Source organism: Streptosporangium sp. NPDC050855, assembly GCF_044456585.1.
In the GTDB taxonomy this organism is placed as follows: domain Bacteria; phylum Actinomycetota; class Actinomycetes; order Streptosporangiales; family Streptosporangiaceae; genus Streptosporangium; species Streptosporangium longisporum.
On the sequence record NZ_JBITFY010000009.1, the window covers coordinates 1 to 57,671 of the forward strand.

Here is a 57,671-nt window from a genome sequence, read left to right on the forward strand (position 1 = left end):
CTGGGAAGTCCGCGACGACATCCACGAAGCCTTCCTCAGCCTCGGCTGTGCCCTGATCTGCTGGCGTCGCCTCAGCTCATTGTGTTAGCGGCTCTTAGCGTTGATTTCCCCTTGCCTTCGGCGGACCTCAAGCTCCTTGGCGCTTGGCTTCGCGGGGTCGGACTTGGCGGACTGGCGCCGCTTCTGAGACTTCCCCATATCCGTCATCGTGAAGAGACCGCAGCTCGGTTGCGAGTCATCGTCAGGCGTTTGTAGCGCATCGGTGAGCGGGCTTGAACCGCTCGGTCACCCGCTCTTCCACAAGATCTCCATCGCCTGGAGCACGTCCGTAACCGTATGGTCCGCCTCGTGTTCCTGGCCCGGCCACGTCCCCCGGTCGATCCAGACGGTACGAAGGCCGGCGGCCCGCCCCCCGCCGATGTCGGCGATCAGGTGATCGCCCACCATCCATCCTCCGTCGGCCAAGGCCATGCCGCACCGCTTCGCGGCGATCTCGAACAGGCCGACATCGGGCTTACGGATGCCTTCGAGTCCAGAGAGTGCATAAGCGTCGACGGCCTCGGCCAGTCCCGTTCGTTGAATTTTGCCGAGTTGGTTGTTCGCTGTCCCATTGGTGACGATGGCCACCTTCCACCCGGCCGCACGAAGCCGTGCCAATCCATCCATCACCTCGGGCTGACAGCGCACCAGGTACGGCATGCGCTGCCGGTAACGGCTCCACAGCTCTTTGACCGTCTCAGGTAAGGCGAAGTGCTCGCGGACCTTGCTGAAGAAGACTTCACGATGCGGGTAACCTGCCTGGTCGAGAGCGATCAGCCAGTCAATCGCTTCATGTCCAAGGCCGTGCTCCTCGGCGAACTCTCCGGTCCATACCCTGAACGCCTCGTTCAGGTTCACGAGCGTATTGTCCAAGTCGAAGAGCGCAAGCCGTTGCACGGCAACACTCTAGCCGAGAGGTTGTTACGAGCATAAGCACCTACATACAAATGGGAGCCAGTCGTGACGTGAGCCACCTGCTCCCTTGCTCAAGCGGAAAATGCTGATCGGTGATGCGCGACCGCGTGAGACGGGGTTGCTGCATCCCGCTGCCAAGCAACTTTTCCACAGCGTAGGGAAGCCGTCATCACGGCAGATCCATCATTCCTTATCTTGAATAATAAAACATGCGCGTTCATACAACTCGTCGAATGTTATTATTTCCACATCGCTCACAGAACGACGATATAGCTCAAACGAAGATACCTTTTCATGATTAAGTCTGCCCGCGGACTCGAATTCTCCCGTATGCCCAACGACAACCACCTGCCTCGACTTTACAGTTGACACTTCGAGACCAGTTGGAGTGCCATCTGAGTCATATTTATGATGAATAAAGTCCCTTATGCCGCGAACCGCCTTCTCTGCAGTTTTTTGCACTTGATATCACCATCCGCCTCTACATCAAGCCCCACATCGGGAAAACGAAGCTTCAGGCGGTCCGGCCCTCCACGATCACCAAGCTCTACCGGGAGCTACTCGCCAGGGGCGGGCGCGGCGGAAAGCCCCTGTCGGTGTCCACCGTCGTCCACACGCATGCGATCCTGCGACGGGCCTTCCGTGATGCCGTCGAGGTTCACGATTACCTCAGTAGCTCGCCTGTCGACAAGGCCAAGCGTCCACGTGGGGACTGGCGGGAGCCCGGCATGATCTGGACCCCTGCTCAGCTCCGGACGTTCCTCGCGCTGGTCCGTTCACACCGGCTGTTCGCCTTCTTCCACCTAGTACTACAGCCAGGTTTTGTTATCTATATCTGGATCTGGTTGTGGCGGAGCCAGCGTTTCCAGTAGTGGCTGCTGCGGGCGCGTGCTTGGTGTTGTCGTCGACGATGTGACCAGGCGAGGGCTTGATGGAGGGTCTGGCCGAGAGGGCGGGTGACGGCGCTGGTCAGGTGTGCCAGGAGACGGCGGATCTCGGCGGGGGTGAGGCGGACCAGGCCTGTTGGACTTTCGGGACGTGGGCGGCAGTGACGGCCAGGTAGGCGTGGGCGAGCATGGCCAGCGTGATATGGCGGTGCCAGCCGTCGAACCGGCGGACCTGGTACTGGTCGAGGCCGGTCTCGTTCTTGGCGGACTGCAAGCACTCCTCGATCGCCCAGCGGGTGCCGGCGACGGCGATGAGGTCCTCCAGCGTGATGCCGACCGGGGCGTAGCACAGGTAGTAGGCCAGCTCCGCTTCGCCCTTGGCGTTGGGGGTCAGGCCGCGGCGGACCAGCAGCCTGCGCTGGTAGCCGGGCTCGGCCTCGAAATGAACCGTGGCCAGCGCCCAGTCATACACGCGGGGCCCTTTGGCGCCCTGGCCGCAACAGCGGCGCTTCCACGCCTCAGGCGGAGCATGGGCGGTCGCGGTGTCGGCGCGGACCTGCCCGCCCCACCCCATGCCGATCCATTGGTTCTTGGGCACCGCGACCACATAACTGAGGCGGTGCTCTTCCAGGAAGCGCCGGAACTTGTGCTCCATGCCGTAGGCCTCATCGGCGCTCACCCAGGAGACCGCCACGCCCGCTTCTACAGCGCGGGCCAGCATCTGCCGTGCCAGCACCGGCTTGGTGGCGAACCGCACCTCCTCTGGAATGCCGGCTGCCGCGCAGCGGTCTGGGTCATCGGTCCAGGACTTCGGCAGGTACAGCTCGGCATCGATCAGCGCCCGGCCCAGCGGAGAGGCGTAGGCAAGGAACACGCCCACCTGGCAGTTCTCCACCCGGCCCGCAGTGCCCGAATACTGGCGTTGCACCCCGGCCGACTTGTCGCCCTTCTTGAGGAACCCGGTGTCGTCCACGATCAGCACACCATCGCGATGGCCGAGGTGCTCTCCCACATAGGCCCGCAGATCGGCGCGCACCTCGCGGGCGTCCCAGCGGGCGTTGTTCAACAGCCGCTGCATCCGATCCGGCGCCGCATCCCCGGCCGCCTCCGCGAGCTGCCAGCCATTTTTACGCTCAACCGGAGCCAGCAGCCCCGTCACATACGCTCGCGCCTGCTTTCGCGGCTCTACCCGCCCGAACCGGCCCGCCACCCGCCCGAACAACGCGTCCAACCCGGACGACCACGCTCGAAGGTCGTCAGCGGTTACCTCATCCAACATGCATCAAATCATAGATAACAAAACCTGGCTGTAGTACTAGTGCGACGTTCCTCAAAGCAGGTAGATAAAACGGCGTCGACGCCGACGAGGCTCAGGAGCCGGGCGGCCCCAGATCCAGGGGCGGGCGCGGGCGTTGAGCTGGGCGGTCGCCACGGCGGTGGCGTAGGCGATCTCGTCAGGGTCGGCGAAGGTCTGCCCGGCCAGGGCCTGGCGGCGGAAGATGCGCCACCAGGCTTCTTGCAGGTTGAGCCAGCAGGCGCCCTTGGGGATGAACACCTGCTGGATCCGTGGATGTTCGGTGAGCCATTCGCGGGTGGAGACGCTGTTGTGGCTGGAGAGATTGTCGGTGATCACCGCGATCGTGTCGATCGGGTTGTTCTTCTCCAGCAGGGCCAGGAAGCGCTGCCAGCCGACACTGTTGCGCGATGCGGCTGTCATGGTGACCGCATGGCCATCAGCGACGCGCAGGCCGCCGTAGACCCAGGTCTTCTCCGGGCCGCGGCTGTATTCCAGCGCGGCTTTGATTCGCCGGCCGTCGGCGCTCCAGCTGGGGGCGGGGTCGAAGGTCCGGGGAAGGACGGGGCCCAACTCATCGGCGGCCACGACCGTCACTCCCGGCGGCGGGCAGGTGTAGAGGGCAACAACGCGGGTTCTTTTGGGGCGAAGTCCGGGTCGTGGCTGGTGGCCCAGGAGCGGGTGCGGCGCCAGCGCACTCCCTCGGCCAGCAGGATCCGCCGCACCTGCGAGCGCGCCACCACAATGCCCAACTCGTGGACGGCCTGGGTCAGGGTGTCCAGCGTCCAGCTGCCTGGCCTGGTCTCATCGGCCGCGGCCAGCTCACCGGTCGCCTGATCGCGCACCGGCCGGCCTGGCGGCGGGGTGCGGGCCAGCGCGATGATCTGCGAGCGTTCGGCTTGGCTGATCCGCCGTTTACGGCCGACACCAGGGCGATCTCCCAGCCCGTCCAGGCCCTGATCGTTGAAGCGCGCCAGCCGGTAGCGCACCGTCTTCTCCGCACACCCCAGCTCACGGGCGATCTGCGGTACTCGCAGCCGCTCCCAGCTCAACGCGATGATCCGAGCTCTACGAATCCAGTCGGCCGGAGCGTGCCGGGCACCGGCCAGTTTGCGGATCTTGCGTTCCTCGATCGCGTCCTTCGGCGCTCGCGCGAACAGGAGCTTCGGCACTGCCTCACCGCCCATCAAGACCTGCTGGGCCCTGATAGTACGTCTAATCTTGCCACTCAAAAAGGAACGGAGCACTAGATGAAGAGAGCAGCCGAGGGGGCGCCCTGCTGCGCGCGAGGGGTAACTCACCGGTCGGCTACGGCCGCTCTGGCGGGAAGTGCCGGTCGAGGATCTTGGCCCATTCGGGCAGGATGACAAACCCCCCACCGGAGGCCTGACGAATCGCCTGAAGCCCGACCAACTCGGCCAGCGCGGCGACGAACGGACTCTCGCGCTGCTCGGCGGGCAGTGCTCGCACCGCCTCCTGTAGGCGGGTGTAGCCCGCGGGGAAGGCGGCAACCGCCCACTGGTCCTCGCGGCGCACCTGCTTGGCGCTGGCCTCGATCTGCCGCTGCCACTGCAGGTGCTCGGCGCAGTCGGGAGCGTGCCATATCTGCGTGATGGTCCTGGGAGCGCCGATGAGCATCAGGCTGTTGTCGGGGCCGGGATCGGCCTGGCAGGTAGAACACTGCTGCGTGTGCTTCGCGGGGTGTGGCTGATCGGCCATGAAGTTCACCTCTGTCGCGGGGGGCGGGAAGGCGTTGTGCGCCACCCCGACATCAACGCCAGGTAGTTGATTTTTCACTTACCGTTATAAAGTGACGATACCTCAGCATGGCGTTCGATCTATGCGTTTATGGGCCATTACGCATCGTCATAAAATGACGATGCGTTCGCGCTGTTCGTGATCCGTCGGGGGCGTCAGGGAGTTACCTCGCGATGGTGACCACCGCTGAGACCGTCTGTGATCTGGGCGCAGAGCTGGTCTCCGGGGAGGCGCACCGCGCCCGGCTGTGCGCCCCCTCGATGGCAAGGGATCGAGGCCCGGGAGCGACGATGAACGACGGTCTCGAACGCACAGGTGCGAACACCGGGAAGGCCGACGACACCGAGCTGGATCAGGGTGTGGGTGTGGGGAGGGCGTCGGGGGGTGGCGGGTGTTGGCGACGGTCTTCAAGGTCAGGCTGTAGGCGGTGAGGATCTCACCGATGGCTTCGAAGTAGGAGGTGCCGCCCTGGCCGCAGTCGCCCGAGCCGCTGGAGGCCGGGGATCGGGTGGTGTTCTACAGCGACGGCATCGCCGAGGCCCGCAACGCCGCCGGCCAGGAGTTCGGCCTGAGCCGTCTCGTCGACTTCATCATCCGCCACACCGCAGACGGCCTGCCGGCCCCCGAGACCCTGCGCCGCCTGGTACGCAGCCTGCTGGACCACCACCTCCCCGCCCAGCCACCGCGTGCACGACGCCCGACGAGCGCACCCGCAGGTTCGAGCCGCCAACGTAGCGGTGTAAGGGTCCGTCGTGCTGGTGCTCTGAGGAGAGCGAGGCGACGGCGTTCACGATCCCTCTTCTGCGGGTTGCGAAGTGAGTTAGCGGTGCAGGGAGGTGGTGGAATGAAGGTAAGTGATCACCGAGAAGGCGTTCGTAACGCCATAACGCACATTTCCTCGCGTAATGAGTTTTATCCCCCCAGGTAAGGACAAAGTGATTCCAGGGCTCTGATGCGCGAGGAGAAGCGGGCTGTCGGTCAGGGCGAAGACCGCGATGATGATGACTACTGCGATGGAACGGTTCCCGGTCAGGCTGGACAGGGACATGGACAGATCGGGCCTTGAAGCGCCGATCGCCCGCCCTGCGTCAGCTGGTGCCTGGATTGCCCCGTGGTGACGGTGTCCCATACGTTAAGGGCGTTGCGCGCCGCGTACCAGGTGGGGGCGGCAAAAGGAGACGGTTATGAGCCAGGTTGCCAACGCGGACATCCCGCTGGATCGTGATGTGTTCATGCGAACCTTGATCCGGGAGCTGGCGGGCTCGCTGGAGTCGGTGGTCGGCCTGGAGGAGGCCTCCGGTTACATCAGCCTGGTGGGCCAGGCGGTGGGCACCGAGATCAACGACACCTACACGCGTGCCTTGGCCGTTGAGCGGCTTTCTCCGCGGCAGGTGGGCGAGGTGCTGGTGGATCTCAAGCGGCGGATCAAGGGTGACTTCCACATCATCGAGCAGGACGATGAGAAGATCGTGCTGGGCAACCGCCTTTGCCCCTTCGCCGAGAAGGTGATTGGACGCGAGTCGATGTGCATGATGACCTCCAACGTCTTCGGCACCATCGCCGCCCGTAACCTCGGCTATGCCCGGGTGGAACTGGCGCAGACCATCGCCCGCGGGGATGCGGGCTGTCGTGTGGTGGTGCACCTGAGCGCCGGAGCGAGCACCGAAGACAGCCTCGGCCGGGAGTACTTCGGTGACGCAGTATCCACGCCGGTGTCCACGGTCGGCGCCGTCGGCGGAGCGGTGGCCGGGTGAGTCTGGGCCTGTTCCGGGCCATCGCCAAACTGCTGCCCAACCCGGTGCTGCTGTGCACCGCCGACGGACACATTCTCGCCGCCAACCCGGCCGCGGGCCGTTTCGTCGCCGACCTGCACGCCGGCGCGGACCTGTTGGCTCTCGCCACGGAAGACACCGACTCCCTGCGTCTGCGCATGAGCCAGTGGCTGTGCAGCGGCGATCCGCTACCGGGCGCGCTGACGGTCAAGGATTCCTCCGGCCGTTCGGTGCGTTTCCGCTGCCACGGCGCCCGGGCCACCTGGTGGGACGGGCCGCAGGCGGCGGTACAGCTGCACATGACCCGCTTGGATCACGCCGACCAGTTCGTGGTCTTGAGCCAGCAGGTAACGGCTCTGAACCGGGAGGTGGCCTTTCGCCGGGCGGCCGAGGCCGAGCGTGAGCGCCTCCTGGTCGCGGAGCAGGCCGCACGGTTGCGCTTGCAGAGGCTATATCGCCTGACCGCCGCCCTGGCGGCGGCCGCCACGCTGGCCGAGGTCGCTCAAGCGGTGCACGACAGCGCACCGGAGGCGCTGAACGCCACCGATGTCATCTTGGAGCTGCATTCGCAGCGGCTGGTGCCGTCCTTGGAGCCCGACGACAGCCTGCGCGCCGTGGCCGGGACCACGTGGATCGACCTCGACCAGCGCATTCCCCCCACCCCTCACCTGCCGCGTTCGGCGCCCGGTCAGATCCTCACGATGGCCGCCCCGCTCACCCGGGCCCGGCTGGAGGCCGGAGATCTGGTGCTGGGCAACCTGGCCGTCCACTACGGCGCAGGCGACCCTCCCGAGGCCGAGCATGTGACCGCGATCGTGCAGCAGATCGCCCAGGCCGTGCGCCGCGCGGGCCTGTACGAACACGAGCACCGCCTGGCCGAACGCCTGCAGCGCAGCCTTCTGCCGCGTGCGGCGACCGTCGAGGGTCTCGACATCGCCAGCTGTTACGCCCCCGGCGCCAACATGGTCGAGGTCGGCGGCGACTGGTACGACGTCCACCTCCTGGATGCCGATCACGTCGGGTTCACCATTGGCGACGTGGCCGGGCACGGCATCGCCGAGGCCGCCCTCATGACGCAGATCAGCGCTGCCCTGCGCAGCATCGTCCTGCGCTGCGGCCCGCACCCTGCCGCCGTCCTGGACGAGCTGAACGACTTCCTTTTCGCCTACCACCGCGGACGGATCGCCACCGCCTGCTACTTGGTCTTCCACCGCCGCACCCGCGCTCTGTGCTACGCCAAGGCCGGCCACCCGCCGCCCCTACTGATCAACGCCGACGGCACCAGCCGCTACCTCGACCAAGCCCTGGCACCCCCGCTTGGCGCGTTCCCCGGAATGCGATACCGCGAAGCGCAGGTCTCCCTCCACGAGGGAGACACCCTGCTGCTGTACACCGACGGCCTCATCGAACGGCGCGATGAGAGTCTGGACGTCGGCCTTGCACGGCTACGCGATCTGGCCCGCCACAGCGGCGGATGGAGCGTGGAGGATCTGTGCGAGCGGTTCTTGCATCACCAGCCCGACGCCGAATTTCCCGACGATCGCGCCCTGCTTGCCGCTCGTTTCCGTTAGCGAGGAAGCCGATTTACCCTCCACGCCCCAGGCCCAGCGGGTCCCACGGGTCCAGTGGGCGCGGTAGGCGCGACGCGGCCGACCGGCCCGCCGGGAGAGAGCGTGAGCATCTCTCACCGATCATGGCCGGCAGGCGCGGCGGGACCCGCTCCCCGGCCGCCCTGGCCTGTGCCCGGATCAGCGATCTGCCCCGTTCCTGAGCCACCTCGCGCACCCGCGCATAGACCCCTCTTGAAACTCCCTGGTCTAAGGGCCAAACGGTCAGAGCCCGCCGACGTGAGGGTGCGGCCCGGGAAGCCGCCGGTCCTGATGTCCTGCGCAGTCTTTCGCGAGCTGCGACGCAGTGGTCTGCGCCGATGACTGTCCCGCCGTTCCTCAACCCGTAGGAGGCCGGCACACCTTCAAGGTCGGCAAGAGCGGATCGGTGCAGAGACGGCGCGGAGAAGGAGTGGGGGACAATGATCACACCGCTTCTGGTGCGGCATCTCGGCCAGGGCCCTGCCGGTGATGATCTCAGCTTGCGCCGGGTATGGCGACGTTCTGCTCGTTGAAGTTGTAACCGTTTTGCGAGGCGCTTTGCCGCAGGCCGTCGAAGGAGTTCTTGCTGGCTTCGAGATCGGGTGCGGTGGCGTTGCCTTTTTCTAGCTTATTGGTCAGATCACTGAAGCGGTCGTCGACCGCCATGACGGCTTTGCACAGCGTCGGGTTGGCCTCGGCGAAGGTTTGAGCGACTCTCAGCTCGTGGATGGCGAAAGCGCCAGCCACCGCCGCTTTGAGGAAAGTGCGCTTTCGCTCATCTGCTCCGGACTGAAATCCGCCGCTTCGTAGTGGTTTGTAGATGTAGCGGTGGAAGGCTCCCAGCGCGAGGCCCGCGTGCAGCGCGAAGCGTGTCTTCGCGAACCGCTTGGCGTTGGCCTGGGCCGGGCAATCCACCTCGTGTCTGTCTTGTTTGCCGGCGCCTGCCGGTCGGGCATTTTCAACAGGTGGCGCCGCCAAGGGCGACGAACTTCCGGGGGCGGTGATTTCGGGTTTCCGGGCGGTCGTTGTGTCGTCACCGCAGCCACCGAGCAGTGTCGCCGCCAGCAACGTCGCCACCGCAACGGCAATGGGCCGATTGGTCCCAGTCATTTCTTCCTCCATAGAAGTTTATGGCGTTCGATTCACGGGAACGCTCGCCCGCGTGCCTGCGGCCAATTTTCGCCTGATCCTATTTCTGCAGCTTAAGCGGTATAGGCCGGTAGGCATGGATGCCACTGCGGCGTGTCGCCTACGTGGTCAGGTGCCGCCTTTTCGTAGGTCCAGTGTCGATTCCGCTTGAAGATCGACTTTGGTATGAATGTCGTGATGTCGCGATTGTGCCCTGCTGCTGTGAGCACCTCACATCGGTGTCCACCGGCGAAACCATTCATGCCTGGGCGAGAAGTCCTGCCAAGGAGGGCGCCGTGCGCCCCTGCGCGCCCCGTGTCGGCGGCAGGAAAGCGGGTTTTTCTCCCCAGTCCCGGGCGGCACGCTGGTCTGGTTCGGTCAGGCCGGTCGTGTCCCGGCGACCGTGGACCTCTTCGACCTGCTCTCCGAGCCGGAGAACGCCGTGATCCGGCACTTCCACTACCTCGGCGCCCCGTACGGCCCCGATCTGGCGACCGTGGTATGCCTGGTGGCCGCCGGACGGCTGCACCCGGCGGCGGGACCGCCGACTGGAGCCGGACCGCTGAGGTCCTGGTGGACCTGCGGGAACGCCGTGTCCGCGGCAAGGCCGTGCTGACGATCGGAGCATCCCGATGAGCGTCGCGGACTTCGCCGCCGCCAACCTGTCGCGCGCGACCGGAGCCGGGCTGGACTCGCACGAGTACCTGCGCTTCACCGGGGGGCTCCCCGATCTCGACGGGTAGGGCGAGGCCTTCATGCGCCACGCGGGCACCTGGCGCGCGCCGGGCGGGCGGCCACCGCGATCTCGGCGGGATCCTCACCGCCGCAGCGATCGCCCCTTCGCAGATCAGCGACATGCCGCCGGTCTGACCGCCGATTCCGCGACGACCTCCTACTCTCGGTTACAGGGTAATCATCGGCCGAAAAAGGGGGACGGATGGGTAGTCCTGTCCCGGGCGGGTCACGACACACCGGGGGCCTCTCGCCTGCGGCGCCCGCGGCGCCCGTGACGGAGCGCCCGGCCTTCCCGCCCGTCGTGACCGCGCGTGTGACGGGGCGCGGGCACGTGACCCCGCTCGTGCTGGTGCTCCTGGCGTCCCTGCTGACCGGGCTCGTGGTCGTGCTACCAGCCGGGAGGTCCGATGCGAGCGCCCCTCAACCGCCGGTGACACTCGGCACGGCCGGGAGCTTCGCCGTTCTGGCCGGCAATTCCGTCGTCAACACCGGCGCCACCGTCGTCACCGGCGACCTCGGGGTGACCCCGGGCGTGACGGTCACCGGCTTCCCGCCCGGAAGCGTGGCCGGAACGATCCATGTGGACGACCCGGCCGCCGTCCGAGCCCAGAGCGACGCCGCCATCGCCTACGCCGACATCGCCTCCCGCACCCCCACCGCGACCGTGCCCACCGACCTCGGCGCCACCACGCTGACGCCAGGGATCTACGCCTCCGCCTCGGGCACCTTCAGCAATACCGGAGACCTCGTCCTCGACGCCCAGGGGGACCCGGACGCGATCTTCGTCTTCCAGGCCGTCTCCACCCTCCTGACCGCTGCCGCCAGCACGGTGACCCTCACCGGTGGAGCCCAGGCGCGCAACGTCTTCTGGCAGGTCGGCACCTCGGCCACGCTGGGAGCCAACTCCACCCTCGCCGGGACGCTCCTGGCGCTGGCCTCGATCACCGTCGGCGCCGACGTGACCATCGACGGCCGCCTCCTGGCCCGTGACGGCACCGTCACCCTGGACACCGACAGCATCACCCGTCCCGCCGGCACGTTGTCCGTCAGCGTGCCCGAGAGCGCGGACCTGGGGTCCGTGCGAGCGAGCGGCACCGGAATCTCGGCCCGGCTCGGCGCGGTCACCGTGGTCGACACCCGCTACGCCCTCGACGCCGCCTGGATCGCGACCGTCAGCGCGACGGCCTTCACCACCGGTGGCGCCACCGCGTCCGAGACCATCGCCCGGAGTCTCATCAGTTACTCCTCCGGCGAGGCCACGGCCACGACCGGGGACGCGACGTTCATCCCAGGCGTCGCCGGCGACCTCGGCTCCACACGTATCGCCTTCTCCGCCTCCGACGGTGCGGGTGAAAACTCCGCCACCTGGAATCCGACGATCACCGTGACCCTGCCCGCCGGCGTCCGCGTCGGCACCTACACCGCCACCATCACCCACTCGGTCGCCTGAGCCGGGACCGTCCCACATCGCGCCGTCCTGGTGGATCCCGAACCTCCACCTCACGACCGCCGGGTGATCCGGTGTCGCGCCGACGGCCGGGCCGGCTATGTCCGGCGGAAGGTGACGATCGACTGGGAGTCGCCGTCCATGAGGACGGCCCTCCGCTCCCGAACATGTCCCCAGCCACCAGGACGGCCGGTCACGATTGGCCATCGCTGACGGCCATCGCGCCGTAGAAGGCACGCGGACCGATCAGCCTGGACATATGAGGTGGTGGCCAGGTTCTCCCCGGTTCGTGCTCGCGGTGCTGGGCGTGGTCCTGGTGGCGGTGCTGGGGTGGGTGCTCGGTCCGGGGGCGGCGTGGGTGCTGGAGCACTTCGACGGGGTACGCGGCCTGGCCGGCAAGGACCTGGCGGCGGCGCTGGACGCGGTGCGCGGGCGGGCGCTGGCGATCGCCACCGGGTTGATCGCGCTGGTGGCGGTGTACTACACCGCGCGCAACGCCGCCACCGCGCGCCGCACCTTCCAACTGAGCGAGCAGGGCCAGGTCACCGACCGCTATACCAAGGCGATCGAGCAGCTCGGCTCCGACAAACTCGACATTCGCCTGGGCGGCATCTACGCGCTGGAGCGGATAGCCCGCGACTCAGCCCGTGACCACCCGACCATCATGGAGGTGCTGGCGGCCTTCGTCCGCGAACACTCTCAAGACGTCAAGACCATCGAAACGGGAAACGAAAAACCTCGCGATCCGAAGCTAAGAACCGACCTACAGGCCACGGTCACCGTCATCGGCCGCCGTACCGTCGGTCAGGACTCGCCCCTCGCGAGGATCAATCTCTCCCGCGCGAACCTCACCGGCGCGAACCTCACCGAGGTGACCGGCCTACCAGCGGAGCAGTCACCGTGAGCGGCGACCGGCGTTGCGCTGCAGGCGCTCCATGCCGCCGGGGTAAGCTTCGCCGAGCGCGGCCGCGACGTCGGCCAGGCGCCGAAACAGCTTCTCGTGGTGCCAGTGCTGACGGCCCAGCTCGCCTTCGCGCACCTGCTCGGCGAGCTCGGCCAGCAGCGCCATCCACCCGGCCGCGGTCGTTGGCGACGGCGTGGTCGACGCGGTCGGTGCGCTCTGCTCGGCGCCCGACGACGGATCGGCGGGGGAGCGGGGCGGGTTCGCACGACGGTCTGGCGGATCACTTCGCGGACCGGTTCGCTGCGCGCGGTGCCGGCACTGAGTCCATGAAGATCGGCCGCACCACCGCCGTGGATGAAGACAGGTCAGCTCAGGCTGTTGATCCAATCGGCGACGATGCCGCGTATCAACTCCTGCGCTTCACCAAGTGGTAGCGGCAGCGACCCTTTTGATCCTTTCAGGCGCGCGTGCCTGGCGGTTGGCCCCACGAGCTCCTGGCGGTTGGCGTTCTCTGTGAAGCGATTGAGCTGCGGAGAAATCACCCAGCCGGTTTTGTGCAACTCGATAGGTTCGATGTTCTTCTTGATGATCTCAATCAGTTTGTAGAGCTCGACCCAGTCGAGTGGGCGCCGACCGAGAATTCTCAGCGCTTCCGCGATGTCCGGATGCACAAGGGCTGCGGCGACGATGGCGTCGCCGGGCGCCGGGCGCGGTTGAGCTTGTCCGTCGATCACTACGGTGGGCGACGGTATGACGGCGCGGGCCGGGACGGTGTCCACGGCGATGACGGCGTGCTTGTTACCCGCACTGTCTTCGAATATTGGCCGGTGAGTCGGACAGGGGTGAAGCTCCGGTGCTGGAGGGTGGCGACGCCGTTCACTTCGACGAGCAGTTCCTCAGCCTCCTGAAGAAGGTTCTCGCTGTTACTGATCAGTCCATCAAGACGAGTACTGGTCAGGTAGTGGCCGCCCTCATCGGCACCGATTCGCGCGTTGCCGTCGGCGAACAGCTCTTTCAACAGCAGTAGGTCGGCGTCAGTTCCGTTTAGCCGTGCTTTCCCAATCACGTCGGGAGAGTAACCCCCTCTCTAGCTAAAGGCGACCATCCATGCACGCATCGTTGCAAAATTCGCCCTTCGGCGTCAGGGCCGCGCTGTTCCTGATGAACTGCTGTCGTTCATCGTTACGCACCAGGGCGACGTCGTCGCTCGCTGGCACGCCGACGACGAAGGAGTTGGCGTGGCGTCGATCGCCGTCGACCGTCACAGCGAGCACCGAAGTGGCGATCGCAGCCGGTTCCACCCTCTACGCGCTCGCCGACAGGTCTCCGGACGCCTGGCATCGGCAGGGCGTCATCACCAGCGTGCGGGTGGCCGCGTCCAGGTGCGCCACCGTCTTCGATCCCAGGCAGTAGCGGCATCCCAGGACGGCGGCGGCCGCGGCGTCGGACCAGATGCGGTGCTCCCACGCCGGTGGCGGCTCAGCGGGCGGTGGGGGAGATTCGGCGGGCTCGTGCTCGGCACCGACCCAGCCCCGGCCGTGGCAGAACCGGCACGCGATGCGCAGCCGGCCCAGCCGCTGGCCGCCCACGCCCTCGCACTCGGGGCAGATGATCGGGTCACTCATCGCCGCCCCGTCCCGGCGCACGCGGTACACGCCACCCAGACGCTCTGCTTCGGGCCGGTGCCGTTGCGGTCGATCCATTCGCCGCCCGCCCCCAGGCAGGTGCCGCAGATTGGCGGGTGGTGTTGCTCCTCGGCCATACCCCGACGCTACGCCGCTCCGAGGATCCCGTCAGGCCCTTCCCCGCCGTCTTGCCCGCTTTCCTCCCTGTTTCAGACCGCGTGCTCGTCGTGGTAGCCCGTAAGGCGGTCGGTGATTGCGGCAGCCACGGGGCGAGCGCAGCGAGGACCCGTGGCCTTGAGGGCCACGGAGCCTCTTGCTGTGAAGGAAAGCTGTGGCCGCAATCTCCCGGCCCCCGCATCATGGCTCTAAGCGACTGATGCGCCTTCTCAACGCGGACTTGGAGATCACGATAGGTCGATCGATTGCCACCCAGCTATACTTGTCAGACCGAGGAAGCTTGACGTGCGGCCACCCGTCTCGCTGCGTACTCGTTATCTTGTACACCGTCACATGGTATTCGCTGACAGTGTCGATCAAGCAGGGCCGGTCCTTAGAACCTGCCGTCTCTTCGAAGGGGATTTCCGCATACCAGATGTCATTGACCATAGGCCTCGGCCGCCCTTTTTCGCGGCGTTCTGTGGTGGAACCACTGGGGTGGGGACAAGAGGGGACGGGCCGAGGCGCCGGTCGGCTTCTGGAGTGCGCCGGGGGCGCTCGATGTACCTGTCGGTTCAGTTCTCGACGTAGGTCCTGATAAATCGCGAAGGCTTCCTTGTGCCCCAGGACGTGGGCCTGCCAGAAGTAGGAGCATGCCTGTCCTTTCCGGCCTTCACGCAGGAACTCCTGCGCTATGCGGAATGCCTCCTGATCCCCCCGGATTCTTGGCGCCCGGCTGAGAGGCGCCTTCGCCACGCTTTCCTTATAGAGGGCCCGACCGATCGCGTAAACCAATGCTGCAATGCAGAGAAAGACCATGACCACGGCAAGGAGCGAGGAGGAGAATCCGTTCATCAGGTGGCACCTCATGTCAAGACATCGGGTTACTGATAGATGGTGCACTATTTTTCCATCTGGCTCCGCTACACGGAACAGGTGCAAACAGGAGTGGCTGGCGAATCTGGATCGCGGTGAGCTGACATCTAGCTTTTCCTCCCCGCCCTGAAGCGGCACGCCCCTGCGCCACGGTCACCCCTGCGACCTGGGAGCGCGGCTCCGATCGGCTGCGGCGCCTGGGCGAGGACTTCGCCCCCGCCTGAGGCCTCGCGCGCTCGCGCGTAAGGGGGCTCCCGAAACTCTCAAAACTCCCCGCTCCCCCCCGTCCCACCTGGGCCGCGCTGAGATCGATCCGGGCCGCCCGTCCGGACGGCGCTCCGATCTACGCATCCTCGACAACCTCTCGGCGCACAAGAACTGGCGCATCCGCAACTGGGCCCGGCGCAACAAGGTCGAGTTGTGCTTCACCCCGACGTATGCCTCCTGAGCCAACCCGATCGGGGCGCACTTCGGGCCGTTGCGGCAGTTCACCATCGCCGACTCCGACCACCCCAACCATGTGGTGCAGACCCGGGCCCTGCATGCCTACCTGCGCCAGCGCAACGCCAACGCCTGTCACCCCGATGTGCTGGCCGCCCAGCGCCGGGAACGGGCCCGCGTCCGCAGCGAAAAGGGCATCCGCTGGGGCGGACGCCCTCTCCCGCTCGCCGCATGATCACCCAACCCGGTGAACCTATGTGGTCACCGCACTAGCTGATGTGATTCACCCAGAGGCCGATGGGAACCGATGCCGTGGCAGACGCGAGGAAGCCTAAGAGGAAGAACATCCACTCGCGACGCCGCTCCGCGCGAATGGTGGCTTTGGTCTCACCGACGAGGATTTCCCTGATCTTCTCGGCTTCCTCGGTGTTGATTTCGAGGAGTCGCTGCTGTTGCTCGGCCTCGGCAAGCAAGGTCGCGCGGGCAGCCTGTTGGGCTTCGAGGTCGCGCCGAAGCTCGTCCATGAGCGTGGTTGCTTCGGCGAAGGCAGAATTGACGCTCTGGATACGATGCTGGAGCCGTTGGCCAGGGTCTTCTTCTGCGATGACGAGACGTCTCGCCTGCCTCCGCCAGAGGAAACGGATGGCGACGCCGATTGCTCCAAAAGCGAGTATGGCGAGGATCCCGCCAATCCATTCGGGTACCCATTGGTGCTCCCCGAGGAGCCGGATGCCAGAGAAGACCCCAACAGCGGCGAAGGACACGATCGCAAGACCGCCACTGATGTCGAGCAGGCGTGAGAGTACCTTCCGTTGCATGTCACCTATTGCATAGCGTCAGCGAAGGAAAGGGCTTGGCTGTGATCCAATCGCTATCGTCCGGCGGGACAAAGTCTGTTCGAGTTCGTTGAAGATCACGGCAAGAGGGCATGATCAAGTACGCCCTTGCCTCCGTCGTTCAGCGAACGATGCCAGAGCCTCGTCAAGACAATCAGTTTTCCCCCTGCTAGCACCAAACGCTTCTCACGAGGAGCTGTTAGCAGGGGTGTTAGCAAGAGGCCCCCACCGGAACCCGGTGAGGGCCTCTGACCTGGAGCCGCCTTGGGGAATCGAACCCCAGACCCCTTCATTACGAGTGAAGTGCTCTGGCCGACTGAGCTAAGGCGGCGTGTCGTGTCCTTCGACACGACCTATGGCAGTCTACAGGCTTCCGGGGGCTCTCCGCGCCCTGGAATCAGCGGAATCAGCCGATCTTGGGGCAGCGGGTCCCGTCCCGGGGAACGGCCAGGTCGATCAGGTAGTCGTCCACCAGACGGTCCACGCACGCCGAGCCGGTGAGGTAGGCGGTGTGCCCGTCGCCGTCGAAGCCGACCAGGACGCCCGAGGACAGCTGGGAGGCCATGGCCTCGGACCACTCGTACGGCGTGGCCGGGTCCCGCTGGGTGCCGACGACCATGATGGGCGGGGCGCCGGGCGCGTCGATCTGCTCCCGGGCACCCCCCTCGACCGGCCAGTACGCGCAGGGCAGTGAGCTCCACACGACGTACGCCCCGAACAGGGGTGCCCTCGCCGAGGACTCGCGGGCCGCGGCCGCGTAGACGGCCGGGTCGGCGGGGTAGGGGGAGTCGACGCAGTTGACGGCCAGGTTCGACTCGGTCTGATTGGCGTACTCCCCGTCCTCCCGCCGGTCGATCAGCAGGTCGGCCAGGCGCAGCAGGGGGGTCCCGTCGCCCCGGAGTGCCCGGCCGAGCGCCTGGCGCAGGATCGGCCACGCCTGCCGGTCGTAGAGGGGAGTGATCATGCCGAGCGTGGTCCAGGCCTCGGTCACCGTACGGCCGTCGCCGGTCGAGTTGGCCAGGGGACGGGTGTCCGCGCGGCGGAGCAGGCCGGCGATCTCCGCGCGGGCGGAGGTGACCGATCCCGTGAAGGGGCAGGCCGCGGCCCGCAGGCAGTCCCGCAGGAAGGCGTCCAGGGCGGTCTCGAAACCGCGTGCCTGGGCCGCGTTCACCTCCAGCGGGTCCAGCGAGGGGTCCACGGCACCGTCCAGGACCAGGGCGCGGACGCGGCCGGGGAAGAGGTCGGCGTAGACGGCGCCCAGATGCGTGCCGTACGACTTGCCCAGGTAGGTGAGGCGGGGGTCACCGACGGCGGCGCGCAGCAGGTCCATGTCGCGGGCCGCGTCGGCCGTGCCGACGTGCGGCAGGAGCCCGGCCGAGCGGGCCTGGCACCCGGAGGCGAACCGCCGCGAGCCCTCCTGCAGCGCGGTGACCTCCCCGGGTGAGTCGGGCGAGGCGTCGAGGCCGACGTAGGCGTCCAGTTCGGCCGAGGACAGGCACCGGACCGGGGAGGACTCGCCGACGCCGCGCGGGTCGAAGCCCACGATGTCGAAGCGTTCCCGCAGGGCCCGGCTCACCACCGTGCGGGCGCCGCGCGCGTACCGGACCCCGGACGCGCCGGGACCGCCGGGGTTGAGCAGGAGCGAGCCGATCCGCCGTCCCGAGGCGGGGAGCCGGATCACGCTGAGCTCGATCCGCTCGCCGTCCGGCCGGGAGTGGTCGAGCGGCACGGCGAGCCGGGCGCACTCGAAGCCGTCCCCGCACCCGTCCCAGCCGAGCCCGTCCCGCACACCGGCGCCACCGGGGCCGACCAGGGTGCCGTCGCCGCCGGAAGCACGGTCACCGCCGTCGCCGCCGGGACCGCCGCACGCCCCGGCGACCAGGGCCAGCGCCGCCAGGACTGCGGCCACACGCGATCTCACGCCTTGTCGCTCCGTAGGTCAGGTCGCGTACCGATCCGGCGTGAGAGGTCCGCCGTGCGACGCCGGGACTGGCGCGTCCCGTCCCCCGGGACGCGCGTACGGTCCATTGTCCCCGACGGCGACGTCCGGCGCCGGGCGGATCAGCCCTCGGGCCCGCTTTCGGCCACCTTCACCGCGCCGCCGTACGCCGCGTCGTGCTGCTTGCGCGGGGAGCACACCGACGCCGACGGGCACGCGCAGCGCCGGCCGCTCTCCTCCAGGCGGACGACGACGGAGTCGGAGGGCACGTTGCGGGCCACGACCGTACCCGCGCCCTCCGGGGTGTCGACCTTGAGGCCGATGCGGGGCATCCTGCTGTGCGCGTCGAGGTAGAGGGGGTGCTCGTACTTCAGGCAGCACATCAGCCGGCCGCACGCCCCGGCGATGCGCAGCGGGTTGACCGGCAGGTCCTGATCCTTGGCCATCCGGACGGAGACCGGCTCGAAGTCCTTGAGGAAGGTGGCGCAGCACAGGTCGCGCCCGCAGGGGCCGATGCCGCCCTGGAGGCGGGCCTCGTCGCGGGGGCCGATCTGGCGCAGCTCCACCCTGGCGCGCAGGTTGCGGGCCAGATCACGGACCAGTGCGCGGAAGTCCACCCGGTGGGGGGCGGAGAAGTAGACCGTGTAGACGTTGTCGTCGTCCACGTAGTCGACGCCGACCACCTTCATGGGCAGGGCGTGCCTCTTGATCAGGCGTTTGGAGACGCTGCGCGCCTCTGCGCGCCGCCGCTTGTTGGTCTCGTCGCGGGTCAGGTGCTCCTCGCCCGCGATGCCCGCGCACACCGGCAGCCCCTCGACGTCCTCGCTCGTCCACTGGGGCGCCCAGACGCACTCGGCCACCTCGGGCCCGGAATCGGTGGGAACCAGTACCTTGTCCCCGACCTTCGGGCTGTGCTCGCCGGGATCGAGGTAGTACAGCCTGCCGTAGCGGGTGAAGCTCACCGCCATGATCATGCTCATGAGGCTCCAAAGCTGGGGGGACGGCTCCCGTTCACCCTACGCTCCACATCCGGCGGAGCGCTGGGCCCGTACGGGAAGGGCCCAGCCGCCGTGCTCAGCGGCCGAGTTCGGCGAAGGACTTCTCCCAGCGCTCGGCGATCATGGAGATGTCGTAGTTCCTGGCCGCCAGCAGGGCGCTCTCCGCCATCCGGCGACGGCCCTCCTCGTCGTCGATCATCCGGATCAGCCCCTCCGCCAGGGCGTCCACGTCGTCGGCCGGGACCAGCAGCCCGTTGACGCCCGAGGTGATGATCTCCCGAGGACCGCGGGGGCAGTCGAAGCTGATCACGGGCACCCCGGAGGCGAAGGCCTCGATGATGGTCATGCCGAACCCCTCGAAGCGGGAGCTGACCGCGTGGATGGACGCCTTGGCGAGCTCGCCCTGGATGTCGCCGGTGGAGCCCATGAACGTGACGTTGTTGTGCAGGCGGAGCTTGACCGACAGCCTCACCAGCTTCTCGCCGACCCGGCCCTCACCGTAGATCCGCAGCTTCCAGTCGGGACGCTCCTCGGCCACCCGGACGAACGCCTTCAGCAGCCGGTCGTACCCCTTGACCGGCACCAGCCTGCCCGCCGCCAGCACGATCCGGTTCTCCTGCCGGGAGCGCGGCCGCGGCCCGCCCGGCAGCCCGTTGCCGATGGTGAAGACCCGGGTGGGCGCCCCGTCGAGCATGTTCCGGTAGTCGTGCTCGTCGGCCTCGGTCAGGGTGACGACCGCGTCCAGCTTCGGGTACCACGTCCGGATCTCCTCGAAGATCCCGGGCTGGTGCGCCTCGAAGTGCAGGTGCTCCTGGGCGATGGTGACGACCCTCTTGTGGGCGAACCTCGCGGCCATCAGGTTCAGCCCGGCGCGGGTGGTGATCAGCACGTCGCTGCGGAGCCTGCGGAGCTCGCGGACCAGGACCGTGTCGCTCCAGGCGTTGAAGGAGGCGTAGGCGCGCTCCTCGGGGTGGATCAGCGTGCTCTCCTGCGCGCTCAGGCGCGCGGCCTTCCTCGCGAACGGCCAGCGGACCTTGGCGCCCTCGCGCAGGTCCACCAGCGAGCGCAGCCTCACCCGGGGGGCCAGCGGCAGGAAGGGCCGGTCGGCGTGCTGGAAGACGCTGATGATCTCGACATCGTGCCGTTCCGACATCGCGCCGGCCAGGTCGAAGGTCGCGCGGATGGTGCCGCCCATGCCGTAGGCGTTCAGGATGAGAAAGGAGATCTTCACGAGGTCGCCTCCTCGACGCTGACCGCGACGGCGAGGCTGTCGGTCTCGGTGTAGTACGGCCGGACGCGGATCTGCGCCACCCGCTGGGCGGGGAAACGGACCTTGGTCTTCTTGTCGACGATGTCGTCGAGGCGGGTCGCCAGCGGGAGCCGGGTCCCGGCGATCTCCGCGTACAGGTCCCAGAAGACCCGGGGCCGTACCTGGTTCACGGTCATGGGTTCGATCTCCAGCGCCCCCTCGAACCACCGGCCCTGGAAGCTCGCCGGACCGCTCACCGGTCCCGGTCCCTTCCGCGCCACGGCCACCAGCCTGGCCTCCCCCCGGATCGGGTCGCCGTACGCGACGGCGCCCTCGGCCTGGATCACGCCGTCGTCCGCGGTCACGCGGATCACCTCGACGTACGGCTCGACCTCGCGCACCCGCAGGCCGAGCAGGCCGGCGGGGGTGCGGAAGGCCCTGATCTCCCGGCTGCGGCGGGTCTCGGCGTAGGACCAGAGCCCGTCGAGGCAGAACCCCGGATCGTCGGTGAGGACAGGCTCCCCGCGGTTGAAGGCCATCCAGTCCCCGGCGGGCAGGACCCTCAGATCCGCCGCCGGGCATTCCTGGCCGGTCTCCACGTGCCTGAGGACGATCTCCGCGTCGACCGGCTCGGGCCACTCGATTCTCAGCGTGTCGTCGTTCTCCACGCGGCTCGTCACGGCCCGCCCGCCCGTGGGCGAGATCATCCCGTGGCGTGCCTCGATGCTCACCAAGAGTCCCCCGGTCTTCGCTGCTCATCCCCATGAAGAAGGGCACTGTTGCACTGTTTTATAACAAAAACGCTAATTTTCGTCCGTGAATCTTAACGACTCACATCTCCACTTTGAGTCGACTTGGCGGAGAATGGTTCCATCTAATCGGAAAAATGCGGATAGTGACCACTCGGCCGCAGGCCCGCGCCCCTTACCGGCCGATATCGCGCCCCACGAGCCCGCGTATGCCGGGCTTCGGTACGCCGGAAAATTCCTCTGCCGGACATCCCGAACCCCGGCCCCGCCGGGGCCGTACGGGCAGGGGCCGGGCGCGCCGGAGAACGGATCCCGGACCGTCCCGAGAGCACCGGAAAGACCCCTCGGGACCGCGGAACACCGCGCACGCCGAGGACGGCCGGGCCCGCCGGGCAACACCGCGGCGCCGCGGGTCGCGGCGGGGCGCCGAGGACGTCCGGGAGAAACCACGGAGGCGCCGTGGAGCACCGGGGAACGCTCAGGAACGCCGGCAGCGCCGGGAGGCACAGAACACGGGAGTCGCCCGGTCGCGGAACGGCCTCCGAAGAGAAGCGAACCCGCCCCGCGGATCAGGGCGGGGTACGGGTCAGAGCCGGGGCCGGTGCAGCGAGATGGTCATCGACTCGACCGCCATCTGCGGGCTGACGTTGGCCGCCAGCCGCCTGCGGCAGCGCATGATCGCGTCGATCCTGAGCAGGGTCTCCTCCGGCGTGGAGGCGCGGGCCAGGTCCTCCAGGTCGGCGCGCCGGTCCTCGCTCGCCAGCTCCACCCCGGCGCCGAACTGCACCGCCAGCACGTCCCGGTAGAACGCCACCAGGTCGAGCAGGGCCGCGTCGATGACGTCGCGCTTGGTCCGGGTCGCCCGGGACTTCTGCCGGTCCTCCAGGTCCTTGAGCGCGCCGGCTCCGCCGCGGATCAGGCCCCTGTTGAGCCCCTTGCCGGTGGAGCCCTCACCGTAGGCCTGGCGCAGCTCGGTGATCTCCGACTCGTTCAGCGTCGAGGTGACCGCCGCGGCCTCGTCCTCGGCGGTCTTCACCAGCCGCTCGGCGGCCGTCACGCACTCCCCGACCCCCGTGAGCGACCGGGGGATCGAGAGCACCGCCTCGCGGCGTTCCCGCGCGGGCTCGTCCAGGGCGAGGCGGCGGGCGCGGTCGAGGTGCCCCTGGGCGGCCCTGGCGGCGAACTCCGCCATCGGCACGGGCACGTTCTCGCGCGTGGCCAGCACGTGGGCGACCGCGGCGGTGGGCGGGGTGACCAGCGTGACGAGCCGGCACCGCGACCTGATGGTGATCATCATGTCGTCCGGGGAGGGCGCGCAGAGCAGCCACACCGTCTTCGGCGGCGGCTCCTCGATGGCCTTGAGCAGCGCGTTGGAGGCCCCCTCGGTCGCCCGGTCGGCGTCCTCGAAGAGCACCACGCGCCAGCGGCCCAGCGTGGGCGCCCCGGCCGCGCGCAGGATGAGCCGGCGGGTGTCCTTGATGCCGTACGACAGGCCCTGCGGGCGGACGATCTCCAGGTCCGGGTGGGAGCCGACGGCCACCTGATGGCACATGTCGCAGTGGCCGCACCCCTGGTCGGGGCAGAACAGCGCCGCGGCGAACGCCCGCGCGGCCTCCTCCCGGCCGGATCCGGGCGGGCCGGTGAAGAGCCACGCGTGGGTCATGCCGGCGCCGCGCCCACCGGCCAGCAGGTCGGCCCCGGCCGCCGCGGCCCGGCTCAGCGTCGCCGCAGCCCGCTCCTGCCCCACAAGATCATCGAAGACTCCCACGCCCACCAACCTACCGCCGGTGCCGGCCCGCGGGCCCGGCGTCGCGCGTGACGGCCGGCGGCCGGCGACGCCCCTCGGCCGACGGACGCCGACCGGTGACGGACGCCGACCGGTGACCGGTGACGGCCGTCAGTCGCGGATCGCGGGCATGGTGCCGGTGACGTCCTCGGTCTCCCGCGGCACCGGGTCGGGCAGGATCTCGCGGACCCGGTCGTGAATCATCATTGAGACCTGGTTCTGCGGCAGGGTCCCGTCGACCACCAGGTAGCGGTCGGGCTCGGCGGCGGCCAGCGACCGGAACTCGCGGCGTACGCGCTCGTGGAACTCCAGCGGCTCGGACTCGATGCGGTCGGCGGCACCGCCCAGCCGGGTCAGCCCCACCGACGGCGGGACGTCGATGAGCACGGTGAGGTCGGGGACGAGCCCGCCGGTCGCCCAGCGGTTGATCATCACGACGTCCTCGGGCTCCAGCTCCCGGCCGGCGCCCTGGTAGGCCAGCGACGAGTCGACGTACCGGTCGCAGACCACCATCGAGCCGCGGTGCAGGGCCGGGAGGATGATCTTCTCCACGTGCTCGGCCCGGTCGGCCGCGTACATCAGCGCCTCCGACCTGGCCGACAGGCCCTGGTGCACGGCGTCGAGCAGGATCGCGCGCAGCCGCATGCCCACCTTGGTCGAGCCGGGCTCGCGGGTCTGCACGACGTCGAAGCCCTGGTCCCGCAGCCAGATCGCCAGCAGCCTGGACTGGGTGGTCTTGCCCGACCCCTCACCGCCCTCGAACGCGATGAACATGCCGTGCGCCTGCTCGGCCGTCTCGGGGGCGTACCCCCTGCCGCGCACCGCGGCGATCAGGTCCGCGACGAGCGAGACGCCCCTGCGGTCGTCCATCTGCCGCAGCGCGACGATCCCGACGGCCGCGGCGAGCAGGCCGCCGACCAGCAGCACCAGGTTGGAGCCGTCGAAGGTGTAGACCGGGTCGGAGCCGACGAGGATCTCGCGCTTGCCGAACAGGCCCGCCAGGGTCGGCGCGACCGCCACCACCAACAGCAGGGTCACCCGCGCCAGCGACTGCAGGAAGGAGAACGTCCGGCCGCGCAGGTTGTCGTCCACCTCCAGCCCGATCATGGTGTAGCCGATGATCCAGGCGATCCCCGCGCACGCGCCGAGCAGCACGGTCAGCAGGACCACGATCACCAGGTTGTGCACGAGCGCGATCGCCACCAGGAGCAGCCCGGCCACGATGATCGACAGGCCGAACAGCCTTCGCCGCGACAGCTCCCTCAGCAGCCGGAGCCCGAAGAACATGCCGGACGCCATGCCGACGAAGACCGACCCGAAGACCACGCCGTACGCCGCGTCGCCACCACCCAGCTCGCCCACGTAGAGCTTGGCCACCCCGACCACGGCGCCGCCGCCCGCGAAGGCGCCCAGCATGCCGATGATCAGGCCGCGGATCAGCCGGTTGCCGCCGACGAACCGCCAGCCCTCGACGATCTGCCGCAGCACCGACGGGGTCCCGGCCGCGCCCGGCACGACGGTCCTCGGGATGTCCTTGAGCGAGAAGATGATGACGGCCGAGATCAGGTACGCGAGCGCGTTGACGAACAGCGCGAGATACGTCTCCCGCTGGGCCAGGAAGGGCACCACCCGGCCCAGCACGTCGTCGGCGAGCGAGAGCATCGCGAACAGCAGCGCGGCGACCGGGGCCGTGCCGTAGGTGACCAGCAGGTTGAGCTGGTTGGCCTCCTCCAGTCGCTCCCTGGGCACCAGGTTCGGCACCGTGGCGTCCTTGGCGGGGACCCAGAAGAGGTTCACGCACTCCACCAGGAAGGTGGCGACGATGATCCACTCGTACCTGCCCACCAGCGGGATGGACAGCACCAGCGCGAAACGCAGCAGGTCGCAGAAGAACATCGTCAGCCGCCGGTCGAACCGGTCGGCGAAGGCCCCCGCGAGCGGGCCCAGCACGACGGCCGGGAGCATCTTCGCCACGAAGACGCCCCCGATGGCCATGCTCTGGGTCTGGTAGCTCGATCCCGCCGTGAGGTTGCCGGCCAGGGCGGTCAGCGCCAGCAGGTTGAGCCAGTCCCCCAGGCTGCACACCGACATCGCCGTCCACAGCTTGCGGAACGGGGCGTTGGCCAGCACGTGGGGGGGCTTGCGGCGGGCGGTGCTCCGGCCGGGGATGGTCATGGTGTCAGCGTATCCAGGTGCTCGCCGGGCGGGGGAGGACAGGTCTCAGGCGGAAACGCGCGGCCGTCCGTTGGATGAGGGTAATACGTCCACCGTGCGCGTCGCAGGCGGCGCAGGCGAAAAGAAGCGCCGGGTGCCGGTGTTTCTAGAGTTTCTCGTTCCGGACCTCCAGAAGGGTTATCTCGGGCGGGGCCCCCACCCGGACCGGCGGACCCCAGAAGCCCGCGCCCCGCGTCACGTAGACCCGGGTGCCGCCCACCTCGCCGAGGCCGGAGACGACCGGCTGCTGGAACGGGATGATCAAGTTGAAGGGGACCATCTGTCCGCCGTGCGTGTGACCGGACAGCTGGAGGTCCACGCCGTACCCGGACGCCTGGACGGCCTGGATCGGCTGGTGGGCGAGCAGGACGGTGGTCCGGGAACGGTCGCGCCCGCCCAGGGCCCGTTCGAAGTCCGGGCCGTCCCCCGAGGCCGTACCGCCGATGTCGTTGACCCCGGCGAGGTCGAGCACGGCTCCCCCGTGGGCGATCTCGACGCGCTCGTTGCCGAGCGGGCGGACGCCGAGCCCGCGCAGCTCCTCGACCCACTCGGCCGGGCCGTTCGCCGTGTAGTACTCGTGGTTGCCGGTGACGAAGTAGGCGCCGTAGCGGGATTCGAGGTCCCTCAGCGGCCTGGCCAGCGGGCCGAGCTCGGCCACCGTGCCGTCGACCAGGTCGCCGACGACCGCGACCACGTCCGCCTCCAACTCGTTGATCATGCGGACGATCCGCCGGGTGTGCGCGACGCCGGTGAGCGGGCCCAGGTGGATGTCGCTGACCACCGCGAACCGCAGGCCGTTCAGGCGCGGGTCCAGCCTGGGCAGCGCGACCCCGACCCGCTCGATCACCGGGTCGCCCAGGGCCGTCCGGACCCCGTACCCGACCGCGCCCAGCGCGCCCGCGCCGGCGGCCACCGCCGCCGTACGGGCGATGAACAGCCTTCTGGTGATCCCGGTCTCCGTGGGGGCGTCCGCGGCGGGGGGCGTGTCCCCCTCGCCGGGGACGACGATCACCCCGCCGACCTCGGTCCCGCTTCCGTCCGGGGACCCGTTCCCGCTCCCGGCCGGGATCTCGGCCCTGGTCTCGGCCCGTGCCTCGGTACGGGTCTCGGTACGGGTCGCGCTCTCGGTGCGGGAACCGTTCCCGGCCCGCGTCCCGTTCCGGGTCTCGGTCTGTGTCTCGGTCTGTGTCTCGGTCTGTGTCTCGGTCCGGGTCTCGCTCTCGGTGCGGGTCGTGCTCCCGCTCCGGGACCCGCTCCCGGTACCGGACCCGCTCCCGGTGGGGGTCGCGGTCTCCGGGTGCTCGGGCGAACGCCTCGTCCGGTGCTCCAGCCCGCGCACGGTCAGCAGGGCCACGGCCCTGGGGATCTCCAGGACCACCAGGAACACGAACAGGTAGAACATCAACGCGATCCAGAAGAACCCCGGCCACGCCAGGAAGTGCCCCCACTCGCTGCGCGAGGCGACCAGCGTCACCGGGGCGAGCACGGCCAGCCCCACCAGGATGCGGGTCAGCACCCGGCGGGCCCGTCCGGGCCGCGTGGTCGAGCGGACCAGGCGCCGCCACAGGTAGTAGTGGACCACCGTGATCGCGCAGATGACCAGCGACACGAAGCCCACGATCGTCACTCGCCCTCTGCCCGGCACCCGCCGGCGGTCTCCGGCGCGTTCCGAAGAACGTCCGGGAACGTGAATGCGTTCCCCGCCCGCCGCGGGCCCCGGAGCCGGGGCCCGGTCCCACCGAGCGGCCTCAGGCCGTCAGGCCGTCAGGCCTTCGCCTTGGCCTTGGTGGCGCGGGGCCGCTTGGGCGCCGGGCCGCGGGCACGGCGGTCGGCGAGGAGCTCGGCGGCACGTTCGGTGGTGATCTGCTCGACCTCGTCGCCCTTGCGCAGGGAGGCGTTGGTCTCCCCGTCGGTGACGTACGGCCCGAACCGCCCCTCCTTCACCACGATCGGCTTCTTGGAGACGGGGTCCTCGCCCAGCTCGCGCAGCGGCGGCGCGGCCGCGGCCTGCCTGCCCCTCGCCTTGGGCTGGGCGAACAGCTCCTTGGCCCGCTCCAGGGTGACCGTGAACATCTCCTCCTCGGAGGCCAGCGAGCGCGAGTCCGTGCCCTTCTTGACGTACGGCCCGAACCTGCCGTTCTGGGCGGTGACCTCCTGGCCGTCGATCTCCCCGAGCACCCGGGGGAGCGACAGCAGCTTCAGGGCGTCGTCCAGGGTGACGGTGTCCAGGGACATCGACTTGAGCAGCGATCCGGTACGCGGCTTGGGGGCGTCGGCCTTCTTGGTCCGCTTCTTGGTGCCCGCGCCCTCGGCCGGTGGCGGCTCCTCGGGCAGGATCTCGGTCACGTACGGGCCGTAGCGGCCGTCCTTGGCCACGATCAGGTGGCCGGTCACCGGGTCCTTGCCCAGCTCGCGGTCGCCCGTCGGCCGGGAGAACAGCTCCTCGGCCATCTCCGCGGTGAGCTCGTCGGGGGCCAGGTCCTCCGGCACGTTCACCCGGGCGCCGTCGCGGTCCAGGTACGGGCCGTAGCGGCCCACCCGGATCATGATGTCGGTGCCCCGGATGGGGAAGGAGCTGATCTCCTTGGCGTCGATCTCGCCGAGGTCGGTGACCATCTCCTTGAGGCCCTCGTCGCCGTCCTCGCCGAAGTAGAACCGGCGCAGCTCGGGAACCCGCTCGGCCCGGTCGTTGGCGATGTCGTCGAGGACCTTCTCCATGTCGGCGGTGAAGTCGTAGTCGACGAGGTTGCCGAAGTGCTGCTCCAGCAGGTTGACCACCGCGAACGCCAGGAAGGACGGCACCAGGGCCGTGCCCTTCTTGAACACGTACCCGCGGTCCAGGATGGTGCCGATGATCGACGCGTACGTCGACGGCCGGCCGATCTCCCGGTCCTCCAGCTCCTTGATCAGCGACGCCTCGGTGTAGCGCGCCGGGGGCTTGGTGGCGTGCGACAGCACGTTCAGCGCGGAGGCCGTGAGCGGGTCGTTCTCGGCCAGGTTGGGCAGGCGCTTCTCGGAGTCGTCCCGGTCGGTGGAGGGGTCGTCGGCACCCTCGACGTAGGCCTTGAGGAAGCCGTGGAAGGTGATGGTCCGCCCGGAGGCGCTGAACTCGACCCGCTCGCCCGCGCTGGAGGTGCCCTCGGCCTTGACGGTGACCGACTCGCCCACCGCGTCCTTCATCTGGGAGGCCACGGTCCGCTGCCAGATGAGCTCGTACAGGCGGAACATGTCGCCGCTCAGCCCGGTCTCGCCCGGCGTGCGGAACTCCTCGCCCGAGGGACGGATCGCCTCGTGCGCCTCCTGGGCGTTCTTGACCTTGCTGGCGTACACGCGCGGCTTGTCGGGCACGTAGGCCGAGCCGTAGAGCTTGATCGCCTGGCTGCGGGCGGCGGCCACGGCGGTCTCCGACAGCGTGATGCTGTCGGTCCGCATGTAGGTGATGAAACCGTTCTCGTACAGGCGCTGGGCGACCTGCATGGTCGACTTCGCGGAGAAGCCCAGCTTGCGGCTGGCCTCCTGCTGCAGCGTGGTCGTCCTGAACGGCGCGTACGGCTTGCGGGTGTACGGCTTGCGCTCGACCGATTTGACCTTGTACGACACCCCGGCCAGCCGCCCGGCCAGGGCGGTGGCGGCCTGCTCGTCCAGGTGGAGCACGCCGGCGCTCTTGAGCGTGCCGTTGCTCGCGAAGTCACGTCCCTGGGCGACGCGCCTGCCGTCCACGCCGGTGAGCATGGCGGTGAACTCGTGCGGGACCTCGTCGCGGCCGGTGTCGAGCATGGCCTGCAGGTCCCAGTAGCTCGCGCTGGTGAACGCCAGGCGCTCGCGCTCGCGCTCCACCACCAGCCGGGTCGCCACCGACTGCACGCGCCCGGCGGACAGCTTGGGCTTGACCTTCTTCCACAGGACCGGGCTGACCTCGTAGCCGTAGAGGCGGTCGAGGATGCGCCGGGTCTCCTGGGCGTCGACCAGCCGCAGGTTCAGGGTGCGGGGATTGGCCACCGCGTCCTGGATCGCCCTCTTCGTGATCTCGTGGAACACCATGCGGTGGACCGGGACCTTGGGGTTGAGGACCTCGCGCAGGTGCCAGGCGATCGCCTCGCCCTCGCGGTCCTCGTCGGTGGCGAGATAAAGCTCGTCGGCGTCCTTGAGCAGCTGCTTGAGCTTGTTGACCTGAGCCTTCTTGTCGTGGTTGACGACGTAGAGCGGCTCGAACTCATGATCCACGTTGACGCCGAGGCGCGCCCAGGACTCTCCCTTGTACTTCTCCGGGATGTCGTCGGCCTTCTCGGGGAGGTCGCGAATATGCCCGATGCTGGACTCCACGATGTAGCCGCGGCCGAGGTACCCGGCGATGGTCTTCGCCTTGGAAGGCGACTCGACGATCACCAGGCGGGTTCCGCCGGCGTTGCCGTTCTTGGCTGGCACGCTGCTTCCTACCTCGCTGTTCGCATTCGTTCCCCGTTTTCTTCCCCTCGGGTTACCCGATCTCGGTCGGGGGCACTCCCAAGGGAAGCCGTAAGGACGCAGAATAAAGCCCTATGAGTGTCGACGTCCCTCGGCTCACCCTCGGAGACTAATCGCTGTGCTCGACTACTCCTACTTGGTTCTCCACCTTCCGCGCGGTACCTCCCGGGACATGGCCCGGCGCATACTCACCGAACATGCAGAATACGGTGACTGGGAACTCGACCGCCTGAGACTGTATCCCGACGGCCGTCGGGACGTCCGGTTGCGCCGGAAGATCATACGGGTGAGCAGGACGATGTGACCGCTGACATGGCTTTGCCCGCCCCGGGCCGCGCCCCCGGAACGGGCAAAGCTTCGCTGCCTCGCCGGGCGGGGGGACACCGCGCCGGGATGGCGCGGCGTCTCGTCTCACCGCCGTCGAGGCGTCTGTGCGTCGCCCTCAGTGGCTCTGAGGAAAACAGTCCAGCAAGGTAGTGATCTCTTACTTCTGGCCGAAACGGATGCGGCGGGTGGTACCGAAGACCGCCGCGGCCGCCGCGGCCAGGCCGCCGACCAGCAGGGTGACCAGGGAACCGACGTTCATCCCGGTCACGCCGACGGGCTGGGCGGCGCTCATCAGGCCCAGGTCACGGACGGGCAGCGCGCCGGCCGGGGACGAGGAGACCAGCCCCTCGACCGGGGTGGCGGCCAGCGGCGAACCGCTCGCGGCGCCCTCGGACCTCTCGGCGCTCCCGGCGTTCTCGGTCTCGGCGGGGGTGACGGGCATCAGGGGAAGCCCGGCGGGGACGGCCGCCGGAGCGGCCTGGGACCGGTCCGCCGCACCCTGGGCACCGGCCGCCTGGGCCGCACCGTCCAGGGCCGGAACGGCGGGAAGGGAGGGCAGCAGGCCGCTGGTCCTGTGCTTGGCGGGCTTGGCGTCCCAGCCGCCGTGGCCACCGCTACCACCGTGACCGCCGTTGCCACCGTGGCCGCCGGGGTGGCCCGGGTAGCCGGGGTGACCGGGGTGACCCGGGTGACCCGGGTGACCGGGGTGGCCCGGGTGACCGCCCACGCGGGAGCCGCCCAGGCAGCCCGCGGCGGCGTCGCCGAGCACGGCCACGGCGTTGCCGCAGACGTTGATCGGAGCGGTGATCGGCGCGACCACCTGGTTACCGCCCAGCACGCTGCCCCGGCCGGAGGTCGTGTTCCCACCGGCCCCTGCGCCCGCACCCCCGGAGACCGAGGCTCCGCCCCTGCATCCGGCCGCGGCCCGGCCGAGCACGCCCACGGCGTTGCCACAGGCGTTGATCGGAGCCGTGATCGGCGCGACCACCTGGTTGCCGCCCAGCACGCTGTTCCGGCCCGAGGTGGTGTTCCCGCCCGCGCCACCTGCGCCCGGCCCGCCGCTGCCGACGGACGCACCGCCCTGGCAGCCCGCGAAGGCGCCACCGAGCACGGCCACGGCGTTGCCGCAGACGTTGATCGGAGCCGTGATCGGGGCGACCACCTGGTTACCGCCCAGGACACTGTTCCGGCCCGAGGTGGTGTTCCCGCCCGCGCCACCCGCGCCGGACCCACCGGCTCCGGCGGTCACGCCACCCGGGCACCCGGCCCGGCCGTTGCCGACGGCGTTTCCGCAGGCCTCGACGGGGGAGACGATCGGCGCCACCACCTGGTTACCGCTGCCGGCCCCGAAGCGGCCGTCGGTGTCGTTCCCGGGACGGCCGGGACCCCAGCCGGGACCGCCGGGGCGGGGCCCCTGCTCGTACCCGCCGGGACCGCCCGGACGCGGGCCGCGCTTGCCGTGGTCACGGTGGTCACCGTGGGCCCCGCGGCCGCCCTGGTTCCAGTGGCCGTCCTGGTTCCCGCGGCCACCGTGGTCCCCACGACCGCCGTGGTCCCCGTGACCGCCGTACCCCGGCTTGCCGGGCCGGTCCGGCGTGCCGGGGCCCCCGGGCCGCCCCGGGCCGTCGGGCTCCCCGGGACGGCCCGGTCCACCCGGACGACCCGGACCTCCGGGCCTGCCCGGCCGCTCGCCGACGACCTCGGCGCCGCCCCGGCAGCCGGAGAACGCCTCGCCGACGACGGCGACCGAGTTCCCGCAGATGTTGATCGGGGCGGTGATCGGCGCCACGACCTGGTTGCCGCCCAGGACGCTGCCCCGGCCCGACGTCCGGTTGCCACCGGCCCCGCCGCCGCCCTGGCCGCTGACGGCGGCGCCGCCCCGGCAGCCGGCGGTGGCCCCGCCGAAGATCGCAAAAGAGTTGCCGCAGGCGTTGACCCGGGCGGTGATCGGCGCGACCACCTGGTTGCCGCCGCCGATGCTGTGGTCGCCGTTCGTCCGGTTGCCACCCGCGCCGCCCCCGCCACCGGGGCCGCCGCCCTGGCCGCGGACCGAGGCGCCGCCACGGCAGCCCGCCTCGGAGCGGCCGAACACCGACACGGCGTTGCCGCAGGCGTTGACCGGGGCGGTGATGGGAGCGGTGATCTGGTTGCCGCCCAGGACGCTGCCCCGGCCGGAGGTCTCGCCGGAGAGGTCGTCCCCGCCGGGGGTCTCGGCCGAGGCGCCGCCCCGCGAGGAGGCGGCCGACTCGCCGAGCACGCCGACGGCGTTGCCGCTGATGTCGATGGGCAGGGTGATCGGCGCCTTGATCTGGTTGCCGCCGCCGATCGAGCGCTCGCCGTCGGTGTCGGCGAGGGCCGTGCCACCGCCCATGGTCATGACGCCCAGCGCGAGCAGTGCCGCGGGGGCCGTACCGGTAACCCACGTACGCATGATTGAGACTCCTAGCATTTCGGGGGGAACTGACCCTCGTGAGGGCGTGCGAGGCCATGCGAGGGCCGGACGGGTCCGCACAGCGGAAGCCTCGACGGGCCGTCACGAGGAAGGGGATTGCTGTCACGTCGGCCTGCTCGCCGCTCACCGATGGAGCGGTTCTCCCGGGGACGGGGATGACGAGGGCAGGCTCCGCGACCGGCGGGTCGTCCCCGGGGGGAGTGACGGGCCGGTCCGCGAGACGAGGTCAGTCAGGAGAGAAAGAAGGGTCGTCCGCCGCTGTGCGGACGACAGGGGGGAGCACGAACGCGGGCGGTACACGCTGCGTCGTCAGTCGCGGGTCATAGGCGAACCACGCGACATCCCCCGGACCCGGCCCGAAGTAGCCGGATCCACCACCGCTCTGGGGCACGAATCCGTTGGCGCCAGAGCCATGGTCGACGGTGGCGGGTGCCGGAGATTCCGGGGTGGACTGGCTGGTCAGCCCGTCCACACCTCGCCCCGCCATGGCCTCGGCGTTGTCCGTCGCCGACGGCCCGCCGCTGCCCGTGGGGAAGTCATCGGCCGTCGTGGCCGATCCGGAAGCGGCCGTGTGAGGGGTCCGGGAGAGGGCCTCTTCCGCCGCCGCGGTGGAGTCCGCGACCGCGGGAGCGGCGCCGAGGAGGCCGAAGACGACGGCGAACAGCCATGCGGCGGTCAGGAGACCGCCGATGGCGAGGGCTCGCGCGACGCCCCGCCGAGTGCCGGCCGCGAACCGCGCCATCCGGTCAGCCCGGCCGGGGATCGTGTCGTCGACGGGAAGGGTCACGAGCGCGCGTCGGGCAGCGGGCGAGAACGCCCTCCACTGCACGTGCGGCACGCGTGCCACATGACCTCCCGAGAACTCCTGGACGGGCCCGCTTCGACACGAGCCTTCCCTCAACGGAGAGTCACGTTAGCAGCACGCGCCGTCAACGCAACGGTTTTCCCTCGAACGCCTCAGCAACCGTCCAGGAAGCGGTCAAGAACCCTGACCCCGAACCGGAGCGAATCCACCGGAACCCTCTCGTCGATCCCATGGAACATCCCGGAGAAGTCCAGGTCCGCGGGGAGCCTCAGGGGCGCGAACCCGAACCCGCGCATGCCCAGGCGGCTGAACGCCTTCAGGTCCGTACCGCCGGAGAGCGTGTACGGCACGGCCAGCGCGCCCGGGTCCTCGGCGAGGAGGGCGTCGGCCATCGCGCGCACCAGCGGCCCCTCGAACCCGGTCTCGACCGCGATGTCGTGGTAGACGAACTCCCTGGTCACATCGGGGCCGAGCAGCTCGTCGAGGGTCTCGAAGAACTCCTCCTCGTACCCCGGCAGGAAGCGGCCGTCCACGTGCGCGGTGGCGGTCTGCGGGATCACGTTGGCCTTGTACCCGGCCTCCAGCATCGTCGGGTTGGCGGTGTTGCGCAGGGTGGCGCCGATCATCCGCGCCAGCGGCCCCAGCTCGGCGACGGTCTTCTCGGGGTCGTCCAGGTCGAGCTCCAGCCCCAGTGCCCCGGCGGTCTCGCGCAGGAACACCTCGACCGTCCGCGTCATCCGCAACGGCCACTCGTGGCGCCCGATGCGCCCCACCGCCTCGGCCAGCTCGGTGACGGCGTTCTCGGCGTTGAGCATGGACCCGTGACCGGCCCGGCCGGTGGCGGTCAGCCGCATCCAGGCGATGCCCTTCTCCGCGGCCTCGATCAGGTAGAGCCTGCGCCGCTCGTCGATGGTGACGCTGAACCCGCCGACCTCGCCGATCGCCTCCGAGCACCCCTCGAACAGGTCCCTGTGCTTGTCGGCCAGCCACTGCGCCCCGTAGGTGCCGCCGGCCTCCTCGTCGGCGGTGAACGCCAGCACCACGTCCCGGGGCGGGCGGCGCCCCTCGCTGAGCCGCTGCCGCACGACCGCGAGGATCATGGCGTCCATGTCCTTCATGTCGACCGCGCCGCGTCCCCAGACGCAGCCGTCGGCGATCTCACCGCTGAGCGGGTGCAGGGTCCAGTCGCCGGCATTGAACGGGACGACGTCCAGGTGGCCGTGGAGCAGCAGCGCGTCCCGCGAGGAGTCCTCGCCGGCGATGCGGGCGACCACGTTGGCCCGGCGGTCGTCCGACTCCAGGATCTGCGGCTCCAGTCCCACCTCGGCGAGCTTCTCGGCCACGTACTCGGCGGCGGCCCGCTCGCCCGGTCCCGCATTGTCGCCCGCGTTGGTCGAGTCGATCCTGATCAGGTCACGGCACAGCCCGGCGACCTCGTCCTCGGCGTTGATCGCGGTCATGTGGGGCTCCTCGGGGTTCGGTACGGCGTCACCTCCCATCCTGCCGTCGCTCCCCTTCCCGCGGCACCCCGGGCCGGACCTGGACTCTTACCGATATGACGCGCGCTCAAGAGTTTGCTAACCTAAGTCCGCCGACGCGGGATGACGGTCCCTCGTGCAGGCACCACGTCCGGGTGGCGGAATAGGCAGACGCGCTAGCTTGAGGTGCTAGTGCCCTTTGCGGGGCATGGGGGTTCAAGTCCCCCCTCGGACACACACCGTGGTACGCGCTGGGCCTGACCTTGGTCATCACGACATCCCTCCCCGAGGGGTCGTGGACCGGGTGCAGGCCCATTCGCATGCAGAGGCCTTTTTCCGCCGGCGTTCTTCGCCGAACACGGCATCCGGGCCGCGTTCCGGTGGCCGCAGCCGTCCTCTCCCCTTCCTCCGGGCCTCCGCGGCGATCCTCGCTCTCCGATCCCGCCGGGAGAGAAAACGTTCGGTCCTTCATCGGGAGGGCAGGAGGATTGCGAACACGCAAAGGCATGTTTTCCCCCCGGACCTCGGGATGCCGGGGTTACGAGGCACGAAAAGAAAACACGAAGGCGACCGGCGTCGGCACGACCCGACTATGATCGCGGCATCGGGGTACGGGGTGGTCGCACCGCTTCCGGTAGCTCCTCTTACCTGAGAGGAGTCCGCAGCTCATCACGCTGATCCCGTCGGGTTGAAGAACCACCGTGAATCGCTGAGGCATGCCTCACCACAACATATCTGGAGAATGACATGGCTAAGAAGGTCGTGGAGACTTTCGTCGACGACCTCGACGGCGGCGAGGCCTCGGGCACCGTTTCCTTCGCTCTCGAGGGGGCCGCCTACGAGATCGACCTGAGCGACGAGAACGCGGACAGGCTGCGTGAGGTCCTGGCCCCCTTCATCAACGCCGCCCGTCCGATCCGCCAGGAACGGCAGGGACGCGGCCGCAAGGGAGGCACGACCGGCAGCCGCGCCATGGACCGCGAGAAGAGCGCCAGGGTTCGTGAATGGGCGAAGACGCAGGGGATGAACGTCAGTGAGCGCGGCAGGATCGCCTCGTCGATCGTGGAAAAGTACGAGGCCGCCCATTGACGGTGTTCACCCGGCTTTCCCGGGGAGACCTCGCCCGGCCCGGCCGGAATTGCGGGGGAGCGTACTCGATGGAAGCGCGGACGCACGGGCCGGTATGGTTCGCGCCGGTTCGGCGTGAACCATACCGGCGATCGGTGCGAGCGGTCCCGTAGAAGAGGAAACGACCACCGGGCGGCCACGGAGAGGAACTCGTCCGGCCTTGTGGGACGGGCGACGACCGCTCCTTGCGTTCCTCCCGGGTCCTTTCCGCCGAGCCTCACGGCGGGCGTGGAGGTCGCCTTCCGCGCCCCGGCGTGACCGGCCGTCCTCCGTGACGCCCGCGGCCTTCCCGTAGGTGTCACGCGCGCCGGATCCGGACCGCGGGAACGAGACAGGGGAGCGTCATGGGGCATGTGCTGGTGACCGGTGCCACCGGAGGGATCGGGAGGGCGCTGGTCGGCGCGCTGCTGGAGGCCGGGCATCGGGTGACCGCCGTGGGGCGCGACGTCGGGCGGCTGGACGTGCCGGGGATCGAGGCGGATCTGGCCGACCCCGGGACGCTCGCCGCCGCCGTGGGAGCCCTGGCGGACACGGGGGAGTTACCGGACGTGCAGGCGCTGGTGCACTGCGCGGGCGTCTCCCCCGTCGCCACCGTCGCCGACACCGATCCGGAGACGTGGCGGCGGACGCTGGCGGTGAACGTGGTCTCCGCCGCCGAACTGGTGCGGCTGACACTGCCGTCGCTGCGGCGTTCCAGGGGGCATGTGATCTTCGTCAACGCCTCGCCGGGGATGACCGGTGTCCCGCGCTGGTCGGCGTTCGTCGCCGGCAAGGCGGCGCTGCGGGAGCTGGCCGACTCACTGCGCGAGGAGGAGGCGGCCCACGGGGTACGCGTCACCACGATCCATCCCGGAGGAACGGCGACCGACCTGCTGGGCGAGGTCAGGAACGCCTTCGGGCGCCCGTACGATCCCGAGCTGTGCATCCGGCCGCGGACACTGGCCGAGATGATCGTCTGGGTGCTCGGCGCACCGGCCGACGCCTACGCCTGCGAGCTGTCCGTGCTGCCGTCGCCGCGCTGAGACCTCGTGCCGGGAGCGGGGGCGGAAGCGGCCGAGGACCCCTTCGAGGCGGGAACGCGGGACGGCGCGCGCCCCGGGGTGGGGCGCGCGCCGTCGCGTGTCGGAGGAAGCGTCGGGAGGAGGACGTCGGGAGGTAGGCGTCAGGAGGAGATGGTCAGTGTGCCGTCCCCGTTGCGCGCGCACGTGACGACCGTACGGGTCGCGGCGTTGAGGGCGCCGGTCAGGCACTGGCCGAGGACGGCGTGGCCCGCGGCGTTGGGGTGCCATGCCTCCTGGCAGGTCTGGAAGTAGCTGACGCAGGTGTTCGCCACCCGCTGGACGTCGAGCTTGTCCCAGCCGGACAGGCTGGTGACGAACGTGCCGGACGGCCCGTCCTGCACCCGGACCGGCGTGGCGAGCGCGTTCTCCGGGCTGCCCGGGTTCTCGCAGAGCCGGGCCCCGTCGAAGGCCTTCTGGACGTCCAGCACCCGCAGGTCGGCCGCCGGACGCTCGGCCGCCAGCGTGTTGTACGCGTTCCTGACCAGGGAGCCGAGGTTCTGGGAGAACACGTGCCCGGGGGCGAGGCTCGCGCGGTGGATCGGGCAGCCGGCGGCGTACCGCTCGGCGCCGAGGGCGCGGAACTTGTCGCGGGTGTCGCTGCGGTTGTCCTCCTCGCGGTACTGCGAGGCGACGTCGAGCGGCAGCGGGTTGGTGTAGTTCTGCAGGACCACCCGGTGGACGCCGTCGGCGTCGATCTGGGCGAGGGTGTCGAGGACCTGGCGCAGGGCGGCGGTGGTCTCGGTGGTGGCGGCTGCGATCTCGGCGTCGGAGGCCAGGTCCGAGACGGTGCAGGGCTCCTGCGGCACGTCGCCGCCCAGGTAGGCCCAGAACTCCCACCAGCCCGTCCAGGCGTCGGCGATGAAGCGGTTGGCGCAGACCGAGGCCACGTCGCCGAAGGTGAACTGGGAGTTGTTGGAGCCGAGGCCGATGAGGACGACGTCGATGTCGTGGGTCTGGGCGACGGCGCGCAGCTGGTCGAGTTGCGAGGCGACGGAGCGGCCCTTGGGGCGGGCACCGGAGGGGTTGGCGATGTCGGCGGGCTGGCCGCCGGAGCACGCGAGGTTGAAGCGGTCCTGGACGCCGGGGAACGACGCCTTGAACAACGAGGCGTTCGCCGAGCGGTGACAGAAGAAGGCGTTGCTGTTGGCCGCCGACCAGCCGGGGAATCCCTGTGGCGTACCGGAGGCGTCGACGACGGGCTGGTAGTCGCCCGCACCCTCCCCGCTGACGAAGCTGTCGCCGAGCGCGACGGCGGCGGTGGGCAGGGCCGCCTGCGCCGTTCCGCCCTGAACGATCTGGATGCCGACCGCACCCATCAGGAGCGCGACCATTGCAGCCGCACGCCGGAGAACCCTCACAACCGCCCCATTTCCTACAAAACATACATGAAATAACGGATAAGAGATCACAGCATGTCGTACCAATGGCGTCAACATCTCCGTACGGCCCGACCGCTCCACCTAAGAGATCTCGTATCGGGCTGATCGTCAAGCATGCATTTGCTCGCCCTGGTAGGGCTTCCGGTGATCGGGCAGGCCGGGCCGGGTACGGGATTTCCCGGCATCGCAGATCCCTCGCCGAGCGGCCTCCGCACCCGGTGCGCGACGGCCCGGCGTCCCGGTGCGCGGGGGTGCCGTGTTCCGGTGCGCGGGAGTGCCGTGTCCGTCATGGCCCCGTCGCTGAAATTTTCAGACCTCCGCTGAATTCCGGCGTGTTCAGGAGCAGGTCAGCGGCGGGCCTGGGGAAACGCGCTGTACACGTGCGTGAAACGGGCCAAACATGGGAGCGCTCCCTTACGGGTGCTCCTTCCACCGGAGGCTTGAAGATGAAGACATTACGGTTGTGGGCCCTGTCCACGGCGGTCGCGCTCCTGGCGGTGATCGGGGTGACCCTCACCTCCCCCGCGGCCAACGCGGCGGTCGCCTGCTCGGTGACGTACGCCAAGACCTGGGACGGCGGCAGCGGGTTCGGCGCCAACATCACGATCAAGAACCTCGGCGACGCGGTGAGCCCGTGGACGCTGACCTACACCTGGCCCGGCACCCAGCAGGTCACCCAGGGCTGGAACGGCACCTGGACCCAGTCGGGCAGGAACGTGACGGTGACCGCCCCGTCGTACGCCCCGGGCCTGGCGTCGGGGGCGAGCGTCACCGTCGGTTTCAACGGCAGCTCCAGCGGCGCCAACGTCGCCCCCACGACGTTCGCCGTCAACGGCGTGAGCTGCGGCGGCACCCCGACGCCCACTCCCACCCCGACGCCCACACCGACTCCCACCCCCACCCCCACTCCCACGCCGACCCCGACGCCGTCACCCGGTAACGCGCAGGCCGTCGTGGCCGCCATGCAGCCGGGCTGGAACCTGGGCAACTCCCTCGACGCCACCGGCGCGGACGAGACCTCCTGGGGCAATCCGCGGATCACCGCGGCACTGCTCGACAACATCAGGGCGCAGGGCTTCAAAAGCATCCGGATCCCGGTGACCTGGGGCCAGCACCAGGGCGGGGCGCCCGGCTACACCATCGACGCGGCGTACATGAACCGGGTGAAGGAGGTCGTCGATTGGGCCCTCGCCGACGGGTTCTACGTGATGATCAACATCCATCACGACTCGTGGCAGTGGATCAACACCATGCCGACCGACCGGGCGAACGTCCTGGCCCGGTACAACGCGACCTGGACCCAGATCGCGAACACGTTCCGCGACTCCTCGGCCAAGTTGGTGTTCGAGAGCGTCAACGAGCCGCAGTTCACCGGCAGCTCCGGGGACGCCCAGAACGCGACCCTGCTGAACGAGCTCAACACGTCCTTCCGGAACATCGTGCGCCGGTCGGGCGGCAACAACGCGAACCGGTTCCTCGTCCTGCCGACCCTGCACACCTCGGCCGACCAGGCCAGACTCGACGAGCTGGCCGCCACGTTCACCGCGATGAACGACCCCAACCTCATCGCGACGGTCCACTTCTACGGGTACTGGCCGTTCAGCGTGAACGTCGCGGGCGGCACGCGCTTCGACGCCACCGTCCAGCAGGACCTGACCGGCGCGTTCGACCGGGTCCACGCCTCCTTCGTGGCCCGTGGAATCCCCGTGATCATCGGCGAGTACGGCCTGCTGGGCTTCGACCGGCACACCGGCACGATCCAGCAGGGCGAGAAGCTGAAGTTCTTCGAGTTCCTCGGCCACTACGCGCGGAGCAGGCAGATCACCACCATGCTCTGGGACAACGGCCAGCACTTCAACCGGACCACGTTCCAGTGGTCCGACCCCGAGCTGTTCGCGCAGATCAAGTCCAGCTGGACGACGCGTTCGGGGACGGCCTCCTCCGACCAGGTGTTCGTCGCGAAGGCGTCCGCCGTCACGAGCAGGACGCTCACGCTGAACCTGAACGGCACCTCCTTCGTGGGGCTCCGCCACGGGAACACGGAGCTGGTGCGCGGCACCGACTACACCGTCTCGGGCGACCAGCTCACGCTCACGGCGCCCGCGCTCACCCGCCTGGTGGGCTCGCGCGCCTACGGCGTCAACGCGACACTGTCGGCCCGGTTCTCCCAGGGTGTCCCGTGGCGGATCGACGTCGTCACCTATGACACGCCGACCGTGCAGAACGCGAGCGGGACGACGAGCGCCTTCGCCATCCCCACCTCGTTCAAGGGCGACCGCCTCGCCACCATGGAGGCCAAGTACGCCGACGGCAGCAACGCAGGCCCGCACAACTGGACGTCGTTCAAGGAGTTCGACGTCGCGTTCGCGCCCGACTACGCCGCGGGCACGATCATCTTGAAGCCGGCCTTCTTCGCCGAGGTCAACGACGGCTCACGGGTCACGCTCACCCTGCACTTCTGGAGTGGTGCGACCGTGACCTACCACGTCACCAGGTCCGGGAGCTCGGTCACCGGCACCACGAGCTGACCGGGCGGGCCCTGCCCGGCACCGTCACGGCGGGCCGCGGTCCGGCGGAACCGGATCGTGGCCCGCCCGAGCGGAACGCGCCCACCGCCCGGGGCCGCGTACGCGGCCCCGGGCCCTCAGTCCGGGCGCGGAGCCGGGTCGGTGGTGACCGAGCGGAGCAGGGGACGTGACAGCGCCGAGGCGCCCATGACCCCGGCGAAGCCCACGGCCACCGCGGAGAGCAGGGTGATCGCCCCGCTCACGCTGATGCCCGCGTACATGAACGGCAGCGCGCAGAACATGCCGATCAGGATGGAGCCCCCGCCCATCACGGCGAGCGGGATGAGGGTCTCGGCGCGCCGCGCCCCGTCCAGCACCTCCAGCGGGGTCCCGGCCAGGCGGAGCAGGGCGTACGCCTGGCGCCGGTCGAGCACCGACGAGGCCGCGGTGATCCCCGCGCTCGCGATCGCCACCAGGAAGGAGACACCGAGCACGATCAGCGTGCCGGTACGGACGTCGCCGAGCAGTTCGTCGACCCGCCACCGGTCGTCCTCCGGCGAGGTGGCGACGTGCCCCGGCACCAGGCCGGCGAGGGCCGTGCGGGCGGTGTCGGTCCGCGCGGCGTGGCCGTCGCCCGGGGGCAGGTCCACGACGAGCGTCCGCTCCCCGGGCGGGCCCGACCGGTCCCCGGTATCGGACCCGGTGCCGGCTTTGCTCCCGGACCCGGAGTCGGCCTTGGTGCCGGAGACCTGGACGCGGGCCTCGACGCCGGCCTCGGACAGCCGCTTCCTCGCCTGCCCGGCGAGAACGGTCGCCCGGTCGGCGGGGATCGTGATGCGCAGGCCGGTCGGGCCGGAGGGATCGCCCAGCAGGTCGGCCGAGGGGCTCAGCAGCCCGATGAACCCGGCGACGAAACCGGTCAGCGCCACCCCGCTGACGGTCCGCCAGGCCGACCTGGGGTCGTCGATCAGGCGGCGACCGGCCAGCAGCCGAACGGGCCCGCGGGCCGTACGGGCGGTGACCCGGCCGATGACGCCCACCACCCAGGGGCCGACGAGGTTGACGGCGAGGAAGGCCAGGGCGAGGACGACGGCGACGACCGCCACCGAGGTGCTCCGGAACGTCATCGGGACCGCGGCCAGGACCACGAGCAGGACGATCACGCGGACGAACCGCATCGCGGGCGGCGTCTCGCGCTTGGCCACCCCGAGCGGGCTGACCACCACCCGCCGCAGCCCGACCACCGCCGACAGGCCGACCAGCAGGGGTACGGCCAGCAGCACGCCCAGCACCGGAAGGACTCCGGGCCACAGGTCGCCCGCGAACCACGACCCGCCCGCCATCTCGATCCGGCTCAGCAGCGGGACGGCCGCGCCGTACAGCACCAGGCCGAGCACGGCCCCGCCGAACGCCGTGATCACCGCTTCGGCGACCGTCATCGCGGCGACCTGCCAGGGCGTGGCCCCCACCAGCCGCAACGTGGCCAGCCGCTGGTCGCGCCGGGCCACCGTCAGCCGGGCCGCCGCGCCGCCGAACACGAGCAGCGGTACGACCATCAGCACGCTCGCGATGATCGCCATGCCCTGGTAGGCCATGCTGTCCTCGCCGGTCCTGCCGGTGAGGTCGCCGATCCTCACCGGCGTCCCGGCCGCCCGGGAGTCCGGCGGGGAGCCCGACGCGGGGAGCGTCATCTCGGGGTCGGTGGGCGCGCGTCCCACCACGGCGACGAGTTCCCCCGGGTACAGCAGCCCGTCGTCGCCCAGCGTGCCCCGCACCGTGCCGGGGAAGCGCGCGGCGAGCTGCTTCGCCGGAAGTTCCCGCATCAGCTCCGCGAGCGCCGGTGACATCCATACCTCACCCGGCCTCGGCATCCGGGGCATCCCGGGCGGACGCGTCCCGTGGGCGTCGCGCAGCGGGGCGAGGTTCACGACGGTGACGGGCCGGTCCCGGACGTGGTCCTCGGTCGTGGACTGGACGGCGAAGGGCGTCCCCGAGGCCGGGACCGGGTTGCGCCACGCCTCCCGGTCGGCGCGTGCCGCGAAGGCGAGGTTGGCGGCCAGCGCGAAGAACAGCAGTGCCGACGAGACGGCCACGGCCGTGACCGTGAGCCCCGTTCCCAGGGTGGACCGGCGCCCGCCGCCGCGCAGCAGCCGCCAGCTCAGCTCCAGCAGGGTCCTCACGAGTTCCCTCCGGGCAGCACCCGGGTGCTCGTCCGGTCCCATGCCCCGCCGTGGTCCCATGCCCCGCCGTGGCCCGGTCCCCCGCCGGGGGCGACGATCACCCCGTCGCGGACCTCGACGGTCCGGTCGCAGCAGCCGGCCACCTCGGGGTCGTGCGTGACCACGACCAGGGACGCGCCGTTGTGCTTGGTGGCCTGCACCAGGATGCGCATGATCTCCTGGCCGGTGGTCCGGTCGAGGGCACCGGTGGGCTCGTCCGCGAAGATCACGGCGGGGCGGGTGACGAGCGCGCGGGCGATCGCGACCCGCTGCGCCTGCCCGCCGGAGAGCTCGCCCGGCCGCCGCCCCTCCAGCCCGTCGAGCCCGAGCGGCCCGAACCAGGTCCGCGCCTCCCGTACGGCCTGCCCCCGCGCCGTCCCGCCGAGCATCAGCGGCAGCGCGACGTTCTCGTCCGCGGGCAGCTCGGACAGCAGCTGCCCGAACTGGAACACGAACCCGAAGCGGGTACGGCGCAGCGCGCTGCGCTCCCGCTCTCCCATCGCGTCGATCCGCTGTCCCAGCAGGTGCACCTCGCCGGTGTCGGGCTTCATGATGCCCGCGAGGCAGTGCAGGAGGGTCGACTTCCCCGACCCGCTCGGCCCCATGATCGCCAAGGCCTCGGCCCGGCCGATCCCGATGTCCACCCCGGCGAGGGCGACGGCCGGCCCGAACCGCTTGGTCAGGCGGTGGCCGGAAAGCACGAACTCACTCATGCCGTCGACTCTGGCCCGCGGGCCCCCTCGCCCGGATCGGCCGACCGGCCGATCGCTCCCGCGGCCCATCGGCCGAAAGTCCTGGCGGTCGACACCGGTCGGCGCCGCCCGGGACAGGCCAGGGCGGGGACGGGCCGGTCAGGGCCGGTCAGGGTGGGGAGGAGGCCGTCAGGGCAGGGACGAGGGCAGCCCCAGGGCGTCGAAGTGGGCCAGACCGATGAACGAGGTGATCTCGGCGATGCGCCCCTCGCGCAGGGTCATCACGTCGATCCCCCAGGCCCGGTGCGCACCGGTCTGGTCGTCCCACAGGTAGGAGCCCACCGCGGGCTGGCCGTTGGCGCCGACCGGCAGGTGCCGCCAGTGCCCGCACGAGTTCAGCGGGACCCGTACGGCGAAGTCGGTGACGATGTCGATGCCTCGGTACCAGTGCGGCATCGGTGGCATCGACCAGGTGACGTCCTCGGTCAGGAGCGCGACCAGGGCACCGGCGTCGCCGTCCTCCAGGGCGGCGGAGTAGCCCGCGACGATCTCGCGGACCCTGGCGTCGTCGATCCGGCGGAGCGCCCGCTGCTGGGTGACGGAGGGCACCCTCTCCGCGACGATCCTGCGGGCGCGGGCCAGGGCGGAGTTCACCGACGTGACCGAGGTGTCCATCATCGTGGCGATCTCGGCGGCGGAGAAGCCGAGGACCTCGAAGAGCAGCAGCGCCGCCCGCTGGTTGCCGGGCAGGTGCTGGCACGCGGCGACGAAGGCGAGCTCGACCGCCTCGCGCTGCTCGTAGCGCGCGCCCGGACCTGCCGGGCCGTCGGCGAGCCCCGCGTCGTTGTACGGGCCGAGCCAGGCGACGTCGGTCAACGGGGCGTTGTCGACCACGACGCGGTCGCTGGACGGTCCGAGGTCGATGGGCAGGGCCCGCCTGCCGCGGGTCGCGATGATGTCCAGGCAGGTGCGGGTGGCCACGGTGTAGAGCCAGGAGCGCAGCGAACCGCGCCCCTCGAAGCGGGCGAACCCCCGCCAGGCCCGGATCAGGGCGTCCTGCAGGGCGTCGTCGGCGTCATGGGACGACCCGAGCATGCGGTAGCAGTGGGCGTGCAGTTCCCGCCGCAGCGGCCGGACCAGGCGGGTGAACGCGACGTCGTCCCCGCCGCGCGCCCGGGCCAGATCGGCGTCCACGGTGTTCCCGGTGTTCCCGGTGTTCCCGGTGTCCAGGGTGTCCTCGGCGTCCTTCGCTCCCTCGGCGCCCTTCGCGGTGCCCCACGCGGGTCCCCGGGGTCCTTCGGACTCCGCGGGCCGCTCACGTCCGGCGGGCCGGTCGGACCCCGCGGGTCCCGAGGAAAAAATTTCGCTCACATGCGACGATTCTGCCCCATGGCCGCGGTCTCCCCCGTAAGGAAACACCGCGGCACCGTTTCAGGAGATGTCATGGACAGCACGACCACCGTTATTACCGGGTCACTCAGGGTTCCCGACGCCACGCTGTACTACGAGGTACGGGGGCAGGGGCCGCTGGTGGTCCTGGTCGGCGCCCCGATGCACGCCGTGCACTTCGCGGCACTGGCCGACCTGCTCGCCACCGACCACACGGTCCTCACCACCGACCCGCGCGGCATCAACCGCAGCACGCTCGACGACCCCGAGCAGGACTCGACCGCGCGGATGCGCGCCGACGACCTCTCCCGGCTGCTGGCCCACCTCGACGCGGGCCCGGCCGCGGTCTTCGGCTCCAGCGGCGGAGCCGTCAGCGCGCTGGCGCTCGCCGTCGCCCACCCCGAGCGGGTGCACACCGTGATCGCGCACGAGGCCCCGCTGAACGAGGTGCTCGACGACCGCGAGGAGCGCCACGCCGCCGTCGAGGACATCGTCGCCACCTACGCCTCCGGTGACGTCGGGGGTGCCTGGGCCAAGTTCCTGGCGAACGCGAACATCCAGATGCCCGAGCCCGGCGAGTCCGGCGAGTCCGGCGATCCCGCGGACGCGTACTCGCCCGAGGAGGCGGCCCAGGCCGACCCCCAGCAGGCTCTGGACGAGCGCTTCTGGTTCCTGCACGAGATGCGCGGGAGCACCGGCTGGAAGCCCGACATCGCCGCCCTGCGCGACGGGCCGGTCCGCATCGTGGTCGGCGTCGGTGAGGAGTCGGCCGGCCAGTTCTGCGACCTGACGTCCAGCGCGCTCGCCACGGCGCTCGGCACGAAGCCGACGCTCTTCCCCGGCGGTCACATCGCCTTCGCCGAGACCCCCGAGGTCTTCGTCCCCCGGCTGCGCGAGGTCCTGCGCGGCGACTGAGCGACGGCGCACGGGCTCGCGCACAGGGGAGCCTCGCCCTCCGGCCCTCCGGCCCCCCGGTCCTCGGGCCCCTCGACCCCTGACCCCTCGGGCACTCGGGCACGAGAAGGGTCCCGGCCGCTTCGTGAAGCGGCCGGGACCCTTCTCCGTACGCGCCCGCAGGTGTTCCCGGGAGGGGAGAAAGGCGTCGGCCACCGGACCGTTTCCGTTCCGGGACCTTTCTTCCGGCGCTTTCCGCGCGGGCCTTTCCGGGGCCTCGACCGGACGGGCCGGGGCGCTTCCGGGTAGGGACGGGATGACGCTCCGTTGCCTTCATAAAGCGCCGTCATGACATATCGGTATACGCGGGAGGAGGCCGGAGACCTCGTTCATCTCCTCCGTCACAAACGCATCTCCGGTACGGTTCCCGTACGGAACCTAACCGCAGGGATATTGACGGATCCGTCGCCGGAGTGGACCGTCGGAAGCCCGGGAAGGTGACGCCGTGCCCGCGGGACAGGGCCGGTCACCTCGCCGGACGCCGGGTTCGCCAAGCCTACGGAGAACCGATTCATGACGGTGTACATGCCGATCCTGAGGGGCCGGGCCGGTGATTTCCTGGCCCTGGGGAAGGTCGCCGAAGAGCTTCGCCCGTTCGTCCGGGCACTGATCGAGGTGATGCCCGCGGAACGGACCCGGGACGACGAGAACCGGACGGTATTGCAGAGCGTCGCCGTTTTCGAGGAACGCGTGGAAGAACACCTGCCCGCCGAACGCGTTTTCGCGGTGGACTGCCGGCCGGTGCTCGACAGGTACGGCCACCCGCACGCGTGCGGCGCCATGACGATGGTGTCGAACGTCATGGAGAAACTCGGCCGTCGCATCATCCCGGTCATGAGGCCGACGGACGAGGACTGCGAATTCCGGGACGCGGGACTCGCCGCGAGGCGGCACGGGCGGGGGGCCTGCCTGCGCGTGCCCTGGGCCGGGCCGCGGACCGCGGCGGAGGACGCCCGGCTGTCACGCCGGATGGACCGTCTCGCGAACCTGAGGTTCACCGACGTGGATCTCGTGATCGATCTGTGGGCGGTCGACTCCGACGCGCGGCTCAGAAGCCGTACCACCGACGCCCTCAGGGCGCTCCGGTGGGCGAGCCGGTTCCCGATGCGCTCGATCACCGTGGCCGCCGGGGCGTTCCCCAGGGATCTGGACGCCATGCCGTTCGGCGCCCCGGTGCCCGTCCCCCGGCGGGACGCCGCCCTGTACAGGACCGTCGCGGCCTCCCACCCCGGTGTGTTCTACGGGGACTACGGGGTGTCCAGCCCGCGGGCCGAGCCGCGGACCCCGCACCCCAACCTGCGGTACACGTTCGACGACTACTGGTACGTCTACCGGTGCGAGCGGGGCGACGGGGCCGGAGCCCTGGGGGGTTTCGACGACCTGTGCAAGGCGGTGGTCGCCGATCTCCGGTCGGCGCGGGGGGTGGCGTCCTCGTGGGGTGACCAGGAGATCGAACGCTTCGCCGCCGGGCAGCCGCTGCTGCCAAGAAGGCCGGGATCGTGGTACGCCTGCGGCATGTCGCATCACGTCGCCACGGTGGTCGACCGGCTGAACCGCCTCGGACGTCCCTGACACCGGCCTGAGCCCGGCCGGGACACCGGCCCGTACCGGAACCGGCCGTCCTAGGAGTCGCGGGCGTCGTAGGGATCACCGGTGTGACGGGACCGGGGGGCGTCACGGGCCTGAATGCCCTCCATCCACGCCACCGCGGTGGCGGCCACCTGGGTCAGCCGCTCGTACAGGTGCTTGTCGAGCTCCTCGCGGCCGGTGTGGAACCTGTCGCGGTTGAGCTCCCGGCCGACCTCGCCGATCCGCTCGACCAGGGCCGCCAGCTTCACCACCTCGACCAGGTGCGGGTTGGCGGGGTCCAGCACGTCGTCCTCGGCCTGCCGCCGCAGGCGTTCCCGCTCGACCTCGGCCAGGGCGCCCTCCAGGCGTGACCGGCGCGTGTGGCCGGCCATCGTCGCGACGATGAGCTCGGCGACCTCGCGGGGCCGTTCGGCGTCGCGGACCTCCAGGTAGAGGGCGTGCTCGTCGCCGTCGGCCCCGGTGATCGCCCAGGTGCCGTCCTCCTCGGCGTCGTCGTTGCCTTCGCCCGGGACGACCCGCCAGGTGGCGGGGTCGACGGGCCCCGGCTGCTCGCGCGTGGGCATCACGATGACCTCCTGCTCGTGTTCGCGGATGGGGCGGTCGTGCGTGAGGTGGTCTCCCATCGTGCCGGTCCGGGTGATCGAAGGCACCGGAATCGCCGGATCGGTCCGGACGCGCGCCCGTACGGGCCGGGCCGGATCACCGAAAACTTTTCCGCCCCGTGCGGCACGCCGTAGACAGCCCCCACCTGCGGGGACGGCGCGGGCGCGGGAAGGGCGGTCACGTCCGCGGGGACATCGGATCGGACCGAACGCTTGACCCGAACCTTTCTCCAGGCGTAAAAGTGCGAAAAGAGTTGGATAGCGCTTTCCCACCCTTCGTCCTGGAGCGGCGGTGGATCCACCTTCGGGTGCTCCGCCGCAGGTCCGGCCATGTCCGACGCCCTCCGCCAGGGGGCCGCGGGCACGACCGGGCACCGCCTGACGGACATCGCTCGCCGGGAGCCACCGGCGGTGCCTGCACGTGACCGCGGAACGCGGCCGCGGCGCCGGCGCCGATCGGCCTCCCGGCGCGAGGCCATGGTCCGGCCGGACCGCAGCAGGCCCGGCCGGAGCCGACATAACCGGAGGTTCCACAGTGCGAAGAAGGAAAGAGCCCCGCACCGGCTCGCTGCTCGTCGCGATCATGATGACCGTCATGGCCGCGGTGCTCAGCGCGCTGGCGCTGCCCGCGCTGCCCAGCGCGTTCGCCGCGACGTTGTTCGTCGACGACTTCGAGGACGGTGACTCCTCGGGCTGGTCGAAGTCCGGGGGGAGCTGGTCGGTGACCACCGACGGTTCCCGGGTGTACCGCCAGTCCGGCACCGGCGCGGACGCCAGGGCGATCGCCGGGGCCGGATGGTCGAACCAGGCGGTGCAGGCGCGGGTGAGGCCGATCGCGTTCAACGGCAGCGGGCGGTACGCCGCGGTGCTGGCCAGGGCGCAGAGCACCGGCAACTACTACTATCTCGGGTTGAGCAACGCGGGTTCGGTCGTCCTGGGCAAGCGGGCCGGGGGCGGCACGACGACCCTGGACTCGGCTCCGGCGACGGTGACCGCGGGCACGTGGTACACCCTCCGGTTGGAGGCGTTCGGCTCGACGCTGCGCGGCTTCGTGAACAACGTGGAGGTCGTCTCGGCGACGGACTCCACCTTCGCCTCCGGCAAGGCGGGCCTGGCGGGTCACTACACGAGCGCCTCGTTCGACGACGTGCAGGTCACCGACGTCGCCGGGCCGGTCGACCCGACGCCCACCGCCACGGTCACCCCGACCGTCACCCCGACGATCACGCCGCCCCCGGGCTCGTGCGAGACCTCGGGCTCGCCCATCGGGTTCGCCTCGGTGAACGCCTGGGGCCAGAACGGCACCACGGGAGGCGCGGGCGGGCCGACCGTCGAGGTCGACACGGCGAGTGAGCTGATCTCCGCCATCGGCCAGAGCGGTCCGCTGAACGTCTGCGTACGCGGGATGATCACGGTTCCGGCCGGGATGCACAACGTCGCCTCGGACAAGACGATCGTGGGCATCGGCGCCGACGCCGGCATCAGCGGCGGCGGGCTCAACGTCGGTCTCCCCCTCGACAGCTCGGTCACCTCGCCGCCCGCGAACGCGGTGAACAACGTCATCATCCGCAACCTGTCGTTCCGGAACGCGAGCGACGACTCGATCAACGTGCAGATGTTCTCCCACCACGTCTGGATCGACCACAACGACCTGGCCGACGGGTACGACGGGCTGCTCGACATCAAGCGCGGCTCGTCCTACATCACCGTGTCGTGGAACCACGCGCACGACCACAGCAAGAACATGCTGCTCGGCCACGACGACAGCAACGGCGCGCAGGACGTCGGCCGGCTGAAGGTGACCTACCACCACAACTGGTTCGACGCGACCCCGCAGCGCAACCCGCGGGTGCGCTTCGGCGAGCCGGTGCACATCTTCAACAACTACTACTACTACAACACCGACGTCGGGGTCGCCTGCCAGGCGAACGCCGGCTGCCTGGTCGAGGGCAACTACTTCGAGCGGGTCGAGTACCCGGTGTCGAACAGCTACGCCGGCCCCTCCGGCCGGTGCGTCGCGCGCAACAACGTGCTCGTCGACTCGGGAGCCCCCGAGTGCAGCGGCAGCGTGCAGGAGGCCAGCTCCTACTACGGCTACACGCTGGAGAACCCGAACTCGGTGAAGGCGAGCGTCACCGCCGGAGCCGGGGTCGGGAAGATCGGCGGCTGACCCTCCGCATCGGGGTCCCGGCGGGCGGCCCGTTCCGGCGCCCGCCGGGAGCCCCGGGAGACCCGGGAGCTCCGGGAGACCATGGGAACGGGATCATCGGCGCGGTCGGCCGGTGGTCCCGTCGCCCCGGGCACGGACCGCACGCCGCGGCGCGTCAGGTCCGGTCGCCGCCACCGCCGCGCAGGTAGCCGACGACCATCTCCCCGACCATCCGGCGCTGCCGGGCCCGGTGCTCGGGGGCGGTCATGTCGCGGCCGAACAGGGCGCCGAAGGTGTGCTGGTTGGCCACGCGGAAGAAACAGAAGGCGCTGATCATCATGTGCACGTCGGTGGCGTCGGCCCCGGTGACGAAGTCCCCCCTGGCCGTACCGGCGTCGAGGATGCGCCCGATGATGTCGAGCACCGGCGTGCCGAGGTTGGCCAGCGCCTCGGACTTGCGGATGTGCTCGCCCTGGTGGATGTTCTCGATGGAGACGAGCTTGATGAAGTCACGGTGCGCGTCGTGGTGGTCGAAGGTGAGCTCGGCCAGGGTGCGGATCGCCTCGATCGGGGCCAGGTGCTCCACGTCGACCGTGCGCTCCACCTCGCGGACCTCGGCGTAGGCCTTCTCCAGGACCGTGATGTAGAGCCGTTCCTTGCTGCCGAAGTAGTAGTAGATCATGCGCTTGGTGGTACGCGTCAGGGCCGCGATCTCGTCGACCCTCGCCCCCGCGTACCCGTGCTGCGCGAACTCCCGCTGGGCGACCTCGAGGATCTCCGCCTTGGTGCGGTCGGCGTCGCGCCGGCGTTCCCCGGTGGCGGGTTGCGAGGTCATCCGCCCATCTTAGTGACCGTCCGCGTGCTGTACGGCGAGGCGGATGGGGGCGTTGACGGCGCCGTATCCCCGGTAACCGCCGATCCGCTGGACGATCTCGAAGAAGACGCGTCCCAGGGTGACGGTGTAGAGGTGCAGGAACTCGCCGTCCGCGTCGCGGTCGTAGAGCACCCCCAGCTCCCTCAGGCAGGGGTCCACGTCATGGCGGGCCTCCAGGTCGTCGTAGTAGTTGCCGGGGATCGGCAGCAGCAGCTCCGGATGCTCGGCGCGCAGCCTGCGGGCGGTGGCGAGCAGGTCGTCGCAGGCCAGCGCGATGTGCTGCCAGGGGACGTCCCCGGCGCCGACCCGGGCGAGGTTGAGCACCAGCCGCAGCACCCGGCCGTCGGACCCGCCCGCCGCACCGGGCCCGGACGCGGCGGGCACGCCGGACGTGCCGGACGCGGCTGGCACGCCGGGCGTGCCGAGCGCGGTGGACGCGGTGGGCATGCCGGGGGCGGTGGACGTGCCGGGCACGGTGGACGCGCCGGGCGCGGTCGACATCGCCATGCTGCGGAGCAGGCCGTAGGGGTCGGGCAGCTCCAGGCTCTCCTGCGGGCGCAGGCCGAGCACGCTGCGGTAGAACAGCGCCGCCTCGTCGAAGTGGTGCCAGGGCTGGGTGAGCGCCACGTGGTCGATGTGGGTGATCGGCCCGGCGACCGTCCCGCCCGGGGCGAAGTCACCGCGCCACTCCGTACCGCAGAAGAAGATCTCGGTGCCGTCCGGGGCGGCGATCGCGTCCAGCGGCGCCTCCTCGGGGGCGCGCTCGCGCGGCAGCACCGGCGAGAGCAGCGACCCGGCGTGCTCGACCGCGCGGGCCGGGTCGGGGCTGTCCAGCCCGAGGCTGATCAGGGCGGGATCGTCACCGGTGGCGTTGAGCAGGAGCCGGGCGTCGCCCTGCTGCCACAGCTGCACCGGCTTGCTGGGGTGCGCGCCGGTGGGGGCGAAGCCGAGCGCGGTGAGCACGCCGCGCAGGGCATTGGTGTCGGCGATCTCGGCGAAGGCGTAACCGGTGGGCACGGCGGGGTGGGCGGTACGGCCGAGGGCCTGTCGCAGGGCGATGAGCGAGCGCATGCCGTCCCGGGCGGTCCGGGCGGCGTCGGCCTGCCGGAAGTGGTCGTTGAACACCTCCAGCGAGAGCGGGCCGGTGTACCCGGCGTTCAGCACGTTGCCGACCAGCCCGGTGAGGTCGAAGCCGCCCTGGCCGGGAAAGCAGCGGTAGTGGCGGCTCCACTGGAGCACGTCCATCGCCAGCAGCGGCGCGTCCGCGAGCTGGAGGAAGAAGATCTTCTCGCCGGGGATCGCCTCGATGCCGATCGGGTCGGAGCCGCGCGACAGGATGTGGAAGCTGTCCAGGCAGGTGCCCAGGTTCGGGTGGTCGGCCATGCGCACGATCCGCCAGGCGTGCAGGTAGTCGTCGACGTGCCGTCCCCAGGCCAGCGCCTCGTAGGCGATGCGGACGCCGTGCTCGGCGGCCAGCTCGGCCAGTGACCTCAGCTGCGCGGCGGCGAGCTCGTCGTCGTCGATCGCGGCGGGGGAGACGTTGGAGCAGACCAGCAGCGTGTCCGCGCCGAGCCGCTCCATGACCTGGAACTTGTGCGCTGCCCTGCGCAGGTCCGGGACGGGCATCGCCTCGAAGTCGCGGAACGGCTGGTAGAGGTCGATCGAGAGTCCCAGGTCGGCGGCGCGCAGCCGTACCTCCTCGGGGGAGAGCGGGCAGGCCAGCAGGTCGTTCTCGAAGATCTCGACCCCGTCGAACCCGGCGGCGGCGATCGCGGCCAGCTTCTCCGGCAGCGTGCCGCTCACCGACACGGTGGCGATGGACGTGCGCATGGCTCCCCCTCAGGTGGCGATCAGTTCGGTCAGGTGGGTGAGCATCCGTCCCGTGTCGGGGGTGCGCCCGGTGAACAGGTGGAAGGCGTGCGCCGCCTGGAAGACGACCATGCCGGAGCCGTCGAGCGTCCTGCAGCCCAACGCCCGTGCCCGCCGCAGCAGCTCGGTCTCCAGCGGCCGGTAGACGATGTCGGCCACCCACAGGTCCGGGCGGAGCAGCGACGCGGGCAGCGGCAGCCCGGGGTGGCCCGCCATCCCGGTGGGGGTGGAGTGCGCCAGGCCGTCCGCGACGGCGAGCAGCCGGGGCAGGTCGTCCGCACGCGCCGCGTCCGCCCGCCCGTCCCCGAAGCGGCCGGCCAGCTCGGCGGCCAGCGCCGTCGCCCGCGCGGGGTCGGCGTCGACCAGGGTCACCCGGCCCGCGCCCATGGTGAGCAGTGCGTGCGCGACCGCGGCGCCCGCGCCCCCGGCGCCGAGCTGGACGATCCGCTCGATCGGCGCGTCCGGCAGGCCGCGGGTGAAGGACTCCCTGAAGCCGGTCCAGTCGGTGTTGTGGCCGATCGCGCGCTCCTTCTCGAAGACCACGGTGTTGACCGCGCCCAGCGTCCGGGCGTCCGCCGACAGCCCGTCCAGGTGGGGGATGACGGCCTGCTTGCAGGGGTGGGTGATGTTGAGGCCGTCGTAGCCGAAGCGGCGGGCCGTGCGGACCAGGTCTCCGACGTCGGTGCCGAGGACGTCGGTGTCGAGCAGCCGGTAGACGTAGCGCAGCCCGTGGTGGGCGGCCTCCCGCTCGTGCAGCGGCGGGCTGAACGACGGGCCGATGCCGGAGCCGATCAGCCCGGTCAGGAACGAGGTCATCGGTTCTTCCTTCCCGGTACGCGCGGTGGCACGGCGCGCCCGGTGGCACGAGGGGTGTGCTTCCGGTCCATGACCCACTTCCCAGCAATGTACGAACTAGTGAGTTAGGTATAACGCACCGGCGAGCCGAAGTGAAGAGGACCTTGACATGTGACGCCCGCCACCAGCAGCATTGCGGCAGCGTTAATTAACTATCTAGTTCGTAAACAGCAGGCAACGGCATCCGGGGGGACGGCCGGACCACGCGTACCGAAGGAGTCATCGTGACCGAGAACCCACCCGCCGTCCCACAGGGCACGCCGCGCAAGGCGGCCGTCGCCGCCTGGATCGGCAGCGCCCTGGAGTACTACGACTTCTTCATCTACGGCAGCGCCGCGGCCCTGATCTTCTCCAAGGTCTTCTTCGACGACTCCGACCCGGCGACCGCCACCCTGCAGTCGCTGGCCAGCTTCGGCGTGGCGTACGCGGCCAGGCCGGTGGGGGCCGTCATCCTCGGGCACGTCGGCGACCGGTTCGGCCGCAAGAAGATCATGGTGTTCACGCTCATGCTGATGGGCGTCTCGACCTTCCTCATCGGCTGCCTGCCCACCCGCGACCAGATCGGCGGCCTGGCGCCCGTCCTCCTGGTCCTGCTGCGGATCATGCAGGGGCTCTCGGCCGCGGGCGAGCAGGCCAGCGCCAACTCCATGACGCTGGAACACGCCCCCGCCGACCGCCGCGGCTACTTCACCAGCTTCACCCTCAACGGCACGCAGTTCGGCCAGATCCTGGCGACGCTCGTGTTCATCCCGGTGGCGGCCCTGCCGGAGGAGCAGCTGCTCAGCTGGGGCTGGCGGATCCCGTTCCTGCTCAGCGTGGTCGTCGCGGTGGTCGGCTGGATCATCCGCAGAAGGCTGGAGGAGACCCCGGCCTTCGAGCGGGAGGTCGCCCAGGGAACGGTGCCCAAGATGCCGCTGGCCGTGCTGTTCCGCGACCACTGGAGCAGCGTGCTGCGCGTCATGTGCGCCGCCCTCATCGCCACCGTCAGCACGATCTTCACCGTCTGGGCCCTGAACTACGCGACCAGCGACGAGATCGGGCTGGACCGGGCCACCATGCTCTGGGTGAGCATCGCCGCCAACACGGTCGCCCTGGTCGCCATCCCGCTCTGGGCCATGCTGTCGGACCGCATCGGCCGCAAGCCCGTCTTCCTCATCGGCGCCGTGGGCAGCCCGATCATGATCTTCGCCTACCTGGCCGCGATCAACTCCAGGAGCTACCCGCTGGTGTTCGCCACCGGGATCCTCACCCTCGGCGTCGTCTACAGCGCCTCCAACGGCATCTGGCCCTCCCTGTACGGGGAGATGTTCAGCACCCGGGTCCGGCTGTCCGGCATGGCGATCGGCACCCAGATCGGTTTCGCGATCGCCGGCTTCGCCGTCGCCTCCGCCGCCGGGATCGTGTCCCCGGAGGGCTGGCTGGGTCTGCGCGGGTGGATCGGCGTCGGCGTCTTCACCGCCGTCCTCTGCGCGATCAGCGCGATCGCCGTGGCCACCACCCGTGAGACCCACCGCGTCCCCACCGAGGAGCTCGGCCTCACCGGGAGGGAGCCGGTCACCGGGGCGCGCGCCTGACCGCACCCCGAAGGCGCCGCCCGTCCCGCACCCGGCCCGGCCTCGTGATCCCCTCACGAGGCCGGGCCGTCATGTGCCTCGTACCCGGGGAGCGCCGTGACCGGAGCGGGACGCGTGCCACGGCCGGAGCACGCGGCGGAAGCGGAGCACGGGGAGGCCGGGCACGGAGGAGGCCGGGCACGGAGGAGGTCGGGCACGGGGCGGGAACCGGGCGCGCGGCGGAGGCTGGGCGCGCGGCGGAGCGGAAAAGAGGGAGCTCCAATTCCTGGGACGGGGCCCGCCCGGACGGGCGATCTCCCGGGCGAGGGAAAGCATTCATATCAAATGGTTATGAGTGCTCGCGCCAATCGGAGCGTGAAACCGTTTGGTCCCCGGGCTCACGCGGACCCTCCTACCAGGTGCCGGAAAGCCCGACGGAGAGTGAACATCCGGCTCCCGCCAGGTAAATGATGCTCCTGCGGTAAACATGAACGTTCATCCGAAACCCGCAGAAGGGGGTTGATCTCCGGAGTTCCAGTGGTACGGTCCACCGCGAGAGACCAGCAGGTCGAAGGGTCAGAGGTTTCGGACAACCCTTATGGCGCGTTAGGTGTTAATTAAAACCGTATAACCATAAGTGTCGATTACTCGGCCCTTTACCTTCCCAATAGATCACGGTCAGTCTAATATTTGGACCTATGTCATGGCGTGCATCGGATTTCCCAGATGGACAGGCTGGGTCCTTCGGCCGTGGCAACGCTTCCCCCGGCCGCGATTCCGAACAGGCATCCGACTGGCACCCCGAACGACTGCTGTCATTCGATTGGCGGAAGGTCATTCTGTTCACGGTGGTTTTGACGATCATCGCCGCTTCGGCGCTCTGGCTCGCGACCAGATCGCCCTCGGGCCCGTCCCTGGCGGCGAACCCCACCCCCGACCGTTCGGGTGGCGACTGGGGCGGGGCGGTCTCCTCGCCCTCCCCGACGTCGTCCCCGTCCCGCTCCGCCCGGAAGCCCACCCCGAGACCCGGCGGCACCGAGGGCACCGAGGGCACGGACAGGTCGTCTCCCCGCCCGAGGACCTCCTCCCGGCCGGAGACGTCCCTGCGGCCCGAGGCCTCCTCCCGGCCCAGGGCCACGACGTCGCTCAGGCCCCGCGCCGGGACGCCGACCTCTCCGCCGTCGGCCGAGGCACCGGCCGGGTCCGGCCGTCCCCAGCTCACCTCCAAGGAGGCGTACGCCGTCCACGGCCGCTACCAGCGGGGCCTGTCGGCGGCGCAGGCCAGGAAGGACCGTGAGGCCATGGCGAAGCTGGAGCACGGCCTGGCGCTGGAGATGACGAGGGCGGCCTTCACGACGGCGAAGATGGAGGGGACGTCGCTCGCGACGGGCGTCTGGCCCAACCCGAAGATATGGATTCCGCGCCACGTGGAGGGTGTCGCGGACTGGTTCGTGGCGGTCTCGCACGAACCGGGCGTCGCCCGGATCGTCGACGTGATGAGCTCGGCCCCCGGGGGCTGGCGGCTCGTCGCCTCGGCGGCCGACACCCGCGCCACCCCGGCACGCTTCCCCGCGATCGCGACGGACGCCGAGGGGTACGCGACGGGTCTTTCCGAGAACGCCACCGGACTGATCGCGACCCCTCGCCAGATCGCCCGCGCGCACCTGGCGAGCCTGGAGAGGGCCGAGATCGACCCGGCGTTCGACGAGGGCCCCTGGACCAGCGAGACCGTGCTGTTCTGGCAGCAGGAACGGGCTCGGCTGCGAGAGGCCGACTGGAAGCTCACGCTCTCGTACCGGCTTGAGGGACCGGTACGAGCGCTCAGGACCGGTGACGGGGGCGCCCTGGTCTGGTACGGAGCCCGATCCACCGAGCTCCGCGAGGCGGAGCGGGAAGGCGCGACGGTCAAGCTGAAGGGCTCGGCCGCCGTGCGTACCCGCGGCAAGGCCTTCGCCCGCTCGGTGAGCGCCACGTACGGCCGCATGTA

At 70.2% G+C, this 57,671-nt stretch carries 49 protein-coding genes, 2 tRNA genes and 1 pseudogene (1 of these 52 running past the window's edge); 18 read left to right on the top strand and 34 right to left on the bottom strand.

Annotation, left to right across the window (positions count from 1 at the left end; translation table 11 throughout):
• Positions 1-285 precede the first annotated feature (285 nt).
• From ACIBCT_RS18685 to ACIBCT_RS18710, 6 genes are all read right to left on the bottom strand, one after another.
• The gene (locus ACIBCT_RS18685) at positions 286-936 is read right to left on the bottom strand and encodes an HAD family hydrolase (RefSeq protein ID WP_399190042.1); all 651 of its coding nucleotides are present in this window, start codon (positions 934-936) and stop codon (positions 286-288) included.
• Between the two features lie 201 nt (positions 937-1,137).
• A complete protein-coding gene (locus ACIBCT_RS18690) occupies positions 1,138-1,416 on the bottom strand; it encodes a Shedu anti-phage system protein SduA domain-containing protein (protein WP_399190044.1) in 279 nt (92 codons plus the stop codon).
• 507 nt (positions 1,417-1,923) lie between these two features.
• Positions 1,924-3,120, bottom strand: coding sequence for an IS701 family transposase (locus ACIBCT_RS18695; protein WP_399190046.1), 1,197 nt, complete (start codon positions 3,118-3,120; stop codon positions 1,924-1,926).
• A gap of 51 nt (positions 3,121-3,171) precedes the next feature.
• Positions 3,172-3,723, bottom strand: a complete 552-nt coding sequence (locus tag ACIBCT_RS18700; RefSeq protein ID WP_399190048.1) for a transposase — start codon at positions 3,721-3,723, stop codon at positions 3,172-3,174.
• Positions 3,724-3,728: 5 nt separating this feature from the next.
• Complete coding sequence (locus ACIBCT_RS18705) at positions 3,729-4,307, bottom strand: helix-turn-helix domain-containing protein (RefSeq protein WP_399190050.1); 579 nt, start codon at positions 4,305-4,307, stop codon at positions 3,729-3,731.
• Between the two features lie 136 nt (positions 4,308-4,443).
• Complete coding sequence (locus tag ACIBCT_RS18710; protein ID WP_399190052.1) at positions 4,444-4,854, bottom strand: hypothetical protein; 411 nt, start codon at positions 4,852-4,854, stop codon at positions 4,444-4,446.
• Between the two features lie 550 nt (positions 4,855-5,404).
• On the opposite strand from ACIBCT_RS18710, the gene ACIBCT_RS18715 reads away from it, so the two are divergent.
• The 3 genes from ACIBCT_RS18715 (at position 5,405) to ACIBCT_RS18725 (ending at position 8,236) form a co-directional block, all read left to right on the top strand.
• Entirely contained in the window at positions 5,405-5,821 is a 417-nt protein-coding gene (locus ACIBCT_RS18715; RefSeq protein ID WP_399190054.1) for a hypothetical protein, read from the top strand.
• A 256-nt stretch (positions 5,822-6,077) separates the two neighbouring features.
• Entirely contained in the window at positions 6,078-6,647 is a 570-nt protein-coding gene (locus ACIBCT_RS18720; RefSeq protein ID WP_399190056.1) for a methanogen output domain 1-containing protein, read from the top strand.
• Complete coding sequence (locus ACIBCT_RS18725) at positions 6,644-8,236, top strand: SpoIIE family protein phosphatase (protein WP_399190058.1); 1,593 nt, start codon at positions 6,644-6,646, stop codon at positions 8,234-8,236. Before ACIBCT_RS18720 ends, ACIBCT_RS18725 begins: the two co-directional genes overlap by 4 nt.
• A 513-nt stretch (positions 8,237-8,749) precedes the next feature.
• On the opposite strand, the gene ACIBCT_RS18730 is transcribed toward ACIBCT_RS18725, so the two are convergent.
• Positions 8,750-9,376: a hypothetical protein gene (locus ACIBCT_RS18730; protein ID WP_399190060.1), complete on the bottom strand. Its 627-nt coding sequence runs from the start codon at positions 9,374-9,376 to the stop codon at positions 8,750-8,752.
• Between the two features lie 409 nt (positions 9,377-9,785).
• Between ACIBCT_RS18730 and ACIBCT_RS18735 the strand changes: the two genes are divergently transcribed.
• The 3 genes from ACIBCT_RS18735 to ACIBCT_RS18745 all read left to right on the top strand — a co-directional run bounded on the left by ACIBCT_RS18735 (position 9,786) and on the right by ACIBCT_RS18745 (position 12,468).
• Entirely contained in the window at positions 9,786-9,998 is a 213-nt protein-coding gene (locus ACIBCT_RS18735; RefSeq protein ID WP_399190062.1) for a hypothetical protein, read from the top strand.
• A gap of 450 nt (positions 9,999-10,448) precedes the next feature.
• Positions 10,449-11,567: an ice-binding family protein gene (locus ACIBCT_RS18740; protein WP_399190064.1), complete on the top strand. Its 1,119-nt coding sequence runs from the start codon at positions 10,449-10,451 to the stop codon at positions 11,565-11,567.
• A gap of 256 nt (positions 11,568-11,823) precedes the next feature.
• Complete coding sequence (locus ACIBCT_RS18745) at positions 11,824-12,468, top strand: hypothetical protein (protein WP_399190065.1); 645 nt, start codon at positions 11,824-11,826, stop codon at positions 12,466-12,468.
• Here the strand turns inward: ACIBCT_RS18745 and ACIBCT_RS18750 are convergent.
• Both ACIBCT_RS18750 and ACIBCT_RS18755 read right to left on the bottom strand, forming a co-directional pair.
• Positions 12,460-12,633: a hypothetical protein gene (locus ACIBCT_RS18750; RefSeq protein WP_399190067.1), complete on the bottom strand. Its 174-nt coding sequence runs from the start codon at positions 12,631-12,633 to the stop codon at positions 12,460-12,462. The genes ACIBCT_RS18745 and ACIBCT_RS18750 overlap by 9 nt on opposite strands.
• A 200-nt stretch (positions 12,634-12,833) precedes the next feature.
• Entirely contained in the window at positions 12,834-13,247 is a 414-nt protein-coding gene (locus ACIBCT_RS18755) for a hypothetical protein (RefSeq protein ID WP_399190069.1), read from the bottom strand.
• Between the two features lie 74 nt (positions 13,248-13,321).
• Between ACIBCT_RS18755 and ACIBCT_RS18760 the strand changes: the two genes are divergently transcribed.
• Positions 13,322-13,495 carry a hypothetical protein gene (locus tag ACIBCT_RS18760; protein ID WP_399190071.1) on the top strand — a complete coding sequence of 58 codons (174 nt, stop codon included), beginning with the start codon at positions 13,322-13,324 and terminating at the stop codon, positions 13,493-13,495.
• 64 nt (positions 13,496-13,559) lie between these two features.
• On the opposite strand, the gene ACIBCT_RS18765 is transcribed toward ACIBCT_RS18760, so the two are convergent.
• The 4 genes from ACIBCT_RS18765 to ACIBCT_RS18780 all read right to left on the bottom strand — a co-directional run bounded on the left by ACIBCT_RS18765 (position 13,560) and on the right by ACIBCT_RS18780 (position 15,119).
• Positions 13,560-13,733: a hypothetical protein gene (locus ACIBCT_RS18765; RefSeq protein WP_399190074.1), complete on the bottom strand. Its 174-nt coding sequence runs from the start codon at positions 13,731-13,733 to the stop codon at positions 13,560-13,562.
• A gap of 39 nt (positions 13,734-13,772) precedes the next feature.
• Complete coding sequence (locus tag ACIBCT_RS18770; RefSeq protein WP_399190077.1) at positions 13,773-14,093, bottom strand: hypothetical protein; 321 nt, start codon at positions 14,091-14,093, stop codon at positions 13,773-13,775.
• The gene (locus ACIBCT_RS18775) at positions 14,090-14,230 is read right to left on the bottom strand and encodes a hypothetical protein (RefSeq protein ID WP_399190079.1); all 141 of its coding nucleotides are present in this window, start codon (positions 14,228-14,230) and stop codon (positions 14,090-14,092) included. Before ACIBCT_RS18775 ends, ACIBCT_RS18770 begins: the two co-directional genes overlap by 4 nt.
• A 220-nt stretch (positions 14,231-14,450) precedes the next feature.
• Positions 14,451-15,119: a type II toxin-antitoxin system PemK/MazF family toxin gene (locus tag ACIBCT_RS18780; RefSeq protein WP_399190081.1), complete on the bottom strand. Its 669-nt coding sequence runs from the start codon at positions 15,117-15,119 to the stop codon at positions 14,451-14,453.
• A gap of 296 nt (positions 15,120-15,415) precedes the next feature.
• On the opposite strand from ACIBCT_RS18780, the pseudogene ACIBCT_RS18785 reads away from it, so the two are divergent.
• Positions 15,416-15,801 (top strand): annotated as a pseudogene (locus ACIBCT_RS18785) (transposase); the annotation flags it as partial.
• A gap of 34 nt (positions 15,802-15,835) precedes the next feature.
• Here ACIBCT_RS18785 and ACIBCT_RS18790 read toward each other — a convergent pair.
• The 10 genes from ACIBCT_RS18790 to topA form a co-directional block, all read right to left on the bottom strand.
• Positions 15,836-16,384: a hypothetical protein gene (locus ACIBCT_RS18790; protein WP_399190083.1), complete on the bottom strand. Its 549-nt coding sequence runs from the start codon at positions 16,382-16,384 to the stop codon at positions 15,836-15,838.
• 272 nt (positions 16,385-16,656) lie between these two features.
• Positions 16,657-16,733: transfer RNA gene (locus ACIBCT_RS18795), tRNA-Thr, on the bottom strand.
• A 75-nt stretch (positions 16,734-16,808) separates the two neighbouring features.
• Positions 16,809-18,323, bottom strand: coding sequence for an alpha/beta hydrolase (locus ACIBCT_RS18800; protein WP_399190085.1), 1,515 nt, complete (start codon positions 18,321-18,323; stop codon positions 16,809-16,811).
• Between the two features lie 140 nt (positions 18,324-18,463).
• Positions 18,464-19,321: a stage 0 sporulation family protein gene (locus ACIBCT_RS18805; RefSeq protein WP_399190087.1), complete on the bottom strand. Its 858-nt coding sequence runs from the start codon at positions 19,319-19,321 to the stop codon at positions 18,464-18,466.
• A 94-nt stretch (positions 19,322-19,415) separates the two neighbouring features.
• Positions 19,416-20,570: a glycosyltransferase family 4 protein gene (locus ACIBCT_RS18810; protein ID WP_399190089.1), complete on the bottom strand. Its 1,155-nt coding sequence runs from the start codon at positions 20,568-20,570 to the stop codon at positions 19,416-19,418.
• The gene (locus ACIBCT_RS18815) at positions 20,567-21,319 is read right to left on the bottom strand and encodes a hypothetical protein (RefSeq protein WP_399190091.1); all 753 of its coding nucleotides are present in this window, start codon (positions 21,317-21,319) and stop codon (positions 20,567-20,569) included. The genes ACIBCT_RS18810 and ACIBCT_RS18815 overlap by 4 nt, the downstream gene beginning before the upstream one ends.
• 604 nt (positions 21,320-21,923) lie before the next feature.
• On the bottom strand, positions 21,924-23,105 hold the full coding sequence (locus tag ACIBCT_RS18820; protein ID WP_399190093.1) for a DNA polymerase III subunit delta': 1,182 nt from the start codon (positions 23,103-23,105) through the stop codon (positions 21,924-21,926).
• A gap of 129 nt (positions 23,106-23,234) precedes the next feature.
• On the bottom strand, positions 23,235-25,298 hold the full coding sequence (tmk, locus tag ACIBCT_RS18825; protein WP_399190095.1) for a dTMP kinase: 2,064 nt from the start codon (positions 25,296-25,298) through the stop codon (positions 23,235-23,237).
• Positions 25,299-25,443: 145 nt separating this feature from the next.
• A complete protein-coding gene (locus ACIBCT_RS18830) occupies positions 25,444-26,964 on the bottom strand; it encodes a metallophosphoesterase (protein ID WP_399190097.1) in 1,521 nt (506 codons plus the stop codon).
• Positions 26,965-27,101: 137 nt separating this feature from the next.
• Positions 27,102-29,762 (bottom strand): type I DNA topoisomerase, encoded by a 2,661-nt coding sequence (topA, locus tag ACIBCT_RS18835; protein WP_399190099.1) that lies wholly within the window; start codon positions 29,760-29,762, stop codon positions 27,102-27,104.
• 157 nt (positions 29,763-29,919) lie between these two features.
• Here topA and ACIBCT_RS18840 point away from each other — a divergent pair, with 157 nt between their 5' ends.
• On the top strand, positions 29,920-30,105 hold the full coding sequence (locus ACIBCT_RS18840) for a DUF5703 family protein (RefSeq protein ID WP_344892769.1): 186 nt from the start codon (positions 29,920-29,922) through the stop codon (positions 30,103-30,105).
• A 180-nt stretch (positions 30,106-30,285) separates the two neighbouring features.
• On the opposite strand, the gene ACIBCT_RS18845 is transcribed toward ACIBCT_RS18840, so the two are convergent.
• The 3 genes from ACIBCT_RS18845 to ACIBCT_RS18855 all read right to left on the bottom strand — a co-directional run bounded on the left by ACIBCT_RS18845 (position 30,286) and on the right by ACIBCT_RS18855 (position 34,845).
• A complete protein-coding gene (locus tag ACIBCT_RS18845) occupies positions 30,286-32,559 on the bottom strand; it encodes a chaplin family protein (RefSeq protein ID WP_399190101.1) in 2,274 nt (757 codons plus the stop codon).
• Positions 32,560-32,806: 247 nt separating this feature from the next.
• Positions 32,807-33,427, bottom strand: coding sequence for a hypothetical protein (locus ACIBCT_RS18850; RefSeq protein WP_399190103.1), 621 nt, complete (start codon positions 33,425-33,427; stop codon positions 32,807-32,809).
• A gap of 110 nt (positions 33,428-33,537) precedes the next feature.
• On the bottom strand, positions 33,538-34,845 hold the full coding sequence (locus ACIBCT_RS18855; RefSeq protein ID WP_399190105.1) for a M20/M25/M40 family metallo-hydrolase: 1,308 nt from the start codon (positions 34,843-34,845) through the stop codon (positions 33,538-33,540).
• Between the two features lie 167 nt (positions 34,846-35,012).
• Here ACIBCT_RS18855 and ACIBCT_RS18860 point away from each other — a divergent pair.
• From ACIBCT_RS18860 to ACIBCT_RS18870, 3 genes are all read left to right on the top strand, one after another.
• Positions 35,013-35,098, top strand: a tRNA-Leu gene (locus ACIBCT_RS18860).
• Positions 35,099-35,610: 512 nt separating this feature from the next.
• Positions 35,611-35,952: an Lsr2 family protein gene (locus tag ACIBCT_RS18865; protein ID WP_399190107.1), complete on the top strand. Its 342-nt coding sequence runs from the start codon at positions 35,611-35,613 to the stop codon at positions 35,950-35,952.
• Positions 35,953-36,335: 383 nt separating this feature from the next.
• On the top strand, positions 36,336-37,013 hold the full coding sequence (locus ACIBCT_RS18870) for an SDR family NAD(P)-dependent oxidoreductase (RefSeq protein WP_399190108.1): 678 nt from the start codon (positions 36,336-36,338) through the stop codon (positions 37,011-37,013).
• Between the two features lie 140 nt (positions 37,014-37,153).
• On the opposite strand, the gene ACIBCT_RS18875 is transcribed toward ACIBCT_RS18870, so the two are convergent.
• Positions 37,154-38,383 (bottom strand): hypothetical protein, encoded by a 1,230-nt coding sequence (locus ACIBCT_RS18875; protein WP_399190110.1) that lies wholly within the window; start codon positions 38,381-38,383, stop codon positions 37,154-37,156.
• Between the two features lie 494 nt (positions 38,384-38,877).
• Between ACIBCT_RS18875 and ACIBCT_RS18880 the strand changes: the two genes are divergently transcribed.
• The gene (locus ACIBCT_RS18880; RefSeq protein ID WP_399190112.1) at positions 38,878-40,959 is read left to right on the top strand and encodes a cellulase family glycosylhydrolase; all 2,082 of its coding nucleotides are present in this window, start codon (positions 38,878-38,880) and stop codon (positions 40,957-40,959) included.
• Between the two features lie 116 nt (positions 40,960-41,075).
• On the opposite strand, the gene ACIBCT_RS18885 is transcribed toward ACIBCT_RS18880, so the two are convergent.
• The 3 genes from ACIBCT_RS18885 to ACIBCT_RS18895 all read right to left on the bottom strand — a co-directional run bounded on the left by ACIBCT_RS18885 (position 41,076) and on the right by ACIBCT_RS18895 (position 45,220).
• On the bottom strand, positions 41,076-43,118 hold the full coding sequence (locus ACIBCT_RS18885) for an FtsX-like permease family protein (RefSeq protein ID WP_399190114.1): 2,043 nt from the start codon (positions 43,116-43,118) through the stop codon (positions 41,076-41,078).
• The gene (locus ACIBCT_RS18890; RefSeq protein WP_399190116.1) at positions 43,115-43,870 is read right to left on the bottom strand and encodes an ABC transporter ATP-binding protein; all 756 of its coding nucleotides are present in this window, start codon (positions 43,868-43,870) and stop codon (positions 43,115-43,117) included. The genes ACIBCT_RS18885 and ACIBCT_RS18890 overlap by 4 nt, the downstream gene beginning before the upstream one ends.
• Positions 43,871-44,038: 168 nt before the next feature.
• On the bottom strand, positions 44,039-45,220 hold the full coding sequence (locus ACIBCT_RS18895) for a sigma-70 family RNA polymerase sigma factor (RefSeq protein WP_399190118.1): 1,182 nt from the start codon (positions 45,218-45,220) through the stop codon (positions 44,039-44,041).
• A gap of 72 nt (positions 45,221-45,292) precedes the next feature.
• On the opposite strand from ACIBCT_RS18895, the gene ACIBCT_RS18900 reads away from it, so the two are divergent.
• Both ACIBCT_RS18900 and ACIBCT_RS18905 read left to right on the top strand, forming a co-directional pair.
• Entirely contained in the window at positions 45,293-46,153 is an 861-nt protein-coding gene (locus tag ACIBCT_RS18900) for an alpha/beta fold hydrolase (protein ID WP_399190120.1), read from the top strand.
• A gap of 552 nt (positions 46,154-46,705) precedes the next feature.
• Positions 46,706-47,764, top strand: coding sequence for a hypothetical protein (locus tag ACIBCT_RS18905; RefSeq protein WP_399190122.1), 1,059 nt, complete (start codon positions 46,706-46,708; stop codon positions 47,762-47,764).
• A gap of 50 nt (positions 47,765-47,814) precedes the next feature.
• Here the strand turns inward: ACIBCT_RS18905 and ACIBCT_RS18910 are convergent, their stop codons facing one another.
• Positions 47,815-48,432 (bottom strand): hypothetical protein, encoded by a 618-nt coding sequence (locus ACIBCT_RS18910; protein WP_399190124.1) that lies wholly within the window; start codon positions 48,430-48,432, stop codon positions 47,815-47,817.
• 487 nt (positions 48,433-48,919) lie between these two features.
• On the opposite strand from ACIBCT_RS18910, the gene ACIBCT_RS18915 reads away from it, so the two are divergent.
• The gene (locus ACIBCT_RS18915) at positions 48,920-50,554 is read left to right on the top strand and encodes a family 16 glycoside hydrolase (RefSeq protein ID WP_399190126.1); all 1,635 of its coding nucleotides are present in this window, start codon (positions 48,920-48,922) and stop codon (positions 50,552-50,554) included.
• A 154-nt stretch (positions 50,555-50,708) separates the two neighbouring features.
• Here the strand turns inward: ACIBCT_RS18915 and ACIBCT_RS18920 are convergent, their stop codons facing one another.
• From ACIBCT_RS18920 to ACIBCT_RS18930, 3 genes are read right to left on the bottom strand one after another with little or no spacing between them, the layout of a single operon-like run.
• Positions 50,709-51,368 (bottom strand): TetR family transcriptional regulator, encoded by a 660-nt coding sequence (locus ACIBCT_RS18920; protein WP_399190128.1) that lies wholly within the window; start codon positions 51,366-51,368, stop codon positions 50,709-50,711.
• 9 nt (positions 51,369-51,377) lie between these two features.
• Positions 51,378-53,237 carry a TIM barrel protein gene (locus ACIBCT_RS18925; RefSeq protein WP_399190130.1) on the bottom strand — a complete coding sequence of 620 codons (1,860 nt, stop codon included), beginning with the start codon at positions 53,235-53,237 and terminating at the stop codon, positions 51,378-51,380.
• Positions 53,238-53,246: 9 nt separating this feature from the next.
• Entirely contained in the window at positions 53,247-54,092 is an 846-nt protein-coding gene (locus ACIBCT_RS18930; protein ID WP_399190132.1) for a shikimate dehydrogenase, read from the bottom strand.
• Between the two features lie 263 nt (positions 54,093-54,355).
• Here ACIBCT_RS18930 and ACIBCT_RS18935 point away from each other — a divergent pair, with 263 nt between their 5' ends.
• Positions 54,356-55,705, top strand: coding sequence for an MFS transporter (locus tag ACIBCT_RS18935; RefSeq protein WP_399190134.1), 1,350 nt, complete (start codon positions 54,356-54,358; stop codon positions 55,703-55,705).
• An 827-nt stretch (positions 55,706-56,532) separates the two neighbouring features.
• Positions 56,533-57,671: the 5' portion of a hypothetical protein gene (locus ACIBCT_RS18940; protein WP_399190136.1), read on the top strand. Its footprint extends 88 nt past the window's final position; only the first 1,139 of its 1,227 coding nucleotides appear in the window; its start codon is at positions 56,533-56,535; its stop codon lies off the right edge, out of view.

Coding starts and splice junctions, on each gene's coding strand:
- ACIBCT_RS18730 (WP_399190060.1), bottom strand. CDS start 9,376: ATGGAGGAAGAAATGACTGGGACCAATCGGCCCATTGCCGTTGCGGTG.
- ACIBCT_RS18845 (WP_399190101.1), bottom strand. CDS start 32,559: ATGCGTACGTGGGTTACCGGTACGGCCCCCGCGGCACTGCTCGCGCTG.
- ACIBCT_RS18865 (WP_399190107.1), top strand. CDS start 35,611: ATGGCTAAGAAGGTCGTGGAGACTTTCGTCGACGACCTCGACGGCGGC.
- ACIBCT_RS18870 (WP_399190108.1), top strand. CDS start 36,336: ATGGGGCATGTGCTGGTGACCGGTGCCACCGGAGGGATCGGGAGGGCG.
- ACIBCT_RS18710 (WP_399190052.1), bottom strand. CDS start 4,854: ATGGCCGATCAGCCACACCCCGCGAAGCACACGCAGCAGTGTTCTACC.
- ACIBCT_RS18905 (WP_399190122.1), top strand. CDS start 46,706: ATGACGGTGTACATGCCGATCCTGAGGGGCCGGGCCGGTGATTTCCTG.
- ACIBCT_RS18900 (WP_399190120.1), top strand. CDS start 45,293: ATGGACAGCACGACCACCGTTATTACCGGGTCACTCAGGGTTCCCGAC.
- ACIBCT_RS18770 (WP_399190077.1), bottom strand. CDS start 14,093: ATGAGTGACCCGATCATCTGCCCCGAGTGCGAGGGCGTGGGCGGCCAG.
- ACIBCT_RS18890 (WP_399190116.1), bottom strand. CDS start 43,870: ATGAGTGAGTTCGTGCTTTCCGGCCACCGCCTGACCAAGCGGTTCGGG.
- ACIBCT_RS18925 (WP_399190130.1), bottom strand. CDS start 53,237: ATGCGCACGTCCATCGCCACCGTGTCGGTGAGCGGCACGCTGCCGGAG.
- ACIBCT_RS18780 (WP_399190081.1), bottom strand. CDS start 15,119: ATGAGGTGCCACCTGATGAACGGATTCTCCTCCTCGCTCCTTGCCGTG.
- ACIBCT_RS18750 (WP_399190067.1), bottom strand. CDS start 12,633: ATGGCGCTGCTGGCCGAGCTCGCCGAGCAGGTGCGCGAAGGCGAGCTG.
- tmk (WP_399190095.1), bottom strand. CDS start 25,298: ATGACCATCCCCGGCCGGAGCACCGCCCGCCGCAAGCCCCCCCACGTG.
- ACIBCT_RS18920 (WP_399190128.1), bottom strand. CDS start 51,368: ATGACCTCGCAACCCGCCACCGGGGAACGCCGGCGCGACGCCGACCGC.
- ACIBCT_RS18775 (WP_399190079.1), bottom strand. CDS start 14,230: ATGGCCGAGGAGCAACACCACCCGCCAATCTGCGGCACCTGCCTGGGG.
- ACIBCT_RS18790 (WP_399190083.1), bottom strand. CDS start 16,384: ATGCAACGGAAGGTACTCTCACGCCTGCTCGACATCAGTGGCGGTCTT.
- ACIBCT_RS18875 (WP_399190110.1), bottom strand. CDS start 38,383: ATGGTCGCGCTCCTGATGGGTGCGGTCGGCATCCAGATCGTTCAGGGC.
- ACIBCT_RS18855 (WP_399190105.1), bottom strand. CDS start 34,845: ATGACCGCGATCAACGCCGAGGACGAGGTCGCCGGGCTGTGCCGTGAC.
- ACIBCT_RS18805 (WP_399190087.1), bottom strand. CDS start 19,321: ATGAGCATGATCATGGCGGTGAGCTTCACCCGCTACGGCAGGCTGTAC.
- ACIBCT_RS18745 (WP_399190065.1), top strand. CDS start 11,824: ATGAGGTGGTGGCCAGGTTCTCCCCGGTTCGTGCTCGCGGTGCTGGGC.
- ACIBCT_RS18695 (WP_399190046.1), bottom strand. CDS start 3,120: ATGTTGGATGAGGTAACCGCTGACGACCTTCGAGCGTGGTCGTCCGGG.
- ACIBCT_RS18880 (WP_399190112.1), top strand. CDS start 38,878: ATGAAGACATTACGGTTGTGGGCCCTGTCCACGGCGGTCGCGCTCCTG.
- ACIBCT_RS18930 (WP_399190132.1), bottom strand. CDS start 54,092: ATGACCTCGTTCCTGACCGGGCTGATCGGCTCCGGCATCGGCCCGTCG.
- ACIBCT_RS18720 (WP_399190056.1), top strand. CDS start 6,078: ATGAGCCAGGTTGCCAACGCGGACATCCCGCTGGATCGTGATGTGTTC.